This is a genomic window from Massilia sp. 01N410 (assembly GCF_056399665.1).
Window position 1 is genome coordinate 282,948 of record NZ_JBFTRV010000005.1, and the last position, 56,063, is coordinate 339,010.

54 protein-coding genes (2 of these 54 cut by a window edge) are annotated in these 56,063 nt (G+C 66.2%); 20 read left to right on the forward strand and 34 right to left on the reverse strand.

Translation table 11 applies throughout. From position 1 onward, the window contains the following. Positions 1–5,777, reverse strand: partial view of an Ig-like domain-containing protein gene (locus AC1DOP_RS09470; protein ID WP_477250841.1) — the 5' portion only. Its footprint begins 2,467 nt before the window's first position; 5,777 of the gene's 8,244 nt are visible here — the first part of the coding sequence; its start codon is at positions 5,775–5,777; its stop codon lies beyond the left edge, outside the window. A gap of 241 nt (positions 5,778–6,018) precedes the next feature. On the opposite strand from AC1DOP_RS09470, the gene AC1DOP_RS09475 reads away from it, so the two are divergent. Beyond that, entirely contained in the window at positions 6,019–6,261 is a 243-nt protein-coding gene (locus AC1DOP_RS09475) for a hypothetical protein (protein WP_441934565.1), read from the forward strand. 11 nt (positions 6,262–6,272) lie between these two features. Further along, a complete protein-coding gene (locus AC1DOP_RS09480) occupies positions 6,273–6,950 on the forward strand; it encodes an HAD-IA family hydrolase (RefSeq protein WP_441934563.1) in 678 nt (225 codons plus the stop codon). Here the strand turns inward: AC1DOP_RS09480 and AC1DOP_RS09485 are convergent. Further along, positions 6,939–7,547, reverse strand: a complete 609-nt coding sequence (locus AC1DOP_RS09485) for a cupin domain-containing protein (protein WP_441934561.1) — start codon at positions 7,545–7,547, stop codon at positions 6,939–6,941. The two genes, AC1DOP_RS09480 and AC1DOP_RS09485, sit on opposite strands and share 12 nt — an antisense overlap. Before the next feature lie 68 nt (positions 7,548–7,615). On the opposite strand from AC1DOP_RS09485, the gene AC1DOP_RS09490 reads away from it, so the two are divergent. Then, on the forward strand, positions 7,616–9,673 hold the full coding sequence (locus AC1DOP_RS09490; protein ID WP_477250842.1) for a UvrD-helicase domain-containing protein: 2,058 nt from the start codon (positions 7,616–7,618) through the stop codon (positions 9,671–9,673). Positions 9,674–9,731: 58 nt separating this feature from the next. Here the strand turns inward: AC1DOP_RS09490 and paaZ are convergent, their stop codons facing one another. The 12 genes from paaZ to paaA all read right to left on the reverse strand — a co-directional run bounded on the left by paaZ (position 9,732) and on the right by paaA (position 21,765). After that, positions 9,732–11,780, reverse strand: coding sequence for a phenylacetic acid degradation bifunctional protein PaaZ (gene paaZ / locus AC1DOP_RS09495; protein WP_477250843.1), 2,049 nt, complete (start codon positions 11,778–11,780; stop codon positions 9,732–9,734). Positions 11,781–11,943: 163 nt separating this feature from the next. Further along, a complete protein-coding gene (gene paaY, locus AC1DOP_RS09500) occupies positions 11,944–12,534 on the reverse strand; it encodes a phenylacetic acid degradation protein PaaY (RefSeq protein ID WP_441934554.1) in 591 nt (196 codons plus the stop codon). Position 12,535: 1 nt separating this feature from the next. After that, positions 12,536–13,741: a 3-oxoadipyl-CoA thiolase gene (pcaF, locus tag AC1DOP_RS09505; protein WP_441934552.1), complete on the reverse strand. Its 1,206-nt coding sequence runs from the start codon at positions 13,739–13,741 to the stop codon at positions 12,536–12,538. A gap of 17 nt (positions 13,742–13,758) precedes the next feature. Further along, on the reverse strand, positions 13,759–15,081 hold the full coding sequence (paaK, locus tag AC1DOP_RS09510; RefSeq protein WP_441934550.1) for a phenylacetate--CoA ligase PaaK: 1,323 nt from the start codon (positions 15,079–15,081) through the stop codon (positions 13,759–13,761). Positions 15,082–15,099: 18 nt separating this feature from the next. Further along, positions 15,100–15,555: a hydroxyphenylacetyl-CoA thioesterase PaaI gene (paaI, locus tag AC1DOP_RS09515; RefSeq protein ID WP_441934548.1), complete on the reverse strand. Its 456-nt coding sequence runs from the start codon at positions 15,553–15,555 to the stop codon at positions 15,100–15,102. Further along, complete coding sequence (gene paaH, locus AC1DOP_RS09520; protein ID WP_477250844.1) at positions 15,545–17,125, reverse strand: 3-hydroxyacyl-CoA dehydrogenase PaaH; 1,581 nt, start codon at positions 17,123–17,125, stop codon at positions 15,545–15,547. Before paaH ends, paaI begins: the two co-directional genes overlap by 11 nt. A gap of 3 nt (positions 17,126–17,128) precedes the next feature. Further along, on the reverse strand, positions 17,129–17,920 hold the full coding sequence (gene paaG / locus AC1DOP_RS09525) for a 2-(1,2-epoxy-1,2-dihydrophenyl)acetyl-CoA isomerase PaaG (protein WP_477250845.1): 792 nt from the start codon (positions 17,918–17,920) through the stop codon (positions 17,129–17,131). A 67-nt stretch (positions 17,921–17,987) separates the two neighbouring features. After that, on the reverse strand, positions 17,988–19,064 hold the full coding sequence (paaE, locus tag AC1DOP_RS09530; RefSeq protein WP_477250846.1) for a 1,2-phenylacetyl-CoA epoxidase subunit PaaE: 1,077 nt from the start codon (positions 19,062–19,064) through the stop codon (positions 17,988–17,990). A gap of 4 nt (positions 19,065–19,068) precedes the next feature. Next, positions 19,069–19,605 (reverse strand): 1,2-phenylacetyl-CoA epoxidase subunit PaaD, encoded by a 537-nt coding sequence (gene paaD, locus AC1DOP_RS09535; RefSeq protein WP_441934541.1) that lies wholly within the window; start codon positions 19,603–19,605, stop codon positions 19,069–19,071. Between the two features lie 9 nt (positions 19,606–19,614). Next, complete coding sequence (paaC, locus tag AC1DOP_RS09540) at positions 19,615–20,370, reverse strand: 1,2-phenylacetyl-CoA epoxidase subunit PaaC (RefSeq protein WP_441934539.1); 756 nt, start codon at positions 20,368–20,370, stop codon at positions 19,615–19,617. Between the two features lie 8 nt (positions 20,371–20,378). Continuing rightward, a complete protein-coding gene (gene paaB, locus AC1DOP_RS09545; RefSeq protein WP_047821541.1) occupies positions 20,379–20,663 on the reverse strand; it encodes a 1,2-phenylacetyl-CoA epoxidase subunit PaaB in 285 nt (94 codons plus the stop codon). A gap of 112 nt (positions 20,664–20,775) precedes the next feature. After that, positions 20,776–21,765: a 1,2-phenylacetyl-CoA epoxidase subunit PaaA gene (paaA, locus tag AC1DOP_RS09550; RefSeq protein ID WP_441934537.1), complete on the reverse strand. Its 990-nt coding sequence runs from the start codon at positions 21,763–21,765 to the stop codon at positions 20,776–20,778. Positions 21,766–21,893: 128 nt separating this feature from the next. Between paaA and paaX the strand changes: the two genes are divergently transcribed. Continuing rightward, positions 21,894–22,820: a phenylacetic acid degradation operon negative regulatory protein PaaX gene (gene paaX / locus AC1DOP_RS09555; RefSeq protein ID WP_477250847.1), complete on the forward strand. Its 927-nt coding sequence runs from the start codon at positions 21,894–21,896 to the stop codon at positions 22,818–22,820. Here paaX and AC1DOP_RS09560 read toward each other — a convergent pair. Beyond that, positions 22,793–23,056 (reverse strand): DUF2442 domain-containing protein, encoded by a 264-nt coding sequence (locus AC1DOP_RS09560; RefSeq protein WP_441934533.1) that lies wholly within the window; start codon positions 23,054–23,056, stop codon positions 22,793–22,795. The genes paaX and AC1DOP_RS09560 overlap by 28 nt on opposite strands. A 260-nt stretch (positions 23,057–23,316) precedes the next feature. Between AC1DOP_RS09560 and AC1DOP_RS09565 the strand changes: the two genes are divergently transcribed. Together AC1DOP_RS09565 and AC1DOP_RS09570 are read left to right on the forward strand one after the other, a co-directional pair. Next, positions 23,317–24,450 carry a M14 family metallopeptidase gene (locus AC1DOP_RS09565; protein ID WP_477250848.1) on the forward strand — a complete coding sequence of 378 codons (1,134 nt, stop codon included), beginning with the start codon at positions 23,317–23,319 and terminating at the stop codon, positions 24,448–24,450. Positions 24,451–24,537: 87 nt separating this feature from the next. Then, a complete protein-coding gene (locus AC1DOP_RS09570; protein ID WP_477250849.1) occupies positions 24,538–25,347 on the forward strand; it encodes a hypothetical protein in 810 nt (269 codons plus the stop codon). On the opposite strand, the gene nfsB is transcribed toward AC1DOP_RS09570, so the two are convergent. Beyond that, positions 25,342–25,995 carry an oxygen-insensitive NAD(P)H nitroreductase gene (nfsB, locus tag AC1DOP_RS09575; protein WP_477250850.1) on the reverse strand — a complete coding sequence of 218 codons (654 nt, stop codon included), beginning with the start codon at positions 25,993–25,995 and terminating at the stop codon, positions 25,342–25,344. The two genes, AC1DOP_RS09570 and nfsB, sit on opposite strands and share 6 nt — an antisense overlap. Positions 25,996–26,088: 93 nt before the next feature. Next, positions 26,089–27,441 (reverse strand): metalloprotease PmbA, encoded by a 1,353-nt coding sequence (pmbA, locus tag AC1DOP_RS09580; protein WP_477250851.1) that lies wholly within the window; start codon positions 27,439–27,441, stop codon positions 26,089–26,091. A gap of 93 nt (positions 27,442–27,534) precedes the next feature. Here pmbA and yjgA point away from each other — a divergent pair, with 93 nt between their 5' ends. The 4 genes from yjgA to AC1DOP_RS09600 are packed head-to-tail and all read left to right on the forward strand — an operon-like array spanning position 27,535 to position 29,622. Continuing rightward, positions 27,535–28,134 carry a ribosome biogenesis factor YjgA gene (yjgA, locus tag AC1DOP_RS09585; RefSeq protein ID WP_441934524.1) on the forward strand — a complete coding sequence of 200 codons (600 nt, stop codon included), beginning with the start codon at positions 27,535–27,537 and terminating at the stop codon, positions 28,132–28,134. Beyond that, positions 28,118–28,741 carry a molybdopterin adenylyltransferase gene (gene mog / locus AC1DOP_RS09590; RefSeq protein ID WP_441934522.1) on the forward strand — a complete coding sequence of 208 codons (624 nt, stop codon included), beginning with the start codon at positions 28,118–28,120 and terminating at the stop codon, positions 28,739–28,741. Before yjgA ends, mog begins: the two co-directional genes overlap by 17 nt. 10 nt (positions 28,742–28,751) lie before the next feature. Continuing rightward, a complete protein-coding gene (locus tag AC1DOP_RS09595) occupies positions 28,752–29,420 on the forward strand; it encodes an alpha/beta hydrolase (RefSeq protein WP_441934520.1) in 669 nt (222 codons plus the stop codon). A gap of 4 nt (positions 29,421–29,424) precedes the next feature. After that, positions 29,425–29,622, forward strand: coding sequence for a hypothetical protein (locus AC1DOP_RS09600; RefSeq protein ID WP_441934518.1), 198 nt, complete (start codon positions 29,425–29,427; stop codon positions 29,620–29,622). Positions 29,623–29,624: 2 nt separating this feature from the next. Here the strand turns inward: AC1DOP_RS09600 and AC1DOP_RS09605 are convergent, their stop codons facing one another. The 8 genes from AC1DOP_RS09605 to AC1DOP_RS09640 form a co-directional block, all read right to left on the reverse strand. Beyond that, positions 29,625–30,356 carry a LytR/AlgR family response regulator transcription factor gene (locus tag AC1DOP_RS09605; RefSeq protein ID WP_441934517.1) on the reverse strand — a complete coding sequence of 244 codons (732 nt, stop codon included), beginning with the start codon at positions 30,354–30,356 and terminating at the stop codon, positions 29,625–29,627. Then, entirely contained in the window at positions 30,353–31,423 is a 1,071-nt protein-coding gene (locus AC1DOP_RS09610) for a sensor histidine kinase (protein ID WP_441934515.1), read from the reverse strand. The genes AC1DOP_RS09605 and AC1DOP_RS09610 overlap by 4 nt, the downstream gene beginning before the upstream one ends. Beyond that, complete coding sequence (locus tag AC1DOP_RS09615) at positions 31,420–31,983, reverse strand: transcriptional regulator (protein WP_441934513.1); 564 nt, start codon at positions 31,981–31,983, stop codon at positions 31,420–31,422. Before AC1DOP_RS09615 ends, AC1DOP_RS09610 begins: the two co-directional genes overlap by 4 nt. An 8-nt stretch (positions 31,984–31,991) precedes the next feature. Next, positions 31,992–32,552, reverse strand: a complete 561-nt coding sequence (locus tag AC1DOP_RS09620) for a transcriptional regulator (RefSeq protein WP_441934511.1) — start codon at positions 32,550–32,552, stop codon at positions 31,992–31,994. A gap of 136 nt (positions 32,553–32,688) precedes the next feature. Further along, positions 32,689–33,243, reverse strand: a complete 555-nt coding sequence (locus tag AC1DOP_RS09625; RefSeq protein ID WP_441934509.1) for a carboxymuconolactone decarboxylase family protein — start codon at positions 33,241–33,243, stop codon at positions 32,689–32,691. 213 nt (positions 33,244–33,456) lie between these two features. Continuing rightward, complete coding sequence (locus AC1DOP_RS09630; protein ID WP_477250852.1) at positions 33,457–34,308, reverse strand: fumarylacetoacetate hydrolase family protein; 852 nt, start codon at positions 34,306–34,308, stop codon at positions 33,457–33,459. 73 nt (positions 34,309–34,381) lie between these two features. Then, on the reverse strand, positions 34,382–35,596 hold the full coding sequence (locus AC1DOP_RS09635; protein WP_441934505.1) for a YbfB/YjiJ family MFS transporter: 1,215 nt from the start codon (positions 35,594–35,596) through the stop codon (positions 34,382–34,384). 1 nt (position 35,597) lies between these two features. Continuing rightward, positions 35,598–37,625, reverse strand: a complete 2,028-nt coding sequence (locus AC1DOP_RS09640; RefSeq protein ID WP_477250853.1) for an FAD/NAD(P)-binding protein — start codon at positions 37,623–37,625, stop codon at positions 35,598–35,600. Positions 37,626–37,852: 227 nt separating this feature from the next. Between AC1DOP_RS09640 and AC1DOP_RS09645 the strand changes: the two genes are divergently transcribed. The 3 genes from AC1DOP_RS09645 (at position 37,853) to AC1DOP_RS09655 (ending at position 40,961) form a co-directional block, all read left to right on the forward strand. After that, on the forward strand, positions 37,853–38,674 hold the full coding sequence (locus tag AC1DOP_RS09645) for an alpha/beta hydrolase (protein ID WP_477250854.1): 822 nt from the start codon (positions 37,853–37,855) through the stop codon (positions 38,672–38,674). 100 nt (positions 38,675–38,774) lie between these two features. Then, positions 38,775–39,230 carry a cache domain-containing protein gene (locus AC1DOP_RS09650; protein ID WP_477250855.1) on the forward strand — a complete coding sequence of 152 codons (456 nt, stop codon included), beginning with the start codon at positions 38,775–38,777 and terminating at the stop codon, positions 39,228–39,230. 63 nt (positions 39,231–39,293) lie between these two features. Then, on the forward strand, positions 39,294–40,961 hold the full coding sequence (locus tag AC1DOP_RS09655; RefSeq protein WP_477250856.1) for a methyl-accepting chemotaxis protein: 1,668 nt from the start codon (positions 39,294–39,296) through the stop codon (positions 40,959–40,961). A gap of 3 nt (positions 40,962–40,964) precedes the next feature. Here AC1DOP_RS09655 and AC1DOP_RS09660 read toward each other — a convergent pair whose 3' ends face one another. Beyond that, on the reverse strand, positions 40,965–41,534 hold the full coding sequence (locus tag AC1DOP_RS09660; protein ID WP_477250857.1) for a DNA-3-methyladenine glycosylase: 570 nt from the start codon (positions 41,532–41,534) through the stop codon (positions 40,965–40,967). Positions 41,535–41,713: 179 nt separating this feature from the next. On the opposite strand from AC1DOP_RS09660, the gene AC1DOP_RS09665 reads away from it, so the two are divergent. The 3 genes from AC1DOP_RS09665 (at position 41,714) to AC1DOP_RS09675 (ending at position 44,859) form a co-directional block, all read left to right on the forward strand. Further along, on the forward strand, positions 41,714–42,583 hold the full coding sequence (locus tag AC1DOP_RS09665) for an HDOD domain-containing protein (RefSeq protein ID WP_441934494.1): 870 nt from the start codon (positions 41,714–41,716) through the stop codon (positions 42,581–42,583). 89 nt (positions 42,584–42,672) lie between these two features. Continuing rightward, entirely contained in the window at positions 42,673–43,824 is a 1,152-nt protein-coding gene (locus AC1DOP_RS09670) for a tetratricopeptide repeat protein (protein WP_441934492.1), read from the forward strand. 33 nt (positions 43,825–43,857) lie between these two features. After that, the gene (locus AC1DOP_RS09675; RefSeq protein ID WP_441934490.1) at positions 43,858–44,859 is read left to right on the forward strand and encodes an alpha/beta hydrolase; all 1,002 of its coding nucleotides are present in this window, start codon (positions 43,858–43,860) and stop codon (positions 44,857–44,859) included. Between the two features lie 6 nt (positions 44,860–44,865). On the opposite strand, the gene infA (AC1DOP_RS09680) is transcribed toward AC1DOP_RS09675, so the two are convergent. The 8 genes from infA (AC1DOP_RS09680) to AC1DOP_RS09715 all read right to left on the reverse strand — a co-directional run bounded on the left by infA (AC1DOP_RS09680) (position 44,866) and on the right by AC1DOP_RS09715 (position 53,875). Then, the gene (gene infA / locus AC1DOP_RS09680; protein ID WP_441934488.1) at positions 44,866–45,126 is read right to left on the reverse strand and encodes a translation initiation factor IF-1; all 261 of its coding nucleotides are present in this window, start codon (positions 45,124–45,126) and stop codon (positions 44,866–44,868) included. A 208-nt stretch (positions 45,127–45,334) separates the two neighbouring features. Then, a complete protein-coding gene (gene infA, locus AC1DOP_RS09685; RefSeq protein ID WP_441934486.1) occupies positions 45,335–45,601 on the reverse strand; it encodes a translation initiation factor IF-1 in 267 nt (88 codons plus the stop codon). A gap of 316 nt (positions 45,602–45,917) precedes the next feature. Then, positions 45,918–46,457 carry a DNA-deoxyinosine glycosylase gene (locus tag AC1DOP_RS09690; protein ID WP_441934484.1) on the reverse strand — a complete coding sequence of 180 codons (540 nt, stop codon included), beginning with the start codon at positions 46,455–46,457 and terminating at the stop codon, positions 45,918–45,920. 130 nt (positions 46,458–46,587) lie between these two features. Then, positions 46,588–48,240 carry an efflux transporter outer membrane subunit gene (locus tag AC1DOP_RS09695; protein WP_477250858.1) on the reverse strand — a complete coding sequence of 551 codons (1,653 nt, stop codon included), beginning with the start codon at positions 48,238–48,240 and terminating at the stop codon, positions 46,588–46,590. Beyond that, entirely contained in the window at positions 48,237–51,431 is a 3,195-nt protein-coding gene (locus tag AC1DOP_RS09700) for an efflux RND transporter permease subunit (RefSeq protein WP_441934480.1), read from the reverse strand. Before AC1DOP_RS09700 ends, AC1DOP_RS09695 begins: the two co-directional genes overlap by 4 nt. Before the next feature lie 12 nt (positions 51,432–51,443). Continuing rightward, positions 51,444–52,649: an efflux RND transporter periplasmic adaptor subunit gene (locus AC1DOP_RS09705; protein WP_477250859.1), complete on the reverse strand. Its 1,206-nt coding sequence runs from the start codon at positions 52,647–52,649 to the stop codon at positions 51,444–51,446. A 198-nt stretch (positions 52,650–52,847) separates the two neighbouring features. Next, the gene (locus AC1DOP_RS09710) at positions 52,848–53,726 is read right to left on the reverse strand and encodes an alpha/beta hydrolase (protein ID WP_441934476.1); all 879 of its coding nucleotides are present in this window, start codon (positions 53,724–53,726) and stop codon (positions 52,848–52,850) included. Then, positions 53,723–53,875, reverse strand: coding sequence for a hypothetical protein (locus AC1DOP_RS09715; protein ID WP_441934475.1), 153 nt, complete (start codon positions 53,873–53,875; stop codon positions 53,723–53,725). Before AC1DOP_RS09715 ends, AC1DOP_RS09710 begins: the two co-directional genes overlap by 4 nt. Before the next feature lie 122 nt (positions 53,876–53,997). On the opposite strand from AC1DOP_RS09715, the gene AC1DOP_RS09720 reads away from it, so the two are divergent. The 4 genes from AC1DOP_RS09720 to AC1DOP_RS09735 all read left to right on the forward strand — a co-directional run. After that, positions 53,998–54,960, forward strand: coding sequence for a LysR family transcriptional regulator (locus AC1DOP_RS09720; RefSeq protein ID WP_477250860.1), 963 nt, complete (start codon positions 53,998–54,000; stop codon positions 54,958–54,960). A gap of 52 nt (positions 54,961–55,012) precedes the next feature. Beyond that, positions 55,013–55,447, forward strand: a complete 435-nt coding sequence (locus AC1DOP_RS09725) for an Mpo1 family 2-hydroxy fatty acid dioxygenase (RefSeq protein ID WP_477250861.1) — start codon at positions 55,013–55,015, stop codon at positions 55,445–55,447. 53 nt (positions 55,448–55,500) lie between these two features. Further along, the gene (locus tag AC1DOP_RS09730) at positions 55,501–55,962 is read left to right on the forward strand and encodes an outer membrane lipoprotein (protein WP_441934469.1); all 462 of its coding nucleotides are present in this window, start codon (positions 55,501–55,503) and stop codon (positions 55,960–55,962) included. Positions 55,963–56,029: 67 nt separating this feature from the next. After that, positions 56,030–56,063, forward strand: partial view of a DMT family transporter gene (locus tag AC1DOP_RS09735; RefSeq protein WP_441934467.1) — the 5' end (the start) only. It continues 914 nt past the right edge of the window; 34 of the gene's 948 nt are visible here — the first part of the coding sequence; its start codon is at positions 56,030–56,032; its stop codon lies beyond the right edge, outside the window.

Sequence of the window (56,063 nt, forward strand, 5' to 3'; positions counted from 1 at the left end):
GCCACGCCGTCGCCGTCGAGGTCGGCCAGGATCTTCACCGACAGCATCTGCTTGTCGATGCCGCCCTTGCCGTCGGCGGCCATCACCTCGACTTCGTACACGTTGTCATGGCCGCTGTCGGCCGGGATTGCTACCAGCGGAGCGCTCTTGAAGCGCAGCGCGCCGCTGGCGGCGTCGATCTGGAACAGCCCGGCGTCGGCGCCGCCGCTGATGCTGTAGCCGATGGCGTCGGCATCCAGGTCGGTAGCGGTCACGGTGGTGACCACGAGCTGCTTCTCGGGCATCTCGATGGCCGCGGTGGCGCCGCCGCCGTTGCTGCCGATGACCGGCGCCGCATTGAACGAGGTGGTGTGCACCGCGCCCGTCGTGAAGCCGCCCTGCAGCTGGTTGCCGGCGATGTCGGCGATGCCGGTGCCGGCGGCCTTCAGCTGCAGCTGCAGGCTGCCGTTGCCGGCGATGCCGTCGACCCGCACGACATAGCTGGCGCCCGAACCGCTGATCGAGGCGATGGTGCCGCCGGCCGCGCCGGTGGCGCCCAGCGCGAAGTCGGCGGCGTCGATGCCGCTGACCGCTTCGTTCAGGGTGACCGCGAACTCGACCGAGGTGGCGTTGGCGGCCGGCGTGCCGACCAGTGCGATCGTCTCGATATGCGGAGCGACGGCGTCGACCCTTACGTTGGCGCTGTCGGTGCGGACGGTGGCGTTGCCGGCATCGTCCAGCACCGTCACGGCGGCGTTGCGGCCCGCCGCGTCGAGCATGCCGGCGCCGATCGTCCAGCTGGCGCTCCAGACACCGTTCGACCCGGTCGCGGCCACCGAAGCCGGGCCGCCGAACTGGCTGAAGTCGAAACTGGCCGAGGCCACGTCGGCATTGCCGTCGAGGGTGTTGCTCCAGACTGCGGTGACGACGTCGCCGATGCGGTACACGCCGCCGTTGCCGGTAGCGCCCGAGATCGACAGCGCGGCATCGCTCGCCAGCGGCGCCTGGTTGTCCAGCACGACGTTGGCGTTGCCGGTATGCGTGGTGCTGTTGCCGGCGAGGTCGGTGACCGTGATGCCCGCATGCAGGGTGGCGGCATCGATGAGGCCGGCCGTCACCTGGAAGCTGGCCTGCCAGACGCCGCCGACCAGGGTCGCGGTGGCGGCGGCCGGGCCGCCGAACTGGCTGAAGTCCACCTTCACGCCTGCGGTATCGCCGTTATGGTCGCCCGTGGCGCCGTCGTTCCAGGCCACGGTGAGGGTGTCGCCGATGCGGAAAGCGCCGTTGCTGCCGGTGGCGCCGCTGACCGCCAGGGCCGCGTCGCTCACGACCGGCGCCTGCGTGTCGCCGCCGAAGTGCAGGACGTTGGCGCCCGCCGTGTTGGCGTTGCCGGCGGCATCGAAGAACTTGCCGGCATCGATGGAGATCGTGCCGCCCAGGTTCTGGGCGCCGCTGTCCGGGGTGAAGGTGGCGTGATAGACCCGGGCGTCGTTCTGGTCGACCGCCAGGTTACTCAGGGTGCCGCCGCTGACCTTGACCGAAGCGGCGCCGAATCCGACCGGCGCCTCGCTGAAGCTGAAGGTGACGGCGGCAGTCTCGCCGGCCTTGAACTGGGTGCGGTCGGTGCTCAGCGTCACACCCGGCAGCGCGGTATCGCCGCCGATCAGGACATTGCTGGTGCTGGCCACGTTGCCCAGGCCGTTGACGTCGGTGAACTTGCCGGCGCCGACCGAGATCATGCTGCTCAGGTTCTGCGTATTGTCGGCCGGGGTGAAGGTCGCACGGTAGATGGTGGGGTCGTTCTGGTCGACCGTCAGGTTGCCCAGGCTGCCGCTGCCGGCGCTGACGCCGACGTCGCCCAGGTCGAAGCCGGTCGGCGCCTTGCTGAAGTGGAAGGTGATGGTGGCGGTGTCGCCGGCCTTGACGCTGGCCTTGTCGCTGGCGATGGTGACCGTCGGCGGCGTGTTCACCGTGATCGACAGGACTTTTTCGAGGCTGTTGCCGGCGGCATCGACGGTGCGCACGCGCACCGATTTCGCGCCTTCGCTCAGGGCCGAGGCATCGATCGCCTTCAGGCTGTTGCCGGCGATTTCGAATGAAGCGTTGTCGGCGTCGCCGGCGCCGGCTACGAGCGTGTAGGTGAAGCTGTCGCCCGGCGTCGGATCCAGCGACAGCAGCTGGCCGACCTCGGCGTGCGCGCCGTCAAGGGTGGTGATGCTGGACTTCGTCAAGCCCAGGTCCAGCGGGGCGATGCCGTCGACCACGATGGCCTTGTTCGCGCCCAGCGAGCCGGCCGCGCCCTGCGCCGGCAGCACCGGCACGGCGGCGTTGCCGGCGCCATCGAGGATGCTGCCGCCGTTCAGCTGCAGTGCGAGGGTGCCGATGGTGTCCAGGTCGGGCGAGAAGTCGCCCGGCTGCACCGTGTACTGGAAGGTCAGCACATTGCTGCCGCTGCCCGACTGGTAGACGGCGGCGTGGTCGATACCGGTTGCCATCAGCAGCTTCGGCGTGCCGGTGACGGTGACGCTTTCCGAGAACGCCACCTGGATCGAGATGACGTCGCCGGCCTTGTAGATCCCGTTCGCGGTGGACGAGCCGATGCTGGTCACGACCGGCAGTGCGGTATCGCCGCCGATCAGGACATTACTGGTGCTGGCCACGTTGGCCAGGCCATTGGCATCGGTGAACTTGCCCGCGCCGACCGAGATCAGGCTGCTCAGGTTCTGCGTATTCCCGGCCGGGGTGAAGGTCGCACGGTAGATGGTCGGGTCGTTCTGGTCGACCGTCAGGTTGCCCAGGCTGCCGCTGCCGGCGCTGACACTGACGTCGCCCAGGTCGAAGCCGGTCGGCGCTTTGCTGAAGTGGAAAGTGATGGTGGCGGTGTCGCCGGCCTTGACGCTGGCCTTGTCGCTGGCGACCGTCACCGTCGGCGGCGTGTTCACCGTGACCGACAGGACTTTTTCGTAGGTGTTGCCAGCAGCATCGGTGGTGCGCACGCGCACCGATTTCGCGCCTTCGCTCAGGGCCGAGGCATCGATCGCCTTCAGGCTGTTGCCGACGATTTCGAACAGGGCATTGTCGCCGGCGCCGGCGCCGGACACCAGGGTGTAGCTGAAGCTGTCGCCGCTGGTCGCGTCGGTCGACGACAGCAGGCCGACCACGGCATGCAAGCCGTCCAGGGTGGTGACGGTGGCGTTCGACAGGCTCAGGTCGGTCGGCGCCAGGCCGTCGATCACGATGGCCTTGTTCGCGCCCAGCGAGCCCGCCGCGCCCGGCGCCGCCAGGTCCAGCACGGCGGCATTGCCGGCCGCATCGGCGATGCTGCCGCCGTTCAGCTGTAGCGCACCAGTGCCGACGGCATCGAGGTCGGCCGTACGGTCGCCGGCCTGCACGGTGTACAGGAAGGTCAGCACATTGCTGCCGCTGCCGGACTGGTAGACGGCGGCGTGATCGGTGTCGCCGGTCTCCAGCAGCAGTTTGGGCGTGCCGGTGACGGTGACGCTTTCCGAGAACGCCACCTGGATCGAGATCACGTCGCCGACCTTGTAGGTGGCGTTCGCGCTGAGCGAGGTGATGCCGGTCACGGTGGGCGCCGTCTGGTCCAGGCCTTCCATGCTGAAGAGGACCGGGGCCGAGGTGGCGCCGTCGCCGTCGTTCACGGTCAACATGAAGGAACGGGCGCCGGCGGTCGGTGCTGAATAGGTCAGATAGCCCAGGATTTCATTGATGGCGTTCGCGGTCGCATTCACCGTCGTGAATTCGATCAGCAGGTTGTGGCCGTCCTGCCCGTCCAGCAAGGCGTTCACGCGGCCGATTTCCGCGCCCTGGAAATACAGCGTGCTGCCGGCCGACAGGGCGCCGGTGACGTTGGCGCCCTGGTCGAGCACGAAACTGCCGTCGGTCGCGCCTCCAGTCTGGATGATCATGAGACTGCCGCCGAGGAAGTCGGGCGAGTCGCTGTCGTGTACCTGGGCCTGGTCGGGGCCGCTGTTCTGGAAGTCGATGTAGGACCCATCTCTGACCGGATTGGTGCTGCCGGCGATAAAGGTGCCATGTTCACCGTTTAGGCCCGTAATCACGGGCGCGGTATTGCTGACCAGGCCGAAGTCGGCCGAGGTGCCGGCGCTGTAGTAGATGTTGCGCAGGCCATCGGCTTCCGCAACCACGACGATGTCGCCGCCGGATTTGACGATGAAATTACGCTCGTTGAACGATTGCGAGCTACCCTGCAAGCTCAGCGCGGGGAGGTAGGCTTCGCCCTGGTAGCCATGGGTCCAGGTGCTGCCGTCCTTGCGCATCACATAGATGTCCGTGGTGCTGTTATCCAGCGCCCGGGAATTGACCAGCATGTAGGCTTTGCCGTCGGCATACTGCATCTGGCCGACGAGATCGGTACGCGCTTCGTTCAGGGCCAGGGTCGGCGCACTCCAGCTGCCGCCTTCATTGCTGACGGTGAAGATGTTGGTGCCGGTGGTCACGTTCGACGCATCGGCGGTCCTGACCGCGTAGCCGAGGTAGAAGTGGCCCTGGCCGTCTCCCGTCATCGAATAGGCGGAAGTCAGGTTGTCGGCCAGCTTTTGCGGCGCCGACCAGCTGCTGTCGTTCGGCCCCTTGGAAATGTGGTACAGGTTGCCGTAATAGGTGTTCTGGCTGTCTTCGCGCACATAGAAGACGTGCACGGTACCGTCGGCATCGACCGAAACCGTCGGCTTTTTCAGCTCGTCGGTGGCGCTCAGCGTGGTCACCAGTGTCGACGTGGACCAGCTCGTACCGCCGTCGCTGCTGCTCGCGAACTTGATGTTGTAGGTAAACGTGTTGCTGTCAGTGTAGTTGTACACGGAGTACAGTTTGCCGTTGGCGCCGGCCGCGATGACCGGGTCGTCGTAATTCTTCCAGCCGTTCGGATCCGAAGCCTGTTCGATCAGCTTGACGTTCCAGTTTCCGTTGCCCGGGTCGTAATCGGCAAACTTCACGCCGCGCTGGGAACCGATGTTGTCGCCGTTAATCGCCTTGCTATGCCTGAAGAGCAGATCCAGTTTGCCGTTCGCATTGACGGTCAGCGACAGGTCGTCCGAGAAACCGGTATCGCCGGTATCCGCGATCGTCAGACGCTTCAGTTCGGTCCAGCCGTTGCCATTCCACTGCTTCAGCGAAATTGCCGTGCTGTCGATCTTGTGGGCGAGATACACATTGCCCTGCGCATCCTTGGCCATGGCGCTGAAGGCCCAGGTATTGGCGCCGTAGGCATATACCGTGCCCTCATTCAGCGCCAGCGTCGCCGCATAAGCGCCGCCGGCCGCGCCCATCGCAGCGGCCGTCTCGACCTGGCCGACGCTCGCTTCCAGGTTCCAGTCGCCGCCCGCAGCCGTGCCGCCGGTCGGGTTGGTCGACGCGGCCACGTCGGCGCCGGTGGCGGCGGCCAGGGCGTGCAGGAAGGTGTCGCCGACGGTGCCGGCGCCGGTGTCGCAGCCGTACACGAGGATGTCGCCGTCGCCGTTCAGCGAGCTGCCGATGCCGGCCAGGGCATCGGCGTGGGCCGCGATATAGCCGGCGTCCAGCAGGGTGCCGCCGATCTGCAGCGCACCGGCGGCGCCATGTCCGATCAAGTGGACGGCGTCCAGGTCGCTTCGTCCCGCCAGCGCCTGCGCGATCTGCGCCGTGCCGTCGAGGGCCGGATCGAGCACCACGACTTCGATTCCCTCGCGCAAACCAAGGATGAGGTTTTGAAGATCCGGCAGGTTTCCGCTGACGAATGCGATTTCGTGACGCGCTGCGCCGGTTCCGGTTTGATCGGTCATAGTTCTCTCTCAGGAATTTATTGTTCTGCTTGGCAATTCTTGCCATGAAAGGCGACATATTACCTACAAGACACAACGGAAACTTCACAATGATCGTGAACTTTGGAAAACTGAGAGAGTGTGTTGCTACGTAGCATCAATGTGATGACAGATAGTCCATAGTCATATGCATGTCACGCGTGGTATCTAAATACCCTGCGCGCGTAGAATCGTCCACGAAAAGACATCCGTGGAGGCTGCAATGCACCGCTACAAAAACCTGGGCGGCGACTCCGGCGTGCTTGCCTACGACATCGACGCCGGCCAGATCATCGTGCAATTCAGGAATGGCGACCGCTACCTCTACACCGAGGACAGCGCCGGCGCCGCCAACGTCGCGAAAATGCAGGAACTGGCTATCGCCGGCCGCGGCCTGTCCGGCTTCATCAGCCAGCACGTGCACGACCGTTACGAACGCAAGGTAAACTCCGGGCGACTCTACTAAGAAAGCAAACAGTGACCCAAGCATTCCGGACCGACCTGCCGCAGCGCAGCTACGCCGCCTTCCTGTTCGACATGGACGGCACCATCCTCACCTCGATCAAGGCCGCCGAGCGGGTCTGGGGCCAGTGGGCCAGGGGGCATGGCCTGGACGTCGAGGCTTTCCTGCCGACCATCCACGGCAAGCGCACCGAAGAGACCATCCGCGGCCTCGAACTGCCGGGCGTCGATCCGGTGGCTGAGGCCGCCTTCATCACCCGTGCCGAAATCGAGGACGTGGCCGGCATCGAAGCCATCGAGGGCGCCGCCGCCTTCCTCGACAGCCTGCCGCGCGAGCGCTGGGCGATCGTCACCTCGGCCCCGCGCCTGCTGGCCGAAGCGCGCATCGCCGCCGCCGGCCTGCCGATCCCGGATGTGCTGGTGGCGGCAGAGGACGTCGAGCGCGGAAAGCCGGCGCCCGATCCCTTCCTGCTGGGCGCGCGCAAGCTGGGCGTGGCGCCGGCCGACTGCCTGGTGTTCGAGGATACGCTGGCCGGCCTGAGGTCCGCCGAAGCGGCCGGCATGGACAGCATCGTCGTCACCATCACCCACGCGCATCCGCTCGACACCGGGGTGACGGCGGTGCGCGATTATGCGGATCTGCGCGCGGTGAAGACGCCGGACGGCCGGCTGGGCGTGGCTTCAGCCGCCTGAGTCGCGTTCGACCGGGTCGCGCTCGGCACGCTCCGGATGAACGCCATCCTGCTCGCCATGGTCGGCGATGTAGACGCGCGGAGCCAAAGTCTCGGCCTCGATCGGCAGCGGCGTCGTGGCCGGGGGCGCGTTCTTGTCGCGTTTCGGATACGGCGTGCCGTCGCGGCGGGTATAGCTGTCGGTGCTGCCGTCGTACAGCAGGTCGATGTCCGGGTAGGTGGCCCTGTCTTCCTTGCTGCGCGAGCCGACCACCAGGAACAGCGCCGTGCCCCAGCCGCGGTTGACCAGGTGATGGCCGTTCGGCCGGCCGGCCGGGAAGGCCGCGCAGTCGCCGGCGCGCATCAGGGTTTCGCCCTCGTCGGTGATGAGGGCCAGTTCGCCGGACACGACCATGACGAATTCGTCCTCGCGCGAATGCCAGTGGCGCTGCGAAGAGGCGGCGCCCGGCTGGAGCTCCACCATGTTGACGCCAAACTGGGTGATGCCGCCGGCGTCTCCCAGCGCCTGCCGGCTGCGCCCGCTGACGGCCTCGGCGAAGGGATCGGGATAACCGGTGCCGGTCATCACGGGGATACTGCTCAGATCTAACCGCGACATGGACGCTCCTTGATGAAGGTAAGAGACAGGTGACAGTGTATAGTAGCCAAAAAGCCGGAACCACACGCATGTCCACGCAAGCAAACAGCCAGCAGGCTGCCATCCTGCAGTCCCCCAACAAAGTCAAGCTGATCGACGCCGTCGCCGGCGCCGGCAAGACTACCACGCTGGCGATGGAAGCGCGCCAGGCCTGCGAGGGCGGCTTGCCCGAACGCGCGATCCTGGCCCTGTGCTTTTCGCGCGGCGCGCGCCTGCGCTTCCATGAAAAGCTGAAGGAGGAAGTCGGCGAAGACAGCGCGACCTTCGTGATGACGGTCGAGGACTTCGCGCGCCAGCTGATCGAGGACCTGGCCGAGAAGGGCCGCATCGGCCGCCCGGTGGTGCACCAGGACGTCGAAGGCATCCGCGGCGAACTGGTCGACGCCGCCGCGCGCGTCTGGCAGCGCTACCAGGAACAGGGCATCCGCAGCGACTTCAATTTCGGCCTCGACGAGAACAACCAGCACCTGGACGACATCGCGCGCCGCCTGGCCCAGCTGAAGGCCGCGCTGGAAACCCGCGCCTTCGCGCCCAAGGACGCCGAGTCCCACGACGACGACGATACGAACGACGGCGACGATGCCGACTACGACGAAAGCGGCGACGGCGACTTGGCCGGCCAGCCGGACCCGATCGCGGACATCATCCGCGAGTACGAGGCGCAGCGCCATCCCTACCCCGAGGAATTCCGCTGGCAGGGCCCGAACGATGCCGTCGCCGACCTGGTCTACCTGCTGCAGCGCCAGCCGGCGCTGGGCCAGGAGCTGCGCCGCTGGTCGCTGTACCTGGTCGACGAATGGCATGACGTGAACGCGGCGGAGTTCGAGCTGCTGGCGCGGCTGCGGCGCGGCGCGCGCCTGGTGGTGGCCGGCGACAAGGACCAGACCATCAACCGCGACCGCGGCGCCGACCCTGTCTTTTCCGGCCTGCGCTTCATGGCAGCCTACCGTCCGGATGCCAAGCGCTTCCCGCTGGGGATGTCCTACCGCTTCGGCAAGGACCCGGCGCTGCTTGCCGACGGCCTGACCCACAACGGCTGCGAAGGCCGTCCGGACCGCGACACCGTCGTGCGCCGCATGCGCTACGATCCCTCGCAGCCGGGCGACTGCGCGCGCCTGGTGGCCGAGGCCATCAAGGAAAGCCTGCAGAAGGGACGCCCGAAGCCGAGCAACCGCGACTTCGCCGTGGTGCTGCGCGACGTCGACCAGAGCATCGAGATCGAGACCGCGCTGATGGAAGCGAAGATCCCGTACAAGTGCGACGGCTTCGAGACCTTCCTGCTGCTGCCGGAGATCCTGCTGCTGCGCGGGATCCTGCACTACGTCAGCAACGATTACTCGGCCCTGCACGGCCGCGCCCACGCCGACACCTGCGTGCAGATGGTGCTGGCGCTGTCGCGCTACTTCTACCTGACGCGCGATCCCAAGCACTGGAAGCTGGAATGGGCCGAACGCCGCTCGGTGCTGGCGTATGCCCAGGACGAGGTGAGGCGCACGCCGGAAGTGCTGAAGAGCTTCTTCGACGGCGCCCTGCTGCGCGAGACCGAGTTCGACAGCCCGCAGGCGCGCCAGTCCAAGAACCTGATCCGGCCCGTGATCGAGAAGATGGCGTCGATGGCCGGGACCGCGAGCGCACATGAGCTGCTGACCATGCTGCGCGACCAGGTCGACCTGCACGACGCCACCAGCCGCGCCTTCGTCAGCCGCGACCGCGTCGCTTCCGCCCGCCGCTCGATCGACGCGTTTTTACGCTTCGCTTCGAGCCACGGCCAGGTGCCGGCGGCGCAGTTCCTGGCCCTGCTTTCGCAGATGGAAAACGATGTCGCGCTGGTGCGCAGGTCGAAGAACGCCAACAGCATCGGCACGCGCCGCAGCCTGGTGCGGGTGACCACCATCCAGGCGGCCAAGGGCAGGGAGTGGCCCTATGTGCTGATGCCTTTCCTGGCGCAGGACGAGTTCGTGCGGACCAGGGATGCGACCAATGAGGTGCGGCATCTGTATGTGGGGTTGACGCGGGTGATGAAGGAATTGGTGCTGTTCGAGCCGGATGAGGGTTTGGGCGGGCGACGGCTGGCTTATCTGAGTTAAGCCGTAGACGTCGTTCCCGCCTTCGCGGGGACGACGTTCATACGCAGCGGGCCAATCCTTAGCCGCGCTTCTGCACCAACGTCAGAATGTCATAACTCGCCACCAGCTCATCATGCTGGTTGGTCACCTGCACGTCCCAGGCCACCACGCCCTGCCCGCGCCCCTGCTCGTCGGTGCGGTTGCGGTCCACCTTGCGCTTGCAGGTGAGGCGGGCGCGGATGGTGTCGCCGATCGCCACCGGCGCCACGAAGCGCAGGTTGTCGAGGCCGTAGTTGGCCAGCACCGGACCCGGGGCCGGCGACACGAACAGGCCGGCCGCCGCCGACAGCACGAAGTAGCCGTGGGCGATGCGCTTGCCGAACTGGGTGTCCTTGGCCGCGATCTCGTCGAAGTGCATGTAGAAGTAGTCGCCCGACACGCCGCCGAAATTGACGATGTCCGCCTCGCTCACGGTGCGGCGGTGGGTCAGCAGCGAGTGGCCGATTTCCAGGTCTTCGAACCAGCGGCGGAACGGGTGCACCTCGGTTTCCTTGACCTCGGCGCCGCGCACGTATTCGCCGGTTACCGCCGTCAGCATGGTCGGCGAACCCTGCACCGCGGCGCGCTGCAGGAAGTGCTTCACGGCGCGGATGCCGCCCAGTTCTTCGCCACCGCCGGCGCGGCCCGGGCCGCCGTGCTTCAGCTGCGGCAGCGGCGAGCCATGGCCGGTCGAATCGACGGCCGCCACGCGGTCGAGGATGTGGACACGGCCGTGCGAGGCCGCCGCCACCGGCACCGCATGCGCGGCGATCGCCGGATCTTTCGTGACGAGGGTCGTCACCAGGCTGCCCTTGCCGCGCGCGGCGAGAATCAGGGCCTCGTCGATGTCGCGGTAGGTCATCATGGTGCTGACCGGGCCAAAGGCTTCGACGTCGTGCACGGCGTCGTTCGTCAAACCGTTGCGGCACAGGATCAGGGTCGGCGAGAAGAAGGCGCCGGCACCTACGCCCTCGCCCACCGGCTTGAAGCCGTCGCGTGCGCTGAACAGGACTTCGTTGCCGCGCGCGAGCATCTCGACGCGCTCGCTGACGTCGCGGTGCTGCTCCATCGAGGCCAGCGCGCCCATGCGCACGCCCTCGACTTTCGGATTGCCGACCACGATCTTCGACAGGCGTGCGCGCAGGCGCTCGCCCAGCGCATCGGCGTGCTGTTCCGGCACGATGATGCGGCGGATCGCCGTGCACTTCTGGCCGGCCTTACCGGTCATCTCGCGCGCGACTTCCTTGACGAAGAGGTCGAATTCCTCGTCGTCCGGGCCGACGTCCGGCGCCAGGATGGCGGCGTTCAGCGAGTCGGCTTCGGCCGTGAAAGGCACGGCTTCGCGGATCAGGTTCGGGTTGGCGCGCAGCTTGGCGGCGGTGTCGGCCGAGCCGGTGAAGGTGACGGCGTCGAAGCCGGTCAGGCGGTCCAGCAGGTCGCCGGTGGAGCCGATCACCAGTTGCAGGCTGCCCTCCGGCACCAGGCCGGATTCCATCATCATCTTGACCACGGCATGGGTCAGGTAGCTGGTGGCGGTCGCCGGCTTGGCGATGCAGGGCATGGCCGCCAGGAAGCTGGGCGCGAATTTCTCGAGCAGGCCCCAGATCGGGAAGTTGAAGGCGTTGATGTGCACGGCCACGCCGCCGCGCGGCACCAGGATGTGGGTGCCGGCAAAGCCACCGCGCTTGCCCAACGCCATGGCCGGGCCTTCATGCAGCACGTTCGACGACGGCAGCTCGCGCGAGCCCATGCTGGCATAGGCGAACAGGGTGCCGATGCCGCCTTCGACGTCGACCCAGCTGTCCGGGCGGGTGGCGCCGGTCAGGTGCGAGATCTCGTACAGCTCCTCTTTCCGTTCCATGAGATGGAGCGCCAGGGCCTTCAGGCGCTGGGCGCGCTTCTGGAAGTCGAGCGCCATCAGCTCGCGTACGCCTTGCCTGCGGGCGTAGCCCAGGGCTTCGTCGAAGTCGATTTTTTCGGCGTGGGTGTGATAGATCAGCTGGTTGTCCAGGGCGCTGTGCAGGGGCTGGTGGGCTTGCTGGCCTTGCCAGCGGCCGGCGATGTAGCTTTGCAGGGTGGTTGGGGTCATTTTTTCTGTCTCCTTCGGTCAGTTTGGTCTAACGTCAGTATTTTCGAATTCGGATGCTTTTCCTTGGGTCCCCGCCTTCGCGGGGACGACGGTCTTTAGGCCACGTACCCAGAAACGTCATTCCCGCGCAGGCGGGAATCCAAGTTCCTACGAATACTCGCGGCTACTTTTTAGGACGGTGAGGTTCATCGAACACCAGCCGCCCGCGCCCAGCCTCCACCTCGGTAAAGGCCTCGACCTCCCGCAGCGACTTCATCGACCGCAGCGCCAGGTCGTGATACTGTCGCGTCCCATGACTCTTCCACGCGATCTCGTCGTCGGACACTTCGCGGATCACCTTGGCCGGCGCCCCCAGCACCAGGCTGCGCGGCGGGATCGCCATGCCGGCCTTCACGAAGCTTGCTGCGCCGACGATGGATTCCGCGCCGACCACGGCCTTGTCCATCACCACCGCATTCATGCCGACCATGGCATTGCGGCCCACGCGGCAGCCGTGCAGCACGGCGCCGTGGCCGATATGGCCGTCCACTTCGACCACCGTGTCGTCTTCCGGGAAGCCGTGCATCACGCAGGTGTCCTGCAGGTTGGCGCCCTCTTCCAGGATCAGGCGGCCGAAGTCGCCGCGCAGCGAGGCCAGCGGGCCGACGTAGCAGCGCGGGCCGACGATCACGTCGCCGATCAGCACCGCGGTCGGGTGCACGTAGGCGCTCGGGTGGACCACCGGGCGGATGCCGTCGATTTCGTAGATCGGCATCTCAGACCCGCTCGACGATAAGGGCGATGCCCTGACCGACGCCGATGCACATCGTGCACAGCGCATAGCGGCCGCCCGTGCGGTGCAGCTGGTTCACGGCGGCCGTCACCAGGCGCGCGCCGGAGGCGCCCAGCGGGTGGCCGAGGGCGATCGCGCCGCCGTTCGGGTTCACGCGCGGATCGTCGTCGCGCAGGCCGAGGTCGCGCAGCACCGCCAGCCCTTGCGAGGCGAAGGCTTCGTTCAGTTCGATCACGTCCATCTGCTCGATGCTCAGGCCGGTCATCTGCAACAGCTTTTTCGTCGCCGGCGCCGGACCGAAGCCCATGATGCGCGGCTCCAGGCCGACGCTGGTCATGCCGACCACGCGGGCGCGCGGGGTCAGCTTGTACTGCTCGATGGCGGCGCTCGACGCCAGCAGCAGCGCGCAGGCGCCGTCGTTCACGCCGGAGGCATTGCCCGCGGTGACCGAGCCGTCCGGCGTCACCACGCCCTTCAGCCTGGCCAGGCCTTCCAGGCTCACGTCGGGGCGCGGATGCTCGTCGGTGTCGAACACGCGCGATTCACCTTTCTTCCCATGCAGCGTGACGGGTACGATTTCCTCTTTGAAAACACCCGCCGCATTGGCCGCGGCCCATTTCTGCTGGCTGCGCAGCGCGAACACATCCTGGTCGGCACGCGAGACATTGAAATCGCGAGCCACGTTCTCGGCCGTCTCCGGCATCGAGTCGATACCGTATTCCGCCTTCATCTTCGGGTTCACGAAGCGCCAGCCGATGGTGGTGTCCTCGATCTTCGCCGTACGCGAGAAAGCGGTATCGGCCTTGCCCATCACGAAGGGCGCGCGGGTCATGCTCTCGACGCCCCCGGCGATGATCAAGTGGGCTTCGCCGGTGCGGATCGCGCGCGCGGCCATGCCGACCGCATCCAGGCTGGAGCCGCACAGTCGGTTGATGGTCGTGCCAGGCACCGAGGGCGGCAGGCCGGCCAGCAAGCCCGCCATGCGGGCCACATTGCGGTTGTCCTCGCCGGCCTGGTTGGCGCAGCCGTAGTAGACGTCGTCGACCTTGCTCCAGTCCACGCCCGGGTTGCGGTCGATCAGCGCCGCGATCGGCAGCGCGGCCAGGTCGTCCGCGCGCACGCCGGCGAGCGAACCGCCGAAGCGGCCGAAGGGGGTGCGGATGGCGTCGACGATGAATGCGTCAGTCATGAAAAAGTCTCCTCGGATTATTTGTTGCGCTGGTCGACCACGCGCCGCGCCTTGCCCGTCATCGAACGTTCGATGCCCTGGGCCGGCAGCAGGTTCACGCTGGTGGTCACGCCGATATAGGTCTTGATGCGGTGCTTCAGTTCCTGGGCCAGGGCCGCTACCTGCTCGTCCGCAAGGAGAGCTTCCCCCGCACCCGGGCGCAGCTCGCAGCGCACCTCCAGCTTGTCGAGGTGGCCGTCCTTGCTCACCACCAGCTGGTAGTGCGGGGCCAGCGCCGGCATCTGCAGCACCTGTTCCTCGACCTGGCTGGGGAAGACGTTCACGCCGCGGATGATCAGCATGTCGTCCGAGCGGCCCGTGATGCGGCCCATGCGGCGCATCGAGCGCGAGGTCGGCGCGAGCAGGCGCGTGAGGTCGCGGGTGCGATAGCGGATGATGGGCAGGGCCTCTTTCGACAACGAGGTGAACACCAGCTCGCCCTCGGCGCCGTCGGGCAGCACCTCGCCGGTTTCCGGGTCGATGATCTCGGGGTAGAAGTGATCCTCCCAGATCACCGGGCCGTCCTTGCTCTCGATGCATTCGCTGGCCACGCCCGGGCCCATCACTTCGGACAGGCCGTAGATGTCGACCGCGTCGATGCCTGCGCCCTGCTCGATCTCGCGACGCATGGCGTCGGTCCAGGGTTCGGCGCCGAAGATGCCGACCTGCAGCGAGGAGGTGGCCGGGTCGATTCCCTGGCGCTTGAATTCCTCGACGATGTTCAGCATGTACGAGGGCGTAACCATGATGATGGAGGGCTTGAAGTCCTGGATCAGCTGGACCTGCTTCTCGGTCTGGCCGCCCGACATCGGCACCACGGTGCAGCCCAGGCGCTCGGCGCCGTAGTGGGCGCCCAGGCCGCCGGTGAACAGGCCGTAGCCGTAGGCGATGTGGACCATGTCGCCGGGACGGCCGCCGGCCGCGCGGATCGAGCGCGCCACCAGGTCGGCCCAGGTGTCGATGTCGCGCCTGGTGTAGCCGACCACGGTCGGCTTGCCGGTGGTGCCGCTTGATGCGTGCACGCGCACCACCTGCTCCCGCGGCACCGCGAACAGGCCGAAGGGGTAGTTGTCGCGCAGGGTCTTCTTCTCGGTGAAGGGAAATTTCGCCAGGTCGGCGAGCGTCTTGAGGTCGTCCGGGTGCACGCCCTTCTCGTCGAAGGCGCGGCGGTAATGCGCCACGTTCTCGTAAGCGTGCTTGAGCGTCCATTTAAGGCGCTCGAGCTGCAGGGCCTGCAGCTCGTCGCGGCTGGCGCGCTCGATCGCTTCGAGATCGCCGGGTTGAGGAATGCCTTGCACCATCTGCCTCTCCTAACTTAATTACTGGGTATTGCCCGCTTCCGCCACCATGCCGTTCACACGGTGGGATTTGCCGCGAAAGAGCGCGACCTTGCGCCCCTCCTGGTTGGTGACCACGATGTCATAGACACCGGTCTTGCCGGACAGCGCCTGTTCGACCGCTTCGGCCGTCAACAGGTCGCCTTCGCGTCCCGGCGACAGGTAATCGATGCTGCAGCCGGCGCCGACCGTGTTGAAGTTGTGCGAGTTGCAGGCGAAAGCGAAGGCGCTGTCGGCCAGCATGAAGATATAGCCGCCGTGGCAGGTGCCGTGACCGTTCAGCATGTCCTCGCGCACGCGCATGCTCATGCGCGCATAGCCCGGGCGGATCTGGTCCAGGCTCATGCCGAGGCGCTGGCTGGCCGGGTCGCGCTCGAACATGGTCTTGCCGGCCAGTTCGGCCAGCTGCTGCGCACGTTCGCGGGTATCAAACTGCATGGAATCTTGCTCCTTCCGGATTGGCCGCCAGCTTGCGGCGCAACAGCGGCGAGACACGATAGCGGTCTTCGCCATAGCTGGCCGCCAGGTTGTGCAGCACGGCGGCCACGTGGCGCAGGCCCACCGCATCGGCCCAGGCCAGCGGCCCGCGCGGATAGTTCACGCCCTTCTGCATGGCGACGTCGACGGCGCGCGCACTGCACACGCCCTGGTTGACGGCGTCCGCCGCCTCGTTGGCCAGCATGGCGACGGTGCGCATCACGGCCATGCCGGGCACGTCGTCCAGGCGCGTGACAATGAAGCCGGCCGCCTGGAACAGGCCGACCGCGCCGCGCCAGGCTTCCTCGCTGCACTGGTCGGCTTTCGCCAGCGCGATGCGGGTGGCCCTGGCCGGGTCGAGCACCAGGTCGAACAGCACGGTATTCGGGTGATCGTCGTCGGCCGCGCGCTGGGTGGCGCTGCGGCCGTCGGTCAGGTAGATCGCGGCGCCATTGGCGTGGAAGGCCGGCTCTTTGCGGGTGTCGCTACCGTCGAACATCGAGGGATGGCTCGGATTGATCCCATGCGCCGCCAGGCGCTCGGTGACCACGGCCTGCAGCGCGTCGAAGACCGGATCGCTGAGGTCGCGCTGGCGCGTGATGCGCACCGTCGTCGGCATCTCAGCCGCCGGTTCGGCCTGGGCCGCCGGCGCAGCCACGCCCTCGCCATACCGGTAGAAGCCGCGTCCCGATTTGCGGCCGAGGAAGCCGGCATTCACCAGCTCCTGCTGCAGCACCGAGGGCGTGAAGCGGGGGTCGCCGAAATACGCCTTGAACACCGACTGCGTGACCGAGAAGTTGACGTCGTGGCCGATCAGGTCCATCAGCTCGAAGGGCCCCATGCGGAAGCCGCCGGCGTCGCGCATCACGGCGTCCAGCGTGGCCGCATCGGCCGCCTGTTCCTGCAGCAGGCGCAGGGCTTCCGCATAATAGGGACGCGCCACGCGGTTGACGATGAAGCCCGGAGTCGATTTCGCGTGCACCGGGTTCTTGCCCCAGGCTTCGGCGGTGGCGTAGACCGTGTCCGCCACGTTTTTATCGGTGGCGACGCCTTCGACCACCTCGACCAGCGCCATCAGCGGCACCGGATTGAAGAAGTGCATGCCGACCAGGCGCTCCGGGCGCTTCAGCCGGGCGGCGATGGCCGTCACCGAGATCGACGAGGTATTGGTGGCCAGGATGCAGTCCGGGCCAACGATGTCTTCCAGTCCGGCGAACAGTCCACGCTTGACCTCGAGGTCTTCGACGATGGCCTCGACCACCAGCGCCGCGTCCTTCAGCTCCGCCGTCGATGCGGCCGGCCGCAGGCGCTCGCGCGCCAGGCTGGCTTCATCCGCGCCCATGCGGCCCTTCTCGACCAGCTTGTCCCAAGCCTTGCCGATGCCGGCGATCGCCTTGGCGACGGCTTCGGGGCGCGTGTCGTAGAGCCGCACCTGGTGCCCGGCGCTTGCCGCCACCTGGGCGATGCCCGAGCCCATCGCGCCGCTGCCGACCACGGCGACGACGCTGCCCTTCTCCAGTACCTGGACCATCGATCATTCTCCCTTGAAGTGAGGCTGGCGCTTTTCGATGAAGGCGGCCACACCCTCGCGGTAGTCGTGGCTGTAGCCCAGTTCGCGCATCATGCCGGCTTCCAGCTGCAGTTGTTCTTGCAAAGTGTTGGTCCAGCTGGCCAGCATGGCTTTCTTGGTGAAGGCCAGGCCCTTGGTCGGCGCCTTGGCGAAGTGCTCGGCCATCGCCATCGCCTCGTCCATCAGGGCTTCGTCCGGCACGCAGCGCCAGATCAGGCCCCATTGCTCGGCCTTCTCGGCCGGCAGCTTGTCGCCCAGCAGGGCCAGGCCCATCGCGCGCGCCGGACCGATGAGGCGCGGCAGCACCCAGGTGCCGCCGGTATCGGGGATCAGGCCCAGCTTGCAGAAGGCCTCGATGAAGCTGGCGGATTTCGCGGCCAGCACGATGTCGCAGGCCAGCGCCAGGTTGGCGCCGGCGCCGGCGGCCACGCCGTTCACGGCGCAGATCACCGGCATCGGCAGGGTGCGCAGGGTCGTCACCAGCGGCGCATAGTATTTTTCGACCGATTCGCCGAGGTCCACGCCGGGCGCGCCCGGTTCGACGGCGCGGTCGTTCAGGTCCTGGCCGGCGCAGAAGCCGCGGCCGGCGCCGGTCAGCACCAGCACGCGGACGGTCTTGTCGGCCTGGAGCTTGTCCAGGGCGTCGCGGACTTCACCGTGCATGGCCTTGGTGAAGCTGTTCAGGCGATCGGGGCGGTTGAGGGTGAGGACGGCGATGCCGTCGGCTATGGTGAACTGGATGGATTCGTAGGTCATGGGTGTCTCCTCGTTGTTATCGTCTCCAACGTCATTCCCGCTTTCGCGGGAACGACGGCATGGCTACTTAATCGTGCACGTCGAAATCAACCACGATCTTATCCGTCACCGGAAAACTCTGGCAGCTCAGCACGAACCCGCGCGCCACTTCGTAGTCTTCGAGCGCGTAGTTGACGTCCATGTCCACCTGCCCTTCCAGCACCTTGCAGCGGCAGGTCGAGCACACGCCGCCCTTGCAGGAGTAGCGCATGTCCAGCCCAGCGCGCAGACCGGCGTCCAGCAGCGATTCCTTGTCCTTGTCCATCGTGAAGCTGGCGTGGACACCGTCCATGACCACGGTGACTTCGGTCTGGTGACGCGGCTCCGCCGTCACCGGGCGCGGCTTGCGCTCGCTCTTTGCCGCGCCGGCCGCGAACAGCTCGATGCGGATGCGCTCCTTCGGCATGCCGGCGCCTTGGAGGGCGGCCGAGACACCATGCATCATGTCTTCCGGCCCGCAGATGAAGGCGTAGTCGACGTTCTCCACGCGCAGCCAGTGCTGGAACAGTTCGCGGCACTTGTCTTCGGTGATGCGGCCGTGGAACAGCTCGATGTCCTGAGGCTCGCGGCTCATGATGTAGACCAGGTTCAGGCGCTCCAGGTACTGGTCCTTCAGGTCGGTCAGCTCGTCGCGGAAGATCACCGACGACGAAGCGCGGTTCCCGTACAGCAGGGTGAAGCGGCTGTGCGGCTCGGCAATCAAGGTGGTCTTGATGATCGAGAGGATGGGCGTGATGCCGCTGCCGGCCGCGAAGGCCAGGTAGTGGCGGCGGCTCTCCGGTTCGAGCGGCAGGTTGAAGCGGCCCTCGGGCGGCATCACGTCGATGGTGACGCCGGGGCGGATGCATTCGTTGGCCCAGGTCGAGAACAGCCCGCCGTTCACGCGCTTGATCGCCACGCGCAGGCGGTCGTCCTGCACCGCCGAGCAGATCGAGTAGGAGCGGCGCACGTCCTCGCCGTCGATCATCGCGCGCAGGGTCAGGTGCTGGCCCTGCTGGTACTGGAAGGCCTCGCGCAGCTGCGGCGGCACCTCGAAGGTGACCGCGATCGCGTCGCGTGTTTCGTGCTTCACCTTGGCGACGGTGAGTGGATGGAATTTGCTCATCGTTTTAATGACACTTGAAGTAGTCGAAGGGCTCGCGGCAATCGAGGCAGCGGTACAGCGCCTTGCACGGGGTCGAGCCGAACTGGCTGATGGCGAGGGTGTGGCGGGAACCGCAGTGCGGGCACGGCACTTCCGGCTCCTGGATCGCGTGCCTTTTCACACCGTGCTTCAGGGCGCTGATGTCGATCACCTGCTGGCTAGGGGGTGCGATGCCGTAGCCCTTCAGGGCCGCTTTGCCGGCCTCGCTCATCCAGTCGGTGGTCCAGGCCGGCGACAGGCGGGTGGCGATGCGCACGCGCTGGAGTCCGCGCGCACGCAGGGCGCTCTCCACGTCCTCGGCGATCACCTGCATGGCCGGGCAGCCGGAATAGGTCGGCGTGATCGTGACCACCCACTCGCCGGTATCGCCGGCATTGCCGTCGAAGGCGACATCGCGCACGATGCCGAGATCGACCACCGAGATCACCGGGATCTCGGGATCGGGCACCTCGCCGAGCCAGGCCCAGACCTGGGACGTATCGATCACCGTCTCCTCGCTCATGGTGCTGCCTTACCAATCCGCGCCGGGATAGGCGCGCTGCAGGAACTGCATCTCGGCCAGGATGTAGCCGAGGCGTTCGGTATGCCGGCCCTGCTTGCCGCCGCGCTGCATATAGGCCTCCGGCGACGGCATCGCCAGGGTCGCATCAAGCAGCACTTCGCCGACGTGCTGCAGGAAGGCTTCGCGCAGCGGCTCGGCGTGCGGCGCGACACCCTGCGCCACCATGGCCTCGTCGAGCGCGTCGTAGATGAACATCTCGCCGGCATAGGTCCACAGCTCGTCGACGGCGGCCTGCATCTTCGCGTGGCTGAGCGGCGTGCCGTCGCCCAGGCGCACCACCAGGTCGCCGCTGCGGCGCAGGTGGTAAGTGACTTCCTTGAGCGACTTTTCCGCGATCTCGGCGATGCGTTGATCCGTCGAGGCCAGCAGCCCGCGCATCAGGAAGTAGTGCCAGGTATCGAAGAAGAACTGGCGCACCATGACCTGCGCATAGTCGGCGTTCGGCTGCTCGACCAGCAGGCAGTTGCGGAATTCGCGGCTGTCGCGCAGGTAGGCCAGGCGGTCCTCGTCGCGGCCATGGCCTTCGAGTTCGCCGGCGTAGCTCAGCCACATGCGCGTCTGGCCGAGCAGGTCGAGGGCGACGTTGGTGAGCGCCATGTCTTCTTCGAGCGCCGGACCCTTGCCGCACAGCTGGGACAGCTGCTGGGACAGGATCAGGGCGTTGTCGCCCTGGCGCAGGAGATATTCGAACTTCGCGTTATCCACGCCCGGCCTCACAGGTTCTTGACTTCTTCCGGCATCGGGAAGAAGGTCGGGTGGCGGTAGACCTTGCTGTTGGACGGCTCGAACAGCGCGTCCTTGTCGCTCGGGCTGGAGGCGACGATGTCGGCCGCCTTCACGACCCAGATCGAGACGCCTTCGTTACGGCGCGTGTAGACGTCGCGCGCATTGTTGATCGCCATCTCGGCGTCGGGTGCATGCAGGCTGCCGACGTGCTTGTGGGCGAGTCCGTGCTGGCTGCGGATGAAGACTTCCCACAGTGGCCATTCTTTGCTCATTTTTGTGTCTCCTGTCTGCCGTCGCCCCCGCGAAGGCGGGGGTCCAACTTACTTTGCGAACCACTCACGCAAACTCGGGTCCCCGCCTTCGCGGGGACGACGGTGCTTGTTCTTACGCCGCGGCTTTCTTGTCCGCCTGCTTGTCCGCATACGCCACCAGCGCATCGCGGAACCATTCGCCTTCTTCCCAGGCCTTCACCCGCGTGCGCAGGCGTTCCTTGTTGCAGGGGCCGTTGCCCTTCAGGACGTTGTAGAACTCGTCCCAGTCGATCTCGCCGAAATCGTAGTGGCCGCGTTCTTCGTTCCACTTCAGATCGGGGTCGGGGATGGTGAGGCCGAGGAATTCGGCTTGCGGCACGGTCTGGTCGACCATGCGCTGGCGCAGCTCGTCGTTCGAGAACAGCTTGATGCGCCACTGGGTCGACTGCGCGCTGTTGACCGATTCGGCGTCCGACGGGCCGAACATCATCAGCGAAGGCCACCACCAGCGGTTCAGCGCGTCCTGGGCCATCGCCTTCTGCTCGGGCGTACCCTTGGCCAGCTGCATCATGATGTCGTAGCCCTGGCGCGCGTGGAAGGACTCTTCCTTGCACACGCGGATCATGGCGCGCGCGTAGGGGCCATAGGAGCAGCGGCAAAGCGGAATCTGGTTGATGATGGCGGAGCCGTCGACCAGCCAGCCGATCGCGCCGATGTCGGCCCAGGTCAGCGTCGGGTAATTGAAGATGCTCGAATACTTGGCCTTGCCCGAATGCAGGGCATCGAGCAGCTCGTCGCGCGAGACGCCCAGGGTTTCGGCGGCGCTGTACAGGTAGAGGCCGTGGCCGGCTTCGTCCTGGATCTTCGCCAGCAAAATGGATTTGCGCTTGAGCGTGGGTGCGCGCGTGACCCAGTTGCCTTCCGGCAGCTGACCGACGATCTCCGAGTGGGCGTGCTGCGAGATCTGGCGCACCAGGGTCTTGCGGTAAGCCTCGGGCATCCAGTCCTTCGGCTCGATCTTGACGCCGGCGTCGATGCGGGCCTGGAAAGCCTGTTCTTCCGCGCTCATGTCGTCGCGGGTCTGCACTTTCTTGAGGCCGGTTTCTACCATTTGGGCGTACATGGCTGTCTCCGTTTGTGTTCTGACTGAATCCATAATACGATACAAAAAACTCGATGTACACAAAAATTTTGAATCATATCGTGATGCAAGAGCTGTCGGCTGCGTCGTGATTGCGGTAAAGTAATCATATGAAAATGCTCACCAGCAACGAGTGGATAAACCGCTTCCTCGCCACCGATCCGCCGCGCTCCAAGTCGCTGGTGATGACCATCTTCGGCGACGCCATCGCCCCGCACGGCGCCCGCCTGTGGCTGGGCAGCCTGATCGAACTGGTGGCGCCGATGGACGTGACCGACCGCCTGGTGCGCACCAGCGTGTTCCGCCTGGTGCAGGAAGGCTGGCTGGTGGCCAACCGCGAGGGACGGCGCAGCAGCTATGCCCTGCTGCCGGAGGCGCGTCCGCGCTTCGAGCGCGCGAACCGCCGCATTTACGCCCCGCCGGGACTCGACTGGGACGGCCGCTGGACCATCGTCATGGCACCGAACGGCAGCATCGACGCCAGCCTGCGCACGGCCGTGCGCAAGGAACTCGAGTGGGAAGGTTATGCGATGCTGGCGCCGGGCCTGCTGGCGCATCCGGCCGCCGATCCCGCGCCGCTGGCCGAGATCCTGGACCGGATCAAGGCCGGCGGCAAGATCTTCGTCTGTAGCGCCGCCGAACTGCCGGATGCCGGCTCGCGTCCGCTGGGCGAACTGGTGCAGGAGGGCTGGGACCTGTCCGGCGTGGTATCCGACTACTGCCGCTTCATCGACGAATTCACGCCCCTGCTGGCGACCCTGCGCGAGGAAACGGACCTCACGCCCCAGGCCGCGTTCGTGGTGCGCAGCCTGCTGATCCACGCCTACCGCCGCGTCCAGCTGCACGATCCGATGCTGCCTTTGGCCCTGCTGCCGAATCCCTGGCCGGGCTCGGAGGCCTATGCGCTGGCGCAGGCGATCTACCGGCTGACCTGGGAAAGGGCCGAGGCCCACCTGATGGAGGTGCTGCGGCGTGAGGATCCGGAGGCGCCCGGCGCGGATGCCGGCTTCTACGACAGGTTCGGCGGATTGCGCTGAGACGCCGTCATCGACAGCCGGATACCCTCCACGCCCAGTTCCAGGTCCAGCCCCGGCCAGTACAGGCAGGTTTCGCCGAAGCACTCGACCCGGCACAGCTGCGCCACGGTCGCGTGCTCGAACCAGGGGAACATGGCGAATGGCAGGTACAGCTCCTCCCGATGGCAGCGCAGCCAGAAGCCCCGCCTGTCGATGCTGGTAATTTCGGCATGTGCGACACGAATTTCGTTCTTCATGTTTGTCCTCCCAAACGAGCACCTTAGCAAAAGGCGCAAGCCCGGCATTTGACCGGCAACAGACGAGCCGATTTGCGCACCGAAACGAGTCATGGGTATGATGCACGCCCTACCACTCAAATAACAGGACCTCGTCAAACCGTAGCGAGCGGCCGCAGTTTCGGCCGAGAAGCGCAGCCGTACTTACGGTACGGCGAGCATCGCAGGCCGAAAATGCAACGCGCAGCAGGTTTGACGAGGTCCCCACTACAGGACGCACCATGTCTATCAAGATCAGCAGCCAGTTCGACGCTGGCGCCATCGATATCGTGAACGCCACGAGCGCGAACGCCATCGACCTGAACATCCGCAAGGATTCGCACGCCGACATCACCCAGTGGTTCTACTTCCGCTTGCAGGGCGCGCAGGCCCAGCCCTGCACGATCCGCCTGCTCAACGCCGGCCAGTCGGCCTACCCGAAGGGCTGGGAAGACTACAACGCGATGGCGAGCTATGACCGCATCAACTGGTTCCGCGTGCCGACCAGCTTCGACGGCCAAGTGCTGACCATCGAGCACATCCCGGCCATGGACAGCGTCTACTACGCCTACTTCGAGCCCTACTCGTGGGAGCGCCACCTGGAGCTGCTGGACCGCGCCCAGCTGTCCGAGCAGGTGCGCATGGTCGACCTCGGCTCGACCGTCGACGGCCGCGACCTGAACATGCTGATCATCGGCGAACCTTCGCCCGCGAAGAAAAAAGTGTGGGTGATCGCACGCCAGCACCCGGGCGAGACGATGGCCGAGTGGTTCGTCGAGGGCATGCTCGACGCCCTGCTCGATCCCGCTCACCCCTTCGGCCGCCAGCTGCTGAAAGAAAGCGTGTTCTATGTGGTGCCGAACATGAACCCGGACGGCTCGGTGCGCGGCAACCTGCGCACGAATGCCGCCGGCGCCAACCTGAACCGCGAATGGCTGAACCCGACCATGGAGCGCAGCCCGGAAGTCTTCCTCGTCAAGCAGAAGATGCACGAGGTCGGCGTCGACATGTGCCTGGACGTGCACGGCGACGAAGGCCTGCCCTATGTGTTCATCGCCGGCAGCGAATCCCTGCCGAACTTCACGGCCGAACAGGCCGCCGCCCAGAAGGCCTTCTCGGACGCCTTCATGGTCGCCAGCCCGGACTTCCAGGACGTGCACGGCTATGGCGAGGCGCCCTATAGCGAAGAGACCCTGACCATGGGTTCGCCGCACATCACCCACGCCTTCGGCTGCCTGTCGCTGACCCTCGAACTGCCGTTCAAGGACAACGCCAACGATCCGGATCCGCAAGTGGGCTGGGATGGCGCGCGCAGCGCCCGCCTGGGCGCTAGCGTGCTGCAGCCGGTACTGCAGGCGGTCCGCGCGATCAAGTAAGTCTTTGCCCGGCCGGGAACCGCCCTGCGCCGCCGCCTGTCAAAAGCATGAGCGGCGGCCAGCGCCAGGGAAACTGCGGAGAGCGGCATGGGCAATGTCTATCGGCCAGGAGAAAGTCCGGCTGCGGGAGCGCTGCCTCCTGCCGGACTGGCGCTGGGCGACGCCTGGTTCTGGCATGCCGACCAGACGCTGCTGCATGCGCTGGTCGAGCACCCGAAGGTCTCTCCCGAGCATGCGGGTGTCCGCCTGCTCGGCTTCAATGGCGCCAGGCTGAACGAGTACATCGGCGACGGTCACTATGCCAGCGTGATCCGCATGCACCTGTCGCCGGATTGCCACTTCAGCGAAGTCTATCTCGGCGGCTTCGCCAACGACGCGCTCGAGCACCGGCTGGCGCTGCGCGACGATTGCTCCTCCGCCGCCGATCCGGCCGCCTGCTTCTCGCCTGCGCGCCTCGACCTGATGCTGTACCACATCAGCGAAGGCCTGAACGGCATCATCCGCGCCATCCGCTGGGCCTACCGCAAGACCACCTGGCAACAGCCGATCTTCCTGAACGGCTACGACTATCCGGTGCCCGACGGCCGCGGCTTCGTCAACAGCCATGGCGGCTGGCTCACGACCATCATGGACGACGCCAACGTCGATCCCGACCTGGCCTTCCGCACCGAAGTCATGAAGCGCATGATCGACGTGGTGAACGACGAGGTGCTGGCGGAATTCCACTCGCCCCTCGAGCGCGTGTTCCACGTCGACAGCCGCGGGGTCCTGGCGACCGACCCGGAACACTACGCGGAAGACTGGGAGAACGAGGGCTATCCGACCCGCGAGGGATTCATGAAGCTCCTCGAGCGGGCCTGGTTTCCCGCGCTCCAGCCCTTCCGCATCGTTTTATAGGAAAGTAAACACCTGTTCTTCCTGCAGGCGCGACTTCGGCAGGCCGGCGTTGAAGTCGGTCTCGGCGTGGTAGCCGAAGCTCAGCATGACCAGGCTGGTCAGGCCGCGCTCGTGCAGGCCGAACTCCGCGTCCAGCGCGGGGACGTCGATGCCTTCCATCGGCGTGGTGTCGATGCCCAGGTTGGCGGCGCCCAGCATGGCGGTACCGAGGGCGATGTAGACCTGCTTTTCCAGCCACTGCGGCAGGTCTTTCTGGGTGTAGCGGTGCAGGTTCACATAACCCAGGCGGCCCTTGGCCTGGCCGGCCCTGGCGGCTTCGTCGCGGAAGCGGCCGTCGCGCTGCTCCTGCTCGAGGATGCTGTCGAGGTGCTTCTGGTCGGCATCGGCGCGCACGCAGAACAGGATCACGTGCGAAGCGTTGAGGATCTTCGGTTCGTTGTAGATGAAACCGCCCTGGGCGCCCTTGGCCATGCGGGCCTTGGCTTCCGGCGTGCTGGCGACGATGAAGTGCCAGGGCTGGGAGTTGACCGAGGACGGGCTGTTGCGCAGCAGACCATAGATCTGCTGCATCAGTTCCTCGGGGACGCGACGGGTCGGGTCGTAGGCTTTGGCGGTGTGGCGCTTGGTGGCGGCGGCGAGAATGTTCACGTGGTTCCTTTTTTATGTACAGTGCATATCTGCACATTATTGCAGGAACCCAAAATTCGCGTGCGAGGCGGACTCGTCCGCCTTCAAAGGCAATCAGCTGCCCGCAATCACCATCTTCTCGATCAGGATCGAGCCCGTCGACTTGTTGCCACGCGTCAGCACGTCATTGCCGATGCCGACGATGGACTGGAACATCTCCTTCATATTGCCGGCGATGGTGATCTCTTCGACCGGGTACTGGATCACGCCGTTCTCGACCCAATAGCCGGACGCGCCGCGCGAATAGTCACCGGTCACGTAGTTGGTGCCCTGCCCCATCAGTTCCGTGACCAGCAGGCCGGTGCCCATCTTGCGCAGCATGCCTTCGAAGTCGTCGGCGATCTTCGTTTCCTTCGACAGGATTTCCAGGTTGTGCGAGCCGCCGGCATTGCCGGTGGTCTGCATGCCCAGCTTGCGTGCCGAGTAAGAAGACAGGAAATAGCCCTGCAGCACGCCATCGCTGACGACCTTGCGGGTCTGGGTACGCACGCCTTCTTCGTCGAAGGGCGAGGAGCCGACCGCGCCGACGATGTGCGGGTCTTCGACGATCTGGATGTGCGAAGGGAAGATCGACTTGCCGAGAGAATCCAGCAGGAAACTCGACTTGCGGTAGAGGGCGCCGCCCGAGGTTGCCTGGACGAAAGAGCCGACCAGGCCGGCGGCCAGCGGGGCTTCGAACAGTACCGGGCAGGTGCGGGTGTCGAGCTTGCGCGCGTTCAGGCGCGCCAGGGCGCGTTCGGCGGCGTAGCGGCCGACCTTTTCGGGATCGGCCAGCTTTTTCGGGTCGCGCGCGGAGGTATACCAGTCGTCGCGCTGCATCTTGTTGCCCTTGCCGGCGATCGGCGCGACCGACAGGGTATGGCGCGAGAATGGGTAGCCGGCGCAGAAACCGAGGCTGTTGGCGGCCACGAAGTGCGACTGCTGCACGTAGACGCTGGCGCCTTCGCTGTTGGTGATGCGCTTGTCGACGCCGAAGGCGGCCGCTTCGCAACGCTGGGCGATGCGCACGGCGTCCTCGGCATCGATGTCCCAGGGGTAGCACAGACGCAGGTCGCGCGGGTTCATTTCCAGCAGATCGGCGTCCGGCAGGCCGGCGGCCGGGTCTTCGGCGGTGAAGCGGGCGATGTTGTAGGCCGCCTCCACCGTGGCGCGCAGCGAGGCGCTGGAGAAATCGGAGGTGCTGGCATGGCCGCGGCGCTGGCCGCAGTAGACGGTCACGCCGATGCCCTTATCCTTGTTCTGCTCGATGGTCTCGACCTGGCCCTTGCGCACCGTCACCGCCAGACCGCTACCCTCGCTGATCTCGACCGCCGCGTCGCTGGCGCCGGTTTCCTTTGCAATTGCCAGCACGTCCTGTGCGAGCTGCTTGAGCTGATCCTGGGTATGGGTGAAGACGGAGTCGTTCATGTGCGTTTGTCGTAGCGAGCCCTAAAACAGTTATCATAGCAGCCGTTTACTGTTTTTACCGTCCAGACGTGCGTCTGACGAATCTAGATCATCATGCCAAATGCAAACCGCGGCGCTGTCGGCTTCCGCTCCGACGAGTTCGAACCGGAATACGACCGCCCCTCCAAGTCCGAACTGAAGCGGCAGAGTAACGAGTTGCAGAAGCTCGGCGAACAGCTCATCGAAGCGCCGCGCGACCGCGTCAAGCGCGTGCCGATGCCGGACGAGGTCAAGGATGCGATCCTCATGGCCCAGACCATCACCAACCACGAAGGCCGCCGCCGCCAGTTGCAGTACGTGGGCAAGATGATGCGCTCCCTCGACGAGGAGGAAGTCGCCGTCATCCAGCGCACCATCGAGAGCTGGAAGGGCACCTCGAAGGCCGAAGCTGCCGCCCTGCACGCGCTGGAGCGCCGCCGCGAGAAGCTGCTGGCCGACGACAAGGCCCTCACCCAGCTGCTGGGCGAGCATCCGGAGCTGGACGCGCAGCACCTGCGCACCCTGATCCGCAATGCGCGCAAGGAGCAGGCCGAGAACAAGCCGCCCAAGGCCTACCGCGAGATCTTCCAGATCCTGAAGGACCTGGCCAAGGCGCCCAAGGCTGCCGCGGAAGGCGATGGCGAAGAGGAAAGCGGCGATGAGTCTGGAGAATAAGGTCCAGGACCCGGCGCGTGAGCTCGTGATTGGCCTGATCTCGGTCTCGGACCGTGCCAGCGGCGGCGTGTACGAGGACAAGGGCATCCCCGCCCTGCAGGAATGGCTGGGCAAGGCCCTGACCACCCCGTTCCGCGTCGAGACCCGCCTGATCCCCGACAACCGCGACGACATCGAGAGCGCGCTCATCGAACTCGTCGACGAAGTGCGCTGCCACCTGGTGCTGACCACCGGCGGCACCGGCCCGGCGCGGCGCGACGTCACGCCCGAGGCGACCCTCGCCATCGGCACCAAGGAGATGCCGGGCTTCGGCGAGCAGATGCGCCAGGTCAGCCTGCACTTCGTGCCGACCGCGATCCTGTCGCGCCAGGTGGCCGTGATCCGCGAGACGCCCGACCCCGCTTCTGAACATGCTGCCCTGGTCATGAACCTGCCGGGCCAGCCGAAGTCGATCAAGGAAACCCTCGAGGGCCTGAAGGACGCGGACGGCAAGACCATCGTCAACGGCGTGTTCGCCGCGGTGCCCTACTGCATCGACCTGATCGGCGGTCCCTTCATCGATACCGACCCGACCGTGTGCGCCGCCTGGCGCCCCAAGAAAAAATAAGGATGCATGCATGAGCGAGCTGCTCGACCACGTCACCATCGACACCAGCGACAACCCGGAAATCTCCGTCATCTGGCTGCATGGCCTGGGCGCGGACGGCAACGACTTCGTGCCCATCGTGCGCGAGCTCGACCTGGCCGGCCTGCCGGGCATCCGCTTCATCTTCCCGCACGCGCGCACCATGCCGGTCACCGTCAACGGCGGCTACGTGATGCGCGCCTGGTACGACATCACAGGCGCCGAACTGACGCGCCGCGAAGACGAAACCGGCCTGCGCGCTTCGCAGAAGGAAGTCGAAGCCTTCATCGCGCGCGAAAAGGCGCGCGGCATCCCGGCTTCGCGCATCGTGCTGGCCGGCTTCTCGCAGGGCTGCGCGATGACCATCCAGACTGGCCTGCGCCACCCGGAAGCGCTGGCCGGCATGATCTGCCTGTCGGGCTATGTGCCGCTGTCGGCCACGCTGGCGACGGAACGCACCCCGGAAAGCCTGGCCACGCCGATCTTCATGGCCCACGGCCGCCACGACAACGTGGTGCCCTTCGCCCGCGCCGAGCAGTCGCGCGACCTGCTGGTCTCGCTGGGCTACCAGGTCGAGTGGCACGAGTACGCCATGCAGCACTCGGTGTGCCTCGAGGAAGTCCAGGCCATCTCGGCCTTCTTCAAAAAAGTATTGGGCTAAAGCGATGGCGAAGAAAGAAGAACTCGACGAAGAGACCATGGCGCTGATCAACTGGTGCATCGAGGTCGAGAAGCACCTGGTGGCCGGCGGCGCCACCCAGAAGCAGGCGCAGGACTACATCGAAGAGAATGTCGAGTGGTTCACCGACATGTTCTACGATGAGTTCACGCCGGAGCAGGCGGCCAAGGAAGCGTTGGCCTAGTTCTACATTCCGCGGAAGAGGTGCTGGAAGCGCTGGCTCACCGGCAGCCTGGCCTCATGTCCGCGCAGTTGCACCCATAAAGTCCCGTCCTCGGCGCGCGCCGCCGCCGCGATCCGCTTGACCGCCACCATGTAGCCGCGGTGGATCTGCCAGAACGCCGTCCCATCCAGCGACTCCGCCAGCTCCTTCAGGCTCAGGCGGATGTGCGCTTCCATCGAATCCGTCACCACCCGCGTGTACTTGGCGTCGGCGCAGAAGTACACCACGTCCGCCAGGTCGATGAAGTGAATGGTGTTGCCGACCGTGGCCTGCAGCCAGGCCGGCTGGCTCTTCGGCAGCGGCTGCGTCAGCCGCGCCAGGTCCGGCGGCGTTGCCTCGATGCGCGCCCGCACCCGTTCGACCGCCCGTGCAAGGCGCTCCATGCCCAGCGGCTTCGACACGTAGTCGACCGCGCCTTCGTCGAAGGCTGCCAGGGCATGCTCGCCGAAGGCCGTCACGAAGACGACGTGGGTGCGCGCCCCGAACACGCGCGCCAGTTCCAGGCCGTCCAGGCCGGGCATGCGGATGTCGAGAAAGGCGGCCTGCGGCGCCATCTCGCGGCACAGGCGCAGCGCCTCGATGCCGTCCTCCGCCTCGACGATGCGGGCCTCGGGCCACAGCTGCGCCAGCGCTTCCCTCAGCTCGGCGCGCAGCAGCGGCTCGTCGTCCGCGACCAGGATGCAGGGCCCGCTCAAGCCGCCCTCTCCAGGCCCGGCTTCCCGTCCGGCTTTCCGTCCAAGATCGGCAGCATCAGCACGGCCTCGGTCACGCCGGCCGGTGTGCGGCGCAGGTCGAAGGCGGCCGCATCGTCGTACAGCGCGGCCAGCCGCTGGCGCAGGTTGCGCAGGCCGACGCCGCTGCCCAGCGTCGTGGCGCCTATCCCTGCGCCATCGTCGCCGACCGTAATCGTCACCGCTGCGCCGGCGCGCTGCGCGTCGAGGCTCACGCTGACGGGGCCGGGTTTGCGCTCGACGCCGTGCTTGACCGCGTTCTCCACCAGCGTCATCAGGAGCAGCGGCGGCACCGGCATATCGGCCAGGTCGGCCGGACAATCCAGGCGGTAGTGTAGGCGCTGGCCGAAGCGGATCGCCATCAGGGCCAGGTAATGGCCGGCGAGGTCGAACTCGCGGCCCAGCGTCGATTCCTGGCGGCGCATGTCGGGCAAGGCGCTGTGCAGGTAGGCGATCAGGTGCTCCAGCATCTTCGCCGCGCGCTCCGGATCATGGCGCGCCAGGTAGCGGGTATTGGCGAGGGTGTTGTACAGGAAGTGCGGCTCGACCTGGGCCTGCAGGGCTTTCAGCTCCGCGGCCAGCACCGCGTGGCGTAAGCCGGCCAGTTGCCGGGCGCGGGTGCGAACCTGGGCCTGCCACAGCGGCAGGCCGAGCGCCAGCGTGCTCACGCCAAAGGCACAGGCCATGACCTGCAGGTCCGGCAGCCCCGGCAAACCACGCGACCGCATCCACGCGTGATAAGGCGTCAGCATCGCCACCGTTCCGGCGGCGCTGGCCATGAGCAGCGCACTCCATGCCGCGGTCCATCCGAAGCGGACGGCGGCCGCGCGCGCGCCCAGCAGCAGCGCCGCACAGCTCAGCAGCATCGGTCCGAGTACCGCCGCGAACAGGCCGATCAGCGAATACCGCTGCAGCCAGGCGGCGCCGGCCACGAAGGCGCACAGCACGGCCAGGCTGCACAAGCCCTGGCGCGCGCTGCAGCCGTACAGGCGCCGCACGGCCGCGACGGCGGTGTCGTCCTGCACGCTCACAGGATCGGCGCCGTCGGCAAGGCGGGGCCGGGCTGCATGGTGTCGACCGGGACGTCCTGACCGACCTGCTCGAAGCCGAGGCGGTCGATCCATACCTGCCCCTTGCCGATATTGTTCACGCCGAACATGATGGCCGCGGCATCCTGCGGCACGTCCAGCACCACGCTGCGCTCCTGCCAGTCCGTGCTGCCCCTGATCGGCCTGTCGGCGCTGTTGTAGAAGGCGACACTGCGGCCGGCACGGTTATCGACCCGCATCCACAAGCCCGCCCAGCCGCTCACGTCCTGGGTCTTTACGAATGCGCGGAAGCGGATGCGCTGGCCGAGGTAGTTCTGGGCCGAGATCACTTGTGCCAGCGACGCCCAGGCATTCGGATCGTCGGCCTTGTTGCGCAAGAATTTGGCGCCCCGCACCCCGGGGTCCTGGTCGACGCCGGCGCCGAACTTCTGTGCATGGGTACCGGTGACGAACCAGGCGGGCGGCAGCGGCTCGGGACCGGCTGCGCATACCGGCGCCGAGTATGCGGCGATGGCGGCAGCCAGGATGAAAGACGCTTTCATGGCCGCCTTCACAGCGACGGCGAAGCCGGCAGCGAGTGATTCCTGAAGCTGTCGACCGGCACGTCCTGGCCGACAGCCTCGAATGCGAGCTGGTCGATCCATACGGTTCCCTTGCCGCTGTCGATCACCCCGAACGCGATCCGGGTCGCCTCCTGCGGCACGTCCAGCACCACGCTGCGCTCCTGCCAATCCGTGCTGCCCTTGATCGGCCTGTCCTGGCTGTTGTAGAAGGCCAGCCGGGCCGGGCCGGCGCCATCCACCCGCATCCACAGGCCCGCCCAGCCGTCGACGTCGCGGGTCCGCACGCGGGCGCGGAAGCGAACCCGCTGGCCGACGTAGTTCTGGGCCGAGACCACCTGGGTCAGCGAAGCCCAGGCCAGACTGTCATCGCTGGTATTGCTCAGGAATTTGGCGCCCTTGACGCCATCCGCCTGATCGACGCCGGCCGTGAATTTTTTCACGTGCTTGCCGTCCAGCTGCCACGGCGCCGGCAGCGGTTCGGGAGCGGCGGCCAGGGCCAGAACCGAGGTGGCGGCGATCGCCGCGGCGAGCACATACTGTGGTTTCATTCGTGTCTCCGTTAGTTGAGGGCTGTTACGCGCCTCTACTTTGCCGGCTGCCGGCGCATCGTGTGCGGGCATGCGACGAAGGGCCGGCCGGCGGCGACGAGCGCGGCGTCCCGCCGACGAGCTGGTCCGGCAGCACTCATTCCGGCAGCGGATCAGCGCTCGACGCCGGCGCCGCAGTCTGCGCGCTGTTCATCACCATCGCCAGGAAGGTGTAGTAGCCGTTCACGCCCATCAGGTCGACCACGCCCTGCTCGCCGAACAGCGCCAGCGCATTCTGATAGACGCGGTCGGAGACCCGCTTGTCGCGGTGCAGCTCCACGCAGAAGTCGTACACCGCCTCTTCGTCGGCCAGCATCGCCTTCGGCCGCCGGCGGTGCGCGATGGCGTCGATCAGGTCCGCCGCGATGCCGGCCTGCAGCGCGATCGGCGCGTGGATCGCCCACTCGACCTGCTGGTCCCATTCGCGCGCGGTGACGAGGATCGCCAGCTCGGACAGCCGCACGCCGATGGCGCTGCGGTAGCGCAGGTACTCGCCCATGCGCTGCGCATGGCCCATCAGCTCGGGGCTGTGCAGCAGCGGCACGAAGGGCCCGTAGAGGGCGCCGCGCGGGCCGTTGACGATCTCTTGCGCGGCCGTGCGCTGGGCGGCGGTCCAGGCGTCAGGAGGGATGGGGCGGAGGCGGTCTGTCATGCAGGAAATATTCGCATGCCGTCCGGTAAAAATCAAAAGAATCCCGGCGCTTCGCGCTTATTTTCAATCCTCAATTTTTTGGAGGGGATTCCGGGCTCGGCTAGAGGAGGCGTCATTCCCGCGCAGGCGGGAATTCAAGGTCAGTATGCGGTCCAGCGAGCAAACTTGGGTTCCCGCCTGCGCGGGAACGACGTTTAAGGCAGCGGGCCTATATCAAGCCTTCGGGTAAGCCACCACTTCCTGCTGCTGCTCCCCCAATCCCGCAATACCCAGGCGCAGCTTGTCTCCCTTCTTCAGGAAACGCTGCGGCGTGCGGCCCAGGCCCACGCCCGGCGGGGTGCCGGTGCTGATGATGTCGCCCGGCTCCAGGGTCATGAAGCGCGACAGGTAGCTGACGATTTGCGCCACCGTGAAGATCATGTTCGAGGTATTCCCGGTCTGCACGCGCTTGCCGTTCAGTTCCAGGTAGAGGTCGAGGTCCTGCACGTCGAAGATCTCGTCCTTCGTCACCAGGAAGGGGCCGACCGGGCCGAAGGTGTCGCAGCCCTTGCCCTTGTCCCACTGCGAGCCCATCTCGAACTGGAAGGCGCGCTCGGAGACGTCGTTGACCACGCAGTAGCCGGCCACGTACTTCAGCGCGTCTTCTTCGCTGACGTACTGCGCGCGCTCGCCGATGACGACGCCCAGCTCGACTTCCCAGTCGGTCTTCTTCGAGCCTTTCGGCAGCTGGATCGCATCGTCCGGGCCGGACAGGGAGCTGGTCGCCTTCATGAACAGGATCGGTTCCTTCGGAATCGGTGCGCCCACCTCGGCCGCGTGGTCCGAGTAGTTCATGCCGATGCCGATGAATTTGCCGACGCCCTTGACCGGGACGCCGAAGCGCGGCTCGCCGCGTACGATGGGCAGGGTCTTCCAGTCGACCTTGGCCAGTTTGCGCAGCGCCTTTTCGGACAGCACCGACGCGTCGATGTCGTCGATGATGCCGGCCAGCGAGCGCAGGCGGCCTTCTTCGTCGAACAGGCCGGGTTTTTCCTTACCGGGGCGGCCGTAGCGAACCAATCTCATATTCTTCCTTCTGTGCGAGTAAACCGATCCCGCATTCTACTTGACCTCGCCGCAAGCGATGCTTCGCGCCGCCTCAGGCGATGCCCGGCTGTGCGCCGCCGCTCCGGTGCCTGAAGCGCAGCATGGCGATGGCGACGACGCACAGCGCCGAAACGGCGAGTGCGGCGGCGCTGATCCAGAACAGGATTGCGTACGACTGGCGGCCATGCATGAGCCACACCATGCCGCTGGCGCCGCCGGCCTGGGCCAGCGAAAAGCACAGGTTCATCGCGGTCCAGTTGCGCCGGTGGTCTCCGGCGCCGCCGATCTCGAGCGCATAGCTGGATGCCGCGCCGACGATACCCGGCGAGAAGAAGCCGACCAGCACCGACGACAACAGCAGCGTCACCGCGCCGTGGGAAAACATCGGCAGCGCCACGCCGAGGGCCTTCAGGGCGAATGCCACCGCCAGCGTACGGTTCAGGCCAAAGCGGTCGGCGATCACGCCGGTCAGGTAAGGGCCGCATGCCGCGCCCACGCCGAAACAGGCCCAGAAGAAGCTGGCGACGGCCAGGGGCTGGTGCAGTTCGCGCGTGATGTAATCGGCCCAGAACAGGGTATGCGGCAGGTAGCCGATCGCGTTCAGCGTATAGGCGAGGCACAGCAGCAGGATCGGCAAGGACAGGCGCGGCCAGCCCGGGGCTGTCCGGTGCGCCGCCGCTGCCGTGGGTGCGGCGGCCGGCCAGTAGCGCCATGTTAGCGCGGTCAGCAGCGCGCAGACGACGCCCAGTGCCAGCCAGGTCACCGCCAGCTGGTAGCTCGCCAGGCTGGGAACGATGGTGGAGGCGGCGACGATGCCGAGGCCGACACCGGAAAAGATGACGCCGCTGGTGCGTCCGCGCCGCGCCGCCGGCGTGCGCGGCAGGATCAGCACCGGCGCCTGCACCATCAGGATCGCACCGCAGGCGCCGGCGACGGTGCGCCACACCACGAACCAGGCCAGGCCGCCATCGCGCCAGCCGCAGGCGAAAAAGCTCAGCGCGCACAGCAGCATCGACAGCCGCACCATGCGGCCGGCCCGGCAGCGGCGCGCCAGCAGCGATGCCAGTCCGATGCCGAGCAGGTAGCCGGTCAGGTTGGCGGCGCCGAGGTAGCCTGCCGCGGTCAGGTCGAACCATGCCTGCCGCACCAGCAGGGGCAGGATCGCGGCATAGGCGAAGCGCCCGATCCCGACCCCGGTCAGCGTGGCAGCCATGCCGCACAGGCCGGGGCCGGCCTGTGCGAGGCGGGTACGCAGCGCAGCGCCCACCTCAGGCCCCGGTCAGGGCGAGCGGCGCAACCGGAACCTCCGGCGCTTCGGCGTCGGCCGGCTCCGCCGGTCTCTCCAGCGGATAGGCGAGCGCCGCGATCCCCGCGCCGGGTTCCGCCAGCTCATCGGTCGCCTGCAGCAGCCGCAGACGCGCGCTGCGCTCGCCGATCGCGTCCATCATGCGGCCGACGGCACGCCCGGCGTCGACCATCGTGGTCGAATTGGCGCCGGGACGCGGCAGCACGAAGGTGTAGAACTTGCATCCTTCGACCAGGGTGCCGAGCGCCCACAGGCTGGACTGCGGAGCGCCGTCGCGCCCGATCACATTCATGTTGCGGTCGACGGTGATGCCGCCCGGATGGAAGCTGCCGTTCATGAAGGGCGACACGATCCCGCGCTGCATCATCTTGCGCATCAGCGGCGACTTGTCCTCGCGCGGCCCCGGCAGCGAGGCGCGCCCGCGTACCAGTACGTCGGCCGTTTCGGTCTCGCCGTTCCAGTGGCTGCGTACCACGAAGCGGCCGGAGTGCTCGTCCAGGACACAGCTCGCACCGGGTCCGAAATCGGCCTGCACGACGCCGGCGTCCATCAGCGCGAGCAGCTGCGCGATCCTCTCCTTCGGCGGTCCGACCGCCAGCCGGTTCATGATCGGCAGGAACTCGGACAGCACCCAGCGGTGCGACTGCTCGGTCAATCCGCAATAGTCGATGGCGCTGCGGATCACGTCGCGCACGTCGCGCAAGACGTCGCAGGCGGACTTCAGCGGTCCGTCGAGGTTGCCGAGGCAGGCCTGCTCGAAGTCGCCCCACATATAGCCGCGCAGCCAGTCGTCATACTGGCGCCGGCTCTGCAGCGCGCGGGCGGGAATCGGGTTGACCAGTTCGTCCCACGACAGCTGGTCGCGCCGGGTGACGTACTTGCCGATCAGCTCCTGGCGCGCCGCCGCACTGCCGGCCGCCATGAACTCGTTACTGAAGGTCAGCGCGGTGAGCTTGTCCAGCTTGCGGTACAGATACGAGAAATAGTAGGCGAACTGCATGTCGCTCCAGAGCAGCGGCATGATCTGCCGGTCGAAATCGAGCTTGCCGCCCGGCGTTTCCGCCCGCAGTTCCTCGACCCTGGCCATGGTCAGGAATTTCGGCTTGTACTGGCCGAACACGCCTTTCTGATTGGTCGCGCGCGCCATCAGCGGCAAGCCCGAGCGCGAGTACAACAGGATTTTCGGTTCCTTGCCCGACGGCCGGTAACGCAGGCGGCCCACCGGCTCCATCTTGCCGCATGGGACGAAGCCGCCGCCCCGGCCGGAGGTCAACTGCGCCAGCAGGTCGAAGGTGGTCAGGCCGATGCCTTCGATGGCGATAGTGTCGCGTTCCTTGACGCTCGAGACGGCATTGCGGATCGGATAGGGTTCCAGCACGACCTGCAGGCTCGGGTTGTGGGCGCGCGCGCGCTCGACCTTCTGCATCAGCGCCGACTCGGCCTCGCTCGGCAGCTTGCGCGCGTGGCCGGTGGTCAGGAACACGAAATCGACCGGATAGGCGCAGCCGTCGTAGAACACATTCCAGCCCTCCCCGTTGGCCTCGAGATCGTCGACGTTGGCGAAGTTGTGCAGGAAGATCTTCACGTGCGGCGGCGCCATCTTCTTCAGGTACTCGAAGCCCCAGCGCAGGTAGTCGCCGAACAGGGCGCGCGAATAGTAACCGTTGCGGTCGATGACCAGATGCTCGGCCGCCACACCCGGTCCCCTGCCGCTTTTGCTGCCGAGCCAGTCGGCAAACGAAGGCCCGTACAGGAGCGGTCCGGCGCCGCGGACGGTGTCGTCGGAAAACTGCGTCATCTGGCAAGCGACCGTGTTGACCAGCAGGTGGTCTGCCTGGTCGGTGGTATGGCAGCCCGGCCCGAATTCCTTACCGTCAAACAGGTACAACCCCAGCGGCGTTGCATGCGGATCGTTCCGTGCATACGCGATGATGCGGTCGAGCACCGAGATACCGCGCGGTCCCAAGCCAATGACTGCGATCTTGTACATGTGAACCTCATATGGATGAGATGAGTGCATTTTTTGAACAATGGTTCATGAATAAAACAAACCAATGATAGATAGGCGGCCAAGGACAAGATTGCGCATCCGCAACTTTTTAAGGTCTAGGGCAATATCCGTGGGTTAACGTTTTGCCTTGCGTCCTGTCAAGGAAACGCTTGCGGAACAGAACGACACTGCGAATTCGCTTTGCTCACGACCACAAGGAGGCCTGAATGAAGTCGACCAAGCTGGGACGCCGCACCTTCCATCTCGCCGCGCTGGGCAGCCTGTTCCTGGGCGGCGCGGCCTCGGCCGCACGCCCGGCGGCATCGCCTGTGCCGAACAAGCCGAAGACCTTCGTGCTGGTCCATGGCGCCTGGTATGGCGGGTGGTGCTGGGACGCGGTCGCGCACGCCCTGCGCGCACGCGGCCATACGGTCACCGCGCCGACCTGCCCGGGGCTGGGCGAACAGGCGCATTTGCTGTCGAAGGATCTTTCGCTATCGACCTTCATCACGAGCATTGGCAATCACATCCGCTACGAGAACCTGGGCGATGTGATCCTGGTGGGCAGCGGCTTCGGCGGCGTGGTGATCAGCGGCGTCGCGGACCGCATGCCGCAGCTGCTCAAAAGCCTGGTGTTCGTGGACGCCATGGTGCTCGACAGCGGGCTGTCGGTGTTCGAAGCCCAGCCGGCCTCAGTGACGAAGAAGCGCCTCGAACAGGTGGAACGCCAGGGCAAGGGCATCGCGATCCCGGCGCCGCCAGCCAGCTCCTACGGCGTCGCCGACAAACAGACGATGGCGTGGCTCGGCGAACGCCTGACGCCGCAACCGGTGGGCACCTATCAGGAAAAGCTGGTGCTGAACAACCCTCTGGGCAATGGCGTTCCGCGGATCTACATCGATTGCGTCGCTTCGCCGTTCGAGCCCCTGGTCGAGGTCAAGAAGAACCTCAAGCGCCAGCCGGGCTGGACATGGGCGGAGCTGAACACCCATCACGATCCGATGATCACCGAGCCGCTCATGCTGGCCGACTTCCTGGCCGCCGTCTAGCTTGTGCCAGCGCAACTTATCTGCGGACCCGGTGTCGTACATTGCTTAATGCAAATAGGAAACATTTCTTTTCGAATTTTTCTTAGAAAGGAATCCCACCATGAAGCTGCTGTTCACTGCCGCCGCATTATCCTGCGCATTCGCCATGGGCAATGCCTGCGCCACCGACGCCACCGAAAAGGATGCCGTTGCGCTGGTCGAAAAAGGTGTCGCCTTCATGAAGGCGAACGGCAAGGACGCCATGATCAAGCGGATCAACAGCAAGGATCCGGAGTTCTACAAGGGCGAACTCTACCTCCACATGCGCGACGCCAGGAACGCGATCATGCTGGCCCATCCGGTCAACCCGACACTGATCGGCAAGGACCTGATCGACGTGCCCGATACCAACGGCAAGATGTACCGCCGCGAAATGGTCCAGCTGGCGGCGACCAAGGGCAAGGGCTGGTACGACTACACCTACAAGAACCCCGTCAGCGGCAAGATCGAACCGAAGACCACCTATATGGTGAAGGTCGACGACGTCGTGCTGGAAGCGGGCATCTACAAGAAATGACGGCGTAATGCCGAACGGGGTACGATTCCGGCCGGCTCGCCGGCCATTACTGGCGGGGGAAGCATGCTGAAAAAATTACGGATCGGTCCCAAACTGCTGCTGGCTCCCACCCTGGTGCTGCTGCTCCTGATGCTGCTTTCCGGCGCCGCCTATTACGGCATGGTGCGCCAGAACGCATCGCTGGAAAACATCGTGCAGGTCCGCACCGCGCACCTCAAGTCCGCAGCCGAGATCTCGGGCGACGCCAAGTACGCGCATGGCAACATCTACCAGCTGCTGGCGTCCATCAGCGGCAGCTTCGGGCAGGGACGGATCGATGCGCTGGTCGCCGACATCAAGAAGAAACACGAAGCGTTGCAGGCCCGCCTGGCCGCGCTGGCGGAGGCATCGAATCCCGCCGAGCGCAAGCTGGTCGAATCGTCGATCAAGGCCCTGGCCGACTACCGCAAGAGCGCGACCGACAGCATCGAGCTGGCGCAGGTGGACCAGTCGCTGGCCACCGGTTCGATGCGGCTTGCGGAACAGCGCTTCGGCGTGCTGAACACGCAGCTGGCGCAGCTGTCGGCCCTCGAACAGCAACTGAGCTCCCAGGCGCACGACGCCGCCAAGGCCGAGTTCCAGATGCTCGGCATGACGATGGCGGGACTGGTCGTGCTGTCGATCGCGCTGTCGCTGGTGGTGACGATGCTGGTGCGGCGCGCGATGCTGGCCGATATCCACGCGATGTCGGAAGTGGTCGGCGAACTGGCCAAGGGCCGACTCAAGCGCGGCGCCGGCAACGATGGGCGCGACGAGATCGCCGGCACCTCGCGGGCGCTCGACCATTCGATCGCCATCCTGAACGACACCCTGCGCAGCATCCTGGCCTCGGTCCACTCGATCGACACCGCCTCGCAGGAGATCGCCAGCGGCAACCTCGACCTCTCGACCCGCACCGAGCTGCAGGCCGGCTCGCTGCAGCAGACCGCCAGCGCGATGGAAACCCTGACCGCGGCCGTCAAGGGCAATGCCGACAACGCGCGCCTGGCCGCCGGGCTGGCGGCCGAGGCGGCGCGGCTGGCGGCCAGCGGCGGCCAGTCGGTCGAGCGCGCGGTGGCGACCATGGAATCGATCCGCGCCAGCTCGCGCAAGATCGTCGACATCATCGGCGTCATCGACGGCATCTCGTTCCAGACCAACCTGCTGGCGCTGAACGCGGCGGTGGAAGCGGCGCGCGCCGGCGAACAGGGACGCGGCTTCGCGGTGGTGGCCAGCGAGGTGCGCACCCTGGCCCAGCGCTCGGCCTCGGCGGCGAAGGAGATCAAGGCCCTGATCGCCGATTCGGTCGCCATCATCGACGGCGGCAGCGCCTCGGTCAACGAAGCCGGCGCCAGCATGGGCAGCGTGGTCGCCTCGGTACAGCAGGTGAACGACATCATCAACCGCATCAGTTCGGCCAGCACGGAACAGGCCGACGGCATCGCGGAAGTCAACCGCGCGGTCGGGCAGATGGACGACATGACCCAGCAGAACGCGGCCCTGGTCGAACAGGCGGCGGCGGCGGCGGCCAGCCTGCACGAGCAGACCGTCAACCTGGCGCGCGCGGTATCCGTGTTCCAGGTCGAGGGCGTCGAGGCGGCCGATAAGGCCGAGCAGGAACGTCGCGCGCCGGACAGCCCGATGCGCGCCGGCGGCAGCCGGGGGCCGCGTCCCGCACTGGAAAACCGCCAGGGCCTGCGGCGGCGCGCCTAGCCCTCATGGAAAGCGCTTGCTGACGTAGCGCGAACCCTTCAGGCCGAAGCGCCACGGCACGTCGACCGCCTTCGAGATGCCGATCCGCGGGCCAGTCACCACCTCGATGCCCTTCGGCGCGGCCGCCAGTTCGAACGGCGGCTGCGCCAGCGACGACCCGTTCAGCGCCCGCGTCACCCCCAGCGCCTGGCACAGCTTGCCGGGCCCGGAGCACAGCAGCCACTCGTCGGTGGTGCCGCGCCGCTCGCGCATCGTCTCCAGGCCGGCGACCGGTTCGAGGGCGCGGATCAGCACCCCGGCGCCGTGCCCCTGCTCCATGCAGACGAAGTTGAGGCACCAGTGGATGCCATAGGAGCGGTAGACATAGGCATGGGCCGGCGGGCCGAACATCGCGAAGTTGCGCTCCGTCGGTCCGGAATAGGCGTGGGAGGCCGGGTCCTCGCCGTCATAGGCTTCGGTTTCGACGATCCGGCCGCCGACGCCGTCGACCAGCACGGTCACGCCGATCAGCCGGCGCGCCACCACGTCCGAACGGGCGGAGAAATCGATCCCCGCGAGAATGAAAGAAGACATGTGACAATCTTATAACGGCCGCGTCCGCCAAGTCGCACGGTCGCCTCTGCAGTGTGACAACGGCAACTGTCTGATTTGCCACACAAAATGAATACTTTGATGCAACTTGGCTTGTGCTGGTTTATAGTGACGAGCTTTGCACATCTTTCCGTGCAGCATCGTTTTCCCCCTCCCCTGCCATGAGTACAGCATCCGCCCTGGCCCGTCCCGCCGCCGCCGAGGATCCCGTCGACGCCCTGATCAAGTCGATCCGCATCCCGCCTCGTCCCAGCCTGCTGGCGGACCTGCAGCGCGAGCTTGCTTCGCCGGATCCGAGCCCGGAGACGATCGGCCGCATCGTCGCCAGCGACGTCGGCATGTCGGGCGCCCTGCTGAAACTGGCCAATTCGGCCATCTACGGCGGACGGCGCAAGGCCAAGTCGATCGAACAGGCCATCCTCTTCCTCGGCATTAACCAGGTCGCCTCGCTGATGACCGGCCTGCTGGCGCGCCAGGCGATTCCCGCCAACAGCGCGGCCCTGGCCAGCTTCTGGGACGTCTCGACCCGCCGCGCCCAGGCCATGGTATTCCTCTCGCGCCGCCTGCGCATCGGCGAGCCGGACGTGGCGCATACCTTCGGCCTGTTCTGCGACACCGGCCTGCCCCTGCTGATGGACCGCTTCGCCGACTACGGCGCCACCTACGCCGCCGCCTCGCTCGAAGCCGAGCGTCCGTTCACGGCGCTGGAAGAAGAGCGCCACGCCACCTCGCACGCCTCGATCGGCTGCCTGCTGGCGCGCAACTGGGGCCTGTCCGACCATGTCGTCTGGGCCATCCTGCACCATCACGACTACGCCGTGCTGGAAGACGCGCATACCGCCGGCGCGGTGCGTTCGCTGGTGGCGCTGTCGCTGCTGGCGGAAGCCGCGATCTGCAAGTACCAGGGCCATGCCGAATCGCTCGAGTGGAACAAGGGCGGCGTGCGCGCCTGCGCTTATCTGGGCCTGTCGGCGGAAGAAACCGCCGAGCTGCTCGACGAACTGCACGAAGCCTTCCACGACGACCAGTAACGAGCAGTAAGCTCCCCCTCGAGAGCGTCTTTACATCTTCTTCGCACCGGCAGATACTGAAGAAAAGTACACCGGACACGGAGGAGAAAATGAGATACCTCATAGCGTTCATGATGGTCCTGCTGGCCGGCTGCGCCAGCGCGCCGCCGGCCCCGGCACCCGACCTGTACCGCGACGCCGCCTTCGGTCCGCCGACCGAAAAGATCAGTACCGCCGACCTGTTCGCGCTCAGCCCCGAAATGCGCGAGTATCTGCACAGTTCGGCCTTCAATACCTATCTGCGCAACCGCGGCAAGGAATACGGCCTGCTGGAAGCCCTGTACACCGGCAGCAAGACCGGCCTCAAACTCGACTACGACGCGAGCTATACCCGCAACGCGGCCGAGACCTTCCGCGACCGCGCCGGCAACTGCATGTCGCTGGTGATCATGACGGCCGCCTTCGCCAAGGAACTCGGGATGACGGTGCGTTACCAGGACGTCATCATGGAAGAAAGCTGGAGCCGCAACAACGGCTTCTACCTGCTCAGCGGCCACGTCAATCTGCTGCTGGCCTATCGCGCCCCCGACCTCTACGGTTCGGATCCGGAACGCGCGCTGGTGGTCGACTTCCTGCCGGATGCGCGCGCCGACAAGCGCTATACCCGGCAACTGGACGAAGAAGACATCATCATGATGTTCCAGAACAACCGCGCCGCCGAAGCCCTGGTGCAGGGCAAGCTCGACGATGCCTACTGGTGGGCGCGCGCGGCCACCAGCGGCAACCCGCGCACCGCGCTGGCCTACAATACCCTGGGCGTGATCTACGATCGCCGCGGCGATTTCGCCATGGCCGAGCGTGCCTTCCGCGCAGCGCTGGCGCGCGAACCCGAAAGCGTCATCACCCTGCGCAACCTCGAACCGGTGCTGACGGCACAGGGCAAGACCGAGGAAGCCAGGGCGGTCGCCCAGCGCGCCGCCAAGATCGAACCGGCTCCGCCCTTCCTCTACTTCAACAAGGGCGTCACCGCCTACCAGCATGGGGAATACAGCGAGGCCAGAGATTTGTTCGCGCGCGAAGTCAGGCGCGCCCCCTACTACGACGAATTCCATTTCTGGCTGGCGGCGAGCCTGCTGCAGCTTGGCGAGGTCAAGGAAGCGCGCGAACAGCTGACCCTTGCGGCCGATACCAGCACGCGCAAGGACACGCGTAATCTCTATAACGCCAAGCTGGCCCACCTGCGCCAGCTCGGCATGCGTTAATCTTCCTCCATCACCAGGCACAAGGAGAACTGTTTGCCCAGCCGTATCGTCATCGAATCCTTCCACAGCCCCATCCTGGCCGGCAATCCCCTCGGGGACCCGGCCCGGCGCGACATCCCGGTCTACCTGCCGCCCGGTTACGACGAGGAGCGTGCACGCCGCTACCCCGTCGTCTACCTGCTGGCAGGCTTCAACGGCCGCGGCACGACCTTCCTGAACGATACGGTATGGGACGAGAACATCGTCCAGCGCCTGGACCGGCTGATCGGCAGCGGGACCATGCGGCCGGCGATCGTCGTGATGCCGGACTGCCTGACCCGCCTGGGCGGCAGCCAGTACATCAATTCCAGCGCCACCGGACGCTACGAAGACCACCTGGTGCAGGAACTGGTGCCCCACATCGACCGCAGCTACCGCACGCTGGACAGCCGCGATTGCCGCGCCGTGGTGGGCAAGAGTTCGGGAGGATATGGCGCGCTGATGCTGGCGATGCGCCATCCGGGCATCTTCGGCCTGACGGCCTCGCACAGCGGCGACCTGTATTTCGAGTTGTGCTACAAGCCGGCCTTCGTCGCCTGCGCGCGCGAACTGGCACGCCTGGGCGGCATCGACCGGCTGATGCGCGACCTGCACACGATCCGCCCGCGCGACGCCGGCTACCGCGCGGCGGTCAACACGCTGGCGATGGCGTCCTGCTATTCGCCGGATCCGCAGGCCCCGCACGGCTTCGTGCTGCCCTTCGATCCGCACAGCTGCGAACTCGACGAAGCAGTATGGCGCCGCTGGCTGGAATGGGATCCGGTGCACCTGGTGGACGAATACCGCCGCGCGCTGGCGTCGCTGCGGCTGATCTACCTGGACGCCGGAACGAAAGACGAATTCAACCTGCAGTACGGCGCCCGCATCTTCTGCGAGAAGCTCAGGCAGCGCGGCATTCCCTTCGTGCACGAGGAATTCGACGACAGCCACCTGAACATCCCCTACCGCTTCGATGCCTCGTTCGCCGCTATCTCGCAGGCGATGGCGGTCGATTAAATTCGATCAGTGCCGGCGCGGACGCGCCGGCGGCTTCGGCATGCCATGCTTCTCGAGGTGACGGAAAGTGATCCGTCCCTTGTTGAGGTCATACGGCGACATCTCCAGCGTGACGCGGTCGCCGGCGATGATGCGGATGTGGTTCTTCTTCATCCGGCCGGAAGTGTATGCCACCAATTGGTGACCATTCTCGAGGTCGACGCGGAAGCGCATTTCCGGCAGCACTTCAGTCACCTTGCCATTCATTTCAATCAGCTCTTCTTTCATCTCGTGTCCTTTAATCATGTGATTCGTTAACGCCAATGCCCAATCCCAGGCAATGCTGACGCAGCGCCTGGGGCGGTTGACAGGGTCGAAGTCGGGAAAAGCGGCTCCGGCTGCAGTGTCGAGCCGTGTGGAGACTGGGGGGTGGAGCAGATATGGGGACGTTGCGCCGAAAAAAAAGGGCTGGCGCCCTTTTACGTTCGCCGTGCTGTCAGCGGCGGCCGCGGAAGCTCGACCGGGCTGCCGGTGCGCCGCGTTTTTCGATGTGGCGGAAGGTGATGCGGCCCTTGCTGAGGTCATACGGCGACAGCTCCAGGCTGACCTGGTCGCCGGCCAGGATACGGATGTGGTTTTTCTTCATCTTGCCCGCGGTGTAGGCGATCAGCTTGTGGCCATTTTCGCAATCCACACGAAAACGCGAGTCGGGCAAAACTTCCGAGACAACGCCATTCATTTCGATCAGTTCTTCTTTTGCCATCTGCATACTCCAGTTCGGTAGGATGGTGAAAAAAAAGCCCGCTCACTGCGGGCTTCGTTTCAATGTGACGCCAATGCCTTAATCGCCGCTCCAGCCCTTGCTATCTGCAAGGTGCGGAGCCCGGACGCCCAGGCTATCTGCCAGGTGCACCCATCGTGTAAACCGACCAACGTATGTGGAATGACATCCCCGTCTGGCGTGCTCGCGCGCAGCATTACACATATTGCGCCGCGTGCCTTTCGCGAGGAACGGCAGGACCATCAGACCTGACCGATAACGTAGTGTAGCACGGTTCCTTTTGCACCGCACAAATACCTCAGAACAGCCGGGCGGTGACGCCGGCATCCAGGCCGGGGTCGACCAGCCTGCGCCACACGGCCAGCTTCTGCTCGAAGCCCATCGCCATGTGCGCCGGCGACGACGACGGCAGCACCACGGTGCGGTAGCCGGCCTGTTCGAACTGCGGCGCGAACTTGCCGGATGCCTGGCCGTTGAAGCCCACCGTTTCCAGTGCCGGACACAGATGCCGCAGGCGGTCGAAATCGTTGGCGGCCGGCTTGCGGATGGCGGAATCGAGGCTGCCTTCGCGCTCGCAGGCGGCCAGCACGTCCCACAGGCCGAAACGGTGGGCCAGCAGGCGCGGCAGGCGTTCGTCGTAGGGCAGGCTGTAGAGGTCTTCATCGACCAGGGCGCCGACCAGTTTCCAGAACTGATTCCTCGGGTGGGCGTAGTACTGCTGGGCGGCCAACGAGGCGGCGCCGGGGAAGCTGCCCAGGATCAGGATGCGCGTGCCGGGGGCGATGATAGGGGCAAGACCGGTGAGAAGGGAGGTCGATTCGAGAGAAGTGCTGGACATGGGGCGATTGTAGCCCGCTCGCCTGAAATACGTCGTTCCCGCGAAAGCGGAATGACGATGAAAAAAAACGGCGGCACGCTCGTACGTACCGCCGCAAAGGGCATCCCAAAAACTACCCCCTCACCTCACATCATTTGCTGGCCAGCGCCACACTGCCTGCCGGCGAAGAAGCCGGCGCAGCATCCCAGCCGCCGCCCAACGCGCGGATCAGCGCCACCGTGGTGACCGCCCGGTCGCCGCGCAGCTGCACGGCGGTGCGCTCGACTGCAGCCAGGTTGCGCTGCGCATCCAGCAGCTCCAGATAGCTGGAGCGGCCGGCGTCGTAGAGCTTCTGCGCCAGGTCGGCCGAGCGGCGCGCCGATACCAAAGCCTGCTCGACTTCGGCGCCCTGCCCCGCCAGCACGCGCAGGCCGGCCAGGTTGTCCTCGACTTCGGCGAAGGCCACCAGCACGCTCTGGCGGTAGGCGCCCACCGCTTCTTCCAGCGCGGCCTCGCTGCGCACCACGTTGCTGCGATTGCGGCCGCCGTCGATCAGCGGCATCGACAACGCCGCGCCCAGCAGCCAGGAACGGCTGCTCCATTTGAAGACGTCGGCAAAGGTGCCGGCCACGCCGCCGCCATTGGCACCGATGCTCAGCGCCGGGAACATCGCACTTCTGGCCACGCCGATGCGGGCGTTGGCCGCTTCCATCGTGCGCTGGGCGCTGGCGATGTCCGGACGGCGCTCCAGCAGCGCGGACGGCAGTCCGGCCGGGATCAGCGGCAGGTTGGCGCTCGCTTCCAGCGGATCGCTGGCGGCGCCGAAGTTCGAGGCCGGCTGGCCCAGCAGCACCGCCAGCGCGTGTTCCGCCGTGGCGCGCTGGCGCTGCAGGCCGATCGCCTCGGCGCGCGCGGTCGACAGTTCGGTCTTCGCCCGCGACAGGTCGAACTCGCCGATGTCACCCAGTTCGAAGCGACGCCCGGTCACGCGCACGCTCTCTTCGCGCAGGCGCACGGTCTGGTTCACGGTCGCGATTTCCGCGTCCAGGGCGCGCAGACGGAAGTAAGTCTGGGCGACGTCGGCCTGCAGCGACAGCAGCACCGAGCGATAGGTCGCCTCGACGGCGCCCGCATCGCCGCGCGCTGCCGCCACATTGCCGGACACGCGGCCGAACAGGTCGACCTCGTAGCTGGCGCTCAGGTTCGCCTTGTAGCTGGTCACCGGGGACATGCGCGTCCCGGGCGCCAGGCCGGCTTCCAGCGGCGACTGCTGCCCGCGCTGGGCGCCGACGCCGACGCCGATCTGCGGGATGCGGTCGGCTTCGGCGATGCCGGCGATGGCCCGCGCCTGCTTCACGCGCGCCGCGGCCACCGACAGGTTCTGGTTGCTGGCCGTGGCCTGGGCAATCAGGCTGTCTAGCCGGGCGTCATTGAAGGCCTTCCACCATTCGCCGCGCGGCTGGCTTTCTGCCGGCTGCGCCATCTTCCAGGTGGTGCCGTCGGCGGCGCTGCGCACCACCTCGGGCGATGCCGAAGGCGAAGCCACCTGCGCCTCCTTGAACGCCGCCGGCGTCGACACGGCCGGCTGGTGGAAGGCCGGCGCCGCGCAGGCGCTCAGCAGCAGGGCCGCCAGCACGGAGGCGAAGCGCGGCGCGAACTTCGCGACGGTCTTCACCACCGGCTGCGCCACCGAGCGGCCCTTCGGCCGCGCCAGGGCTTCGTCGAGGGCCGCGTCTCTATCCGCCTTCCAGGCCTGTCCGGCCTGAGGCGTCGGGGAAACCGGGTTGATCATCACTACACTCATTTCAATGCTCCTTCGAGTTCGGGGGCGTGCGGCTCGACATGCTCGAGGCGATGCGAGGGCTTGCCGAAGCGCGCCGCCAGGGTGCGCAGCAGGACGTAGAACACCGGCGTCAGGAACAGGCCGAAGAAGGTCACGCCCAGCATGCCGGCGAACACCGCCACACCCATCGCGTGGCGCATCTCGGCGCCGGCGCCGTGCGAGAACACCAGCGGCACCACGCCCATGATGAAAGCGATCGAGGTCATCAGGATCGGACGCAGGCGCAGGCGGCAGGCTTCCAGCGCGGCGGCGACAATGCTGCGGCCGTGGTGTTCCAGCTCGACCGCGAATTCCACGATCAGGATCGCGTTCTTCGACGCCAGGCCGACCAGCACGAACAGGGCGATCTGGGTGAACACATTGTTGTCGCCACCGGTCAGCTTCACGCCGATCAGCGCGCACAGGATCGACATCGGCACGATCAAAATGACTGCCAACGGCAAGGTCCAGCTTTCGTACTGCGCGGCCAGCACCAGGAACACCAGCAGCACGCACAGCGGGAACACGTAGATCATGGTGTTACCGGCCAGGATGTCCTGGTAGGTCAGGTCGGTCCATTCATACGCGATCCCCTTCGGCAGCACTTCACGTGCGATCTCCTCCATCGCCGCCTGGGCCTGGCCCGAGGACACGCCCGGAGCCGGGCCGCCGTTCATCTCGGCGGCGACGTAGTTGTTGTAGCGCTGGACGCGGTCCGGGCCATAGGTGTCCTTGACCTTCATGATCGAGGACAGCGGAATCATCTCGCCGCTGCCAGAGCGGACCTTTAGTTGCGCGATCTGCTCGCGCTGCGAACGGAAGGGCGCATCGGCCTGCACACGCACCTGGTAGGTGCGGCCGAACTGGTTGAAGTCGTTCACGTACAGCGAGCCGAGGTTGATCTGCAAGGTCTGGTTGATCTCGGCCAGCGACACGCCCAGCTGCTTGGCCTTCACGCGGTCGACGTCGGCGAACAGCTGCGGCACGTTGATCTGGTAGCCCGAAAACACGCCGGCCAGGCGCTTGTCGGCCGCGGCCTTGGCCATGAAGGCCTGCACCGCCTTGTTCAGCTCATCGTAGCCGAGGTTGCCGCGGTCTTCGATCATCATCTTGAAGCCGCCCGTGGTGCCCAGGCCGTTCACCGGCGGCGGCGGCAGGACCATCACGAAGGCGTCTTCGATGGCGCCCATGCGCTTGTTGATCTCGCCGGCGATGGCTTCCGCGCTCTGTTCCTTGCCCTTGCGCTGGTCGAAAGGCTTCAGGGTGGTGAACACGATGCCGGCGTTCGGCGCATTGGTGAAGCCGTTGATCGACAGGCCAGGGAAGGCGACCGAGGATTCCACGCCCGGGATCTGCTTGGCGACATCCGACATCTTGCGGATGACGGTGTCGGTGCGGTCCAGCGAGGCAGCGTCCGGCAGCTGGGCGAAGCCGATCAGGTAAGCCTTGTCCTGCGAGGGCACGAAGCCCGGCGGCACCGCCTTGAACATGAAGATGCCGGCGATCGCGAGCAGCACGTACACGCCCAGCGAGGCGCTCTTGCGCTTCAGGACGCCCTTCACACCGCCTTCATAGGCATGCGAGGAGCGGTGGAAGAAGCGGTTGAAGCCCGCAAAGAAGCGGCCGAACACGGCATCCATGCCGCGGGTCAGCGCATCCTTCTTGGCGCCATGCGGCTGCAGCAGCACGGCCGACAGGGCCGGTGCCAGCGTCAGCGACAGGAAGGCCGAGATCACGGTCGAGATCGCGATGGTCAGGGCGAACTGGCGGTAGAACTGGCCGGTCAGGCCGGACACGAAAGCGATCGGCACGAACACGGCGCACAGCACCAGGGCGATCGCGATGATCGGACCGGACACCTCTTTCATCGCCTGCACGGTGGCGTCGTGCGGCGTCAATCCGTTCTCGATGTTCCGCTCGACGTTCTCCACCACCACGATCGCATCGTCGACCACGATACCGATCGCCAGCACCAGGCCGAACAGCGACAGGGTATTGATCGAGAAGCCGAAAGCCAGCATCACGGCAAAAGTACCGACCACCGACACCGGCACCGCCAGCAGCGGGATGACGGAGGCGCGCCAGGTCTGCAGGAACACGATCACGACCAGGGCCACCAGCACCACCGCTTCGATCAGGGTGTGGACGACCGAGTCGATCGACTCGCGCACGAACTGGGTCGGGTCGTAGACGATGCTGTACTTCATACCTTGCGGGAAGTCCTTGGACAGCTCTTCCATCTTGTTGCGCACGTCCGTCGACAGCTGCAGCGCATTCGCGGTCGGGGACTGGAAGATCGGGATCGCCACCGCCGACTTGTTGTCGAGCAGGGAGCGCAGGGCATAGGAGTTCGAGCCCATCTCCAGGCGAGCGACGTCCTTCAGCAGGGTGGTGGCGCCATCCTGGCTGGTCTTGACGACGATGTTGCCGAACTCCTCTTCCGACTGCAGGCGGCCCTGGGTGTTCACGGTCAGCTGGAAGTCCGCGCCTTTCGACGGACCCTGGCCGACTACGCCGGCCGCGACCTGCACGTTCTGCTCGCGGATTGCGCCCACGACGTCGCCGGCGGTCAGGCCTCTAGCCGCGACCTTCTGCGGGTCGAGCCAGACGCGCATCGCGTAGTCGCCCGAACCGAAGAGCTGGACGTCGCCCATGCCCTTGATGCGCGCCAGCTGGTCCTTGACGTTCAGGGTCGCATAGTTACGCAGGTAGAGGTCGTCGTAACGGCCGTCCGGCGAATTCAGGTGGACTACCATCGTGATGTTGGGCGAGCTCTTGACGGTGGTGACGCCGATCTGGCGCACCTCTTCCGGCAGGCGCGGCAGCGCGCGCTGGACGCGGTTCTGCACGGCCGTCTCGGCCTGCTCGACGTTGGTGCCGATCTTGAAGGTCACGGTCAGCTGCAGCGCGCCGTCCGAGGTGTTCTGCGAGGTCATGTAGAGCATGTCCTCGACGCCGTTGATCTCCTGTTCGATCGGGGTGGCGACGGTTTCCGCGATCACCTTCGGGTTCGCGCCCGGATACTGGGCGCGCACCACCACGGACGGCGGCACCACTTCCGGATACTCGGAGATCGGCAGCTGGAAGATCGAGATGAGGCCGGCCACGAAGACGATGACCGACAACACCGCCGCGAAGATCGGCTTGTCGACGAAAAAGCGTGAGATGTTCATGTTATTGATTCCTTATTTTGCATCTGCCATGGCCAGCTGCGCGGACTTGTCCTTGCCCACGCTGGTGGTGGCGACCATCGGCACGGTCTGCGCGGTGATCGGCGAACCCGGACGCACGCGCTGCAGGCCGTTGACGACGATTTTTTCGCCCGGCTTCAGGCCGGCCTTCACCACGCGCAGGCCCTCGACCACCGGGCCCAGTTTCACTTCGCGGTACTCGGCCTTGCCGTCCTTGTCGACCACGAACACGAACTTGTGGCTCTGGTCGGTGCCGACCGCGCGGTCGCTGATCAGGAGGGCGGGCTTCTCGCTGCCGCCACCGATCTGCACGCGGGCGAACAGGCCGGGCGCCATCACGTCGTCCTTGTTGGCGAAGATGGCGCGCATGCGCACGCTGCCGGCGCGGGTGTCGAGCTGGTTGTCGACGAATTCCAGCTTGCCCTCGTGCGGGAAGCCTTCTTCGTTGGCCAGGCCGATGCGCACCGTGACAGGCTGGCCGCTGTGGGCCTGCGAACGCACGCGCAGATAGGTGTCTTCGTCGCCGTCGAAGCTGGCGTAGATGCGCTCGAGCGACACCACCGAGGTCAGGATGCTGGAGGCGTCGACCAGGTTGCCCAGGGTGATCTCGGCCTTCGACACGCGGCCGTCGATCGGCGCGACCACGCGGGTATAGCCCAGGTTCAGCTTCGCGGTTTCGTACTGGGCCTGGGCGGCGCGCGCATTCGCTTCCAGTTCCTTCTGCGCGGAGGCGCTGGCGTCGTACTCGCGCTGGGCGATGGCCTTGTCGCCCAGCAGGCGCTCGGCGCGGGTCAGTTCCAGCTTCGCCAGCTCGGCTTTCGCACGGGCGGATCTTGCGGCGGCGTCGGCGCGTTCGGCTTCGGCCTGGAACGGACGCGGATCGATCACGAACAGCACATCACCCTTCCTCACCGTGGCGCCGGGCTTGAAGTTGACGGCGGTGATGAAACCGGACACGCGCGGACGGATCTCGACGTGTTCCACGGCTTCCAGGCGGCCCGAGAATTCCTGTGTATCGGCGACCGGCTTCTCGACCACGACGGCGGCGGACACCGGCGGACCGGCCTGGGCCTGGGTCTGGGCTTCGGCCGCCTTGCCGGTCGCGTCCGAGCAGCCGGCGATCAGGACAGCGACGCCGGCGGCGCCGAGCGCCAGGACGACGGGTCGTACCGCGCTACGTAATTGATGAATTGCTTTCATGAGTGAGCCCTCCGATCTTGATGACTTATTAATAATTAGGCGAAAGCGGTCCCTTCCGGTCTCGCATGCGGGATGCGGACAGAAACGCAGGAAAAGACAGGTCTCCCGTGCCTGCGAACAGGCACGTTGTTGTGGTTTTGGGTGCGGTGAAGCGTTACCGGCTAGACGTTCCAGCCGGGCGATCCGTGACAGATCAGGTCATTTGCCGGGCGGTGCGTTGTCGGATTCGAGCCCGGCGATGAAGTTGGCGATTTCGTGCAGGGCATGGCCCGTACACGCACATTCGTTGCGGGCGTTCGGCTCCTCGATGCGGGCCGGCGCCATGCGCCGCACCGTGGTCCTCACGCCTGCGTTGATCAGCTTGGCACCGTAGGCTTCGGCCTCGTCGCGCAGCGGGTCGTCGTCGGCCGACAGGATCAGTGCCGGCGCCAGGTTCTTCAGGCGGCTCGACTGCAGCGGCGACGCATAGGGGTGGCCGCGGTCGGCCGCGTGCGGCAGGTAGCCGCGGTAGGCGGCGGCGCATTCGTCGAACACCCGGGCTTTATCGGGGCAGGTCGGCATCTCGCGCATCGAGCAGGTCGACAGGCCGGGATCGAGCATCGGCATGATCAGGATCTGGCCGGAAAGTAGCGGGCCGCCGCGGTCGCGCGACATCATCGCCGCCACCGCCGCCAGGTTGCCGCCGGCTTCGATGCCGGCCACGATCAGGCGCTTGCCGGTCCAGCCGAGCTTGCTCTTGTTCTTCTTGGCCCAGTTGACGATCGCATGCGCATCCTCGGCGGCCGCCGGAAAGGGTTTGACCGGCGCCAGCGTATAGGTCGAGGACAGCACCACCGGATAAGCGCTCGCGTCTGCGAGACGGCGCAGGAAGCTGTCGGACTCGTCCAGGTCGCCCTCGACGAAGCCGCCGCCATGGAAGAACACGATCAGGATGTCGCGCTTGCCGTCCACCGCCGCGCGGTACAGGCGGCCCGCCAGCGGGCCTTCGAAGCCGGCGACCTCGAGTTCGCGTACCACCAGTTCGCGCATCGCTTCCTGCTGGTCGAGCTGCTCATTGTTCAGAACGGCGGCATTCATGATTGCGCTCCATTGAACAGGGCCTGGTAGCCGGCGGCTTCGCCCGCGGCGGCGTTCGCGTAGACGTCCGTGCCAATCAGTCCCGCCATCAGCGTCACGCTGAGCGCGAGCGCCAGGCTTGTGAAGAAACCTCCATCGCGTCGTTTCATGACCTGCTTCCCTTCGTTAAGTGGCACTTTTATCAGTGACCGTGCCGACACTATAGACATGATCTAGAATCTGATAAATACCTCAATCCCGAATCCATTATTCAGATCCCTGAACAATCGAAATGAACAACAAGCTGCAAGCCATGGAAGTTTTCGTGCAGGTGGTGGACGCCGGCAGCTTCACGCGCGCGGCCGAGACCCTGCAAATGCCCAAGGCCACCGTGTCGACCCTGGTGCAATCGCTGGAGGCCTCGCTGTCGGCCAAGCTGCTGCACCGGACCACGCGCCTGGTGACCGTGACCACCGACGGCGCCGCCTATTACGAACGCTGCGTGCGCATCCTGTCCGACGTGCGCGATGCCGAGGAATCGCTGTCGCGCACGCGGCTGTCGCCCAGCGGACGCCTGCGCGTGGACGTGCCCACCGGCCTGGCCAGCGAGATCCTGATCCCCGCCCTGCCCGCCTTTTTCGAGCGCTATCCGGACATCATGATGGAACTGGGCAGCACCGACCGCCCCGTCGACCTGATCGAGGAAGGCGTCGACTGCGCGATCCGCGGCGGCGAGCTGGGCGACGACAGGCTGATCGCGCGCCGGGTCGGCATCATCAACTTCCTGACCGCCGCCTCGCCCGCCTACCTGGAACGTTACGGCGTGCCCCAGCACCCGCTCGACCTCGAGCGCCACCGCTGCGTGAACTATTTCTCGGCCAAGACCGGCAAGACCTATGACTGGGACTTCCGGCGCGGCGAGGAACGCATCGACATCCCGATGCGCGGCGTGATCGCGCTGAACGATTCGAACGCCTATGTGCAGGCGGGCCTGGCAGGCCTGGGCGTGATCCAGATGACGGATTACCTGGTGACCCAGCACGTGGCGGCCGGGCGCATGGTCCAGCTGCTGCCCGACTGGACCAGCGAGCCGCTGCCGGTGCACATCGTCTATCCGCAGAACCGCCACCTGTCGGCCAAGGTGCGGGTCTTCGTCGAATGGGTGTCGGACCTGTTCGCGAACCACCCTTATATGCACTTGCGCGCGGTGCCGCGGCCGCAGGCGGTGCCCGCATTAATAGAGGCCACCGCCTAAAATGCGACGGTAGAATCGGCTGCATGACAAGTCACATGACGAGGAGACAGCGATGCAGCCGCGCACCATCGACACCCTGCTGGAACAGTACAGCGACAGCCATCGCAACCCGACCAATGAGCTGATCCATTTCGTGTGCGTGCCGGTGATCGTGTTGTCGCTGCTGGGCATCCTGTGGAGCATCCACCCGGCCGTCGCCGTCATCGCCTGCCTGGCCTCGCTGGTGTATTACTTCAGGCTGTCGCCTCCCTTCGCCTTCGGCATGCTCCTGATGAGCGCCGTGATGCTGGGCGTGCTGGCCCTGATGCCGCCGATGACGGTGCTGCCGCTGTCGATCGCGATCTTCGTGGTCGCCTGGATCGGCCAGTTCATCGGCCACAAGATCGAAGGCAAGAAGCCTTCCTTCTTCGACGACCTGCGCTTCCTGCTCATCGGACCGCTGTTCGTGCTGGGCTTCCTGTATCGCCGTTTGAATCTGGCGTATTAAAAGAGTAGGCTGGATCGGCCGCTGCAGCCGCAGCGCCGCATGAGGAGCACATCATGAAATCCGCCGCCATTCCCCTTTCCGTCGCCCTGGCCGGAGCTGGCCTGCTGGCCGGCTGCGCCACACCGCCCGAGTCGGGCAGCGTGTACAACAGTTACCAGACCATGAACGAACAGGTGATCCGCATGGGCACCGTCGAATCGATCCGCAACGTCACCATCGCCAGCCCCGAATCCGGGGTCGGCACCATGTCCGGCGTCGCGCTGGGCGGGCTGGGCGGCTCCCAGATAGGCGGCGGCAAAGGGTCGATCGCGACCGGCATCATCGGCGCCGTGGCCGGCGGCCTGGTCGGCCAGCAGGTCGAGCGCAATGCCGGCAACCGCGCCGGCTTCGAGATCACGGTCCGCCTCGACAGCGGAGAGTTGCGCGCCATCACCCAGCCGGCTGACGAAATGTTCCGGCCCGGGGACCGGGTGCGTCTGCTGAGCAACGGTTATACGACCCGCGTGACGCACTGACGACGAAATAGACGAGCAAACCCGGCTGGCGCCACAATGAACTCCGGAAAGCACGTATACTTTCCGGATGCCTTCCTACGTCCTGTTCACCATCGCCTCCC

Bases quoted from the DNA above. Each gene is read 5' to 3' on its own strand.
- AC1DOP_RS09475 (WP_441934565.1), top strand. From the start codon at position 6,019: ATGCACCGCTACAAAAACCTGGGCGGCGACTCCGGCGTGCTTGCCTAC.
- AC1DOP_RS09485 (WP_441934561.1), bottom strand. From the start codon at position 7,547: ATGTCGCGGTTAGATCTGAGCAGTATCCCCGTGATGACCGGCACCGGT.
- AC1DOP_RS09490 (WP_477250842.1), top strand. From the start codon at position 7,616: ATGTCCACGCAAGCAAACAGCCAGCAGGCTGCCATCCTGCAGTCCCCC.
- paaZ (WP_477250843.1), bottom strand. From the start codon at position 11,780: ATGACCCCAACCACCCTGCAAAGCTACATCGCCGGCCGCTGGCAAGGC.
- paaY (WP_441934554.1), bottom strand. From the start codon at position 12,534: ATGCCGATCTACGAAATCGACGGCATCCGCCCGGTGGTCCACCCGAGC.
- pcaF (WP_441934552.1), bottom strand. From the start codon at position 13,741: ATGACTGACGCATTCATCGTCGACGCCATCCGCACCCCCTTCGGCCGC.
- paaK (WP_441934550.1), bottom strand. From the start codon at position 15,081: ATGGTGCAAGGCATTCCTCAACCCGGCGATCTCGAAGCGATCGAGCGC.
- paaI (WP_441934548.1), bottom strand. From the start codon at position 15,555: ATGCAGTTTGATACCCGCGAACGTGCGCAGCAGCTGGCCGAACTGGCC.
- paaH (WP_477250844.1), bottom strand. From the start codon at position 17,125: ATGGTCCAGGTACTGGAGAAGGGCAGCGTCGTCGCCGTGGTCGGCAGC.
- paaG (WP_477250845.1), bottom strand. From the start codon at position 17,920: ATGACCTACGAATCCATCCAGTTCACCATAGCCGACGGCATCGCCGTC.
- paaE (WP_477250846.1), bottom strand. From the start codon at position 19,064: ATGAGCAAATTCCATCCACTCACCGTCGCCAAGGTGAAGCACGAAACA.
- paaD (WP_441934541.1), bottom strand. From the start codon at position 19,605: ATGAGCGAGGAGACGGTGATCGATACGTCCCAGGTCTGGGCCTGGCTC.
- paaB (WP_047821541.1), bottom strand. From the start codon at position 20,663: ATGAGCAAAGAATGGCCACTGTGGGAAGTCTTCATCCGCAGCCAGCAC.
- paaA (WP_441934537.1), bottom strand. From the start codon at position 21,765: ATGTACGCCCAAATGGTAGAAACCGGCCTCAAGAAAGTGCAGACCCGC.
- paaX (WP_477250847.1), top strand. From the start codon at position 21,894: ATGAAAATGCTCACCAGCAACGAGTGGATAAACCGCTTCCTCGCCACC.
- AC1DOP_RS09560 (WP_441934533.1), bottom strand. From the start codon at position 23,056: ATGAAGAACGAAATTCGTGTCGCACATGCCGAAATTACCAGCATCGAC.
- AC1DOP_RS09565 (WP_477250848.1), top strand. From the start codon at position 23,317: ATGTCTATCAAGATCAGCAGCCAGTTCGACGCTGGCGCCATCGATATC.
- AC1DOP_RS09570 (WP_477250849.1), top strand. From the start codon at position 24,538: ATGGGCAATGTCTATCGGCCAGGAGAAAGTCCGGCTGCGGGAGCGCTG.
- pmbA (WP_477250851.1), bottom strand. From the start codon at position 27,441: ATGAACGACTCCGTCTTCACCCATACCCAGGATCAGCTCAAGCAGCTC.
- yjgA (WP_441934524.1), top strand. From the start codon at position 27,535: ATGCCAAATGCAAACCGCGGCGCTGTCGGCTTCCGCTCCGACGAGTTC.
- mog (WP_441934522.1), top strand. From the start codon at position 28,118: ATGAGTCTGGAGAATAAGGTCCAGGACCCGGCGCGTGAGCTCGTGATT.
- AC1DOP_RS09595 (WP_441934520.1), top strand. From the start codon at position 28,752: ATGAGCGAGCTGCTCGACCACGTCACCATCGACACCAGCGACAACCCG.
- AC1DOP_RS09600 (WP_441934518.1), top strand. From the start codon at position 29,425: ATGGCGAAGAAAGAAGAACTCGACGAAGAGACCATGGCGCTGATCAAC.
- AC1DOP_RS09615 (WP_441934513.1), bottom strand. From the start codon at position 31,983: ATGAAAGCGTCTTTCATCCTGGCTGCCGCCATCGCCGCATACTCGGCG.
- AC1DOP_RS09620 (WP_441934511.1), bottom strand. From the start codon at position 32,552: ATGAAACCACAGTATGTGCTCGCCGCGGCGATCGCCGCCACCTCGGTT.
- AC1DOP_RS09625 (WP_441934509.1), bottom strand. From the start codon at position 33,243: ATGACAGACCGCCTCCGCCCCATCCCTCCTGACGCCTGGACCGCCGCC.
- AC1DOP_RS09630 (WP_477250852.1), bottom strand. From the start codon at position 34,308: ATGAGATTGGTTCGCTACGGCCGCCCCGGTAAGGAAAAACCCGGCCTG.
- AC1DOP_RS09640 (WP_477250853.1), bottom strand. From the start codon at position 37,625: ATGTACAAGATCGCAGTCATTGGCTTGGGACCGCGCGGTATCTCGGTG.
- AC1DOP_RS09645 (WP_477250854.1), top strand. From the start codon at position 37,853: ATGAAGTCGACCAAGCTGGGACGCCGCACCTTCCATCTCGCCGCGCTG.
- AC1DOP_RS09650 (WP_477250855.1), top strand. From the start codon at position 38,775: ATGAAGCTGCTGTTCACTGCCGCCGCATTATCCTGCGCATTCGCCATG.
- AC1DOP_RS09655 (WP_477250856.1), top strand. From the start codon at position 39,294: ATGCTGAAAAAATTACGGATCGGTCCCAAACTGCTGCTGGCTCCCACC.
- AC1DOP_RS09660 (WP_477250857.1), bottom strand. From the start codon at position 41,534: ATGTCTTCTTTCATTCTCGCGGGGATCGATTTCTCCGCCCGTTCGGAC.
- AC1DOP_RS09665 (WP_441934494.1), top strand. From the start codon at position 41,714: ATGAGTACAGCATCCGCCCTGGCCCGTCCCGCCGCCGCCGAGGATCCC.
- AC1DOP_RS09670 (WP_441934492.1), top strand. From the start codon at position 42,673: ATGAGATACCTCATAGCGTTCATGATGGTCCTGCTGGCCGGCTGCGCC.
- infA (WP_441934488.1), bottom strand. From the start codon at position 45,126: ATGAAAGAAGAGCTGATTGAAATGAATGGCAAGGTGACTGAAGTGCTG.
- infA (WP_441934486.1), bottom strand. From the start codon at position 45,601: ATGGCAAAAGAAGAACTGATCGAAATGAATGGCGTTGTCTCGGAAGTT.
- AC1DOP_RS09690 (WP_441934484.1), bottom strand. From the start codon at position 46,457: ATGTCCAGCACTTCTCTCGAATCGACCTCCCTTCTCACCGGTCTTGCC.
- AC1DOP_RS09695 (WP_477250858.1), bottom strand. From the start codon at position 48,240: ATGAGTGTAGTGATGATCAACCCGGTTTCCCCGACGCCTCAGGCCGGA.
- AC1DOP_RS09700 (WP_441934480.1), bottom strand. From the start codon at position 51,431: ATGAACATCTCACGCTTTTTCGTCGACAAGCCGATCTTCGCGGCGGTG.
- AC1DOP_RS09705 (WP_477250859.1), bottom strand. From the start codon at position 52,649: ATGAAAGCAATTCATCAATTACGTAGCGCGGTACGACCCGTCGTCCTG.
- AC1DOP_RS09710 (WP_441934476.1), bottom strand. From the start codon at position 53,726: ATGAATGCCGCCGTTCTGAACAATGAGCAGCTCGACCAGCAGGAAGCG.
- AC1DOP_RS09715 (WP_441934475.1), bottom strand. From the start codon at position 53,875: ATGAAACGACGCGATGGAGGTTTCTTCACAAGCCTGGCGCTCGCGCTC.
- AC1DOP_RS09720 (WP_477250860.1), top strand. From the start codon at position 53,998: ATGAACAACAAGCTGCAAGCCATGGAAGTTTTCGTGCAGGTGGTGGAC.
- AC1DOP_RS09725 (WP_477250861.1), top strand. From the start codon at position 55,013: ATGCAGCCGCGCACCATCGACACCCTGCTGGAACAGTACAGCGACAGC.
- AC1DOP_RS09730 (WP_441934469.1), top strand. From the start codon at position 55,501: ATGAAATCCGCCGCCATTCCCCTTTCCGTCGCCCTGGCCGGAGCTGGC.